The organism is Acidovorax sp. K2F, from assembly GCF_025246485.1.
GTDB lineage: Bacteria > Pseudomonadota > Gammaproteobacteria > Burkholderiales > Burkholderiaceae_C > Acidovorax > Acidovorax delafieldii.
Map to the genome: position 1 here is coordinate 56230 of NZ_JAOBSQ010000007.1, position 54287 is coordinate 110516.

The following is a 54287-nucleotide window of genomic DNA, read 5'->3' on the forward strand; positions in this document are numbered from 1 at the left end:
CGCCGGCTTCCGTGACAGGGGCGGCCGCCAGTAGAGGCTCGGGACGGTCTGCGGCGACAGGGGCTGGGGGGCGCTTGGGGGAGGGCGCCTTTTTACGGGCCGGGGGCTGCGGTGCGGCAACGGGCGCGGCGGTCACGCCGAAGGGCGCAACGGCTGGTGGGGGCGGTGCGGGCGCGATGCTGCGCGTGCTGAACACCTGGCTGGACGGCTGTGCAGGGCTGTCCCAGGCCAGGGGCACGCCGCTGAGCACCAGCCAGTGCAGGGCCAGCACCAGGGCCGTGATGAAAACCAGCGCGCGCCGTGGCATCTGCTCGCTGCTTGTGTGTCCGGGTACGGGGCCGTCAGGCGCTGCCTGCGCCCAGGTCGCTGGACAGCTGGGCTGCGGCCGCGCGCAGCGGCGCATCAATGGCGCCGCCCCATTCGGGGTCAAAGGTGGCGATGGATCCCAGCGTGGTGATGCCAAGCTCCAGGTGACCGTCGGCATCGAACACCGGCGCGCAGAAGGCGACGATGCCCGGCAGCAGCGTGTCCACCACGCGGGCGGCGCCGCGCTCGCGCACCTCGGCCAGCAGTGCGTTCACTTCGGCCATGGTGGCGGGCAGGTCGGTGCGGCGCATCTTCACGGCGCGGGCCAGCTCCTCTTTGAGCAGCGGCGCCACCACCTCGGGCGACATGAAGGCCGCAAAACACCGGCCCGTGGCTGACGACAGCAGCGGCATCACGTCGCCCAGGCGCAGGTTGGCGGTGACGGCCTGGGGCGATTCCTCCCAGTGCACGATGGTGGGGCCGTGGTTGCCCCACACGGCCAGCGCCAGCGTGTGGCCGATGGTTTCCATCAGCGCGGGCATGCGTTCGCGGGCCAGGCGCACGCCATCGAGCCGAGTCAGCGAGGCCAGCCCCAGCTTGAGTGCGGCCGGGCCCAGGTCATAGCGCGCGGTGCGGGGATCTTGCGTGACCAGGCCCAGGCGCTGAAAGCTCACCAGATACCGGTGCGCCTTGGCCGCGCTCATGCCCGCCGAGGCGGCCACATCCTTGAGCATCAGCGGTCCACGTGAGCGCGTCAGCCCCTCCAGCAGGGCAAAACCCACCTCGACCGATTGAATTCCTGCACGTTCTTTGTCCATGTGCACTAAAATTTGCGAGTTTTGTTTAGTTAAATCAATTTACCCAAGCGTAATCTTCGCTAGCGGTGCCCATCAACCCTTCTGAGACAAAGGTCCTGCCACCATGAAACTCGCTACCTACAAAGACGGCTCGCGCGACGGCCAACTGGTTGTCGTCTCCCGCGACCTGGGCACGGCCCATTATGCGACCGGCATTGCCAGCAAGATGCAGCAGGTGCTGGACGACTGGGGCTTCCTGTCACCCCAGCTGCAGGACCTGTACGACCAGCTCAACAGCGGCCGCGCGCGCCACGCCTTCCCCTTCGACCCCGCCCAGTGCATGGCCCCGCTGCCCCGCGCCTACCAGTGGGCTGACGGGTCTGCGTACATCAACCACGTCGAACTGGTGCGAAAAGCGCGCAACTCCGAAGTGCCCGAAAGCTTCTACACCGACCCCCTGATGTACCAGGGCGGCAGCGACGACTTCATCGGCCCCTGCGACGATGTCGTGGTGCCCAGCGAAGCCATGGGCATCGACTTCGAGGCCGAGATCGCCGTCATCACCGGCGACGTGAAGATGGGCACCACCGCCGACCAGGCGCTGGACGGCATCCGCCTGGTGATGATTGCCAACGACGTAAGCCTGCGCAACCTGATCCCGGCCGAGCTGGCCAAGGGTTTCGGTTTCTTCCAGAGCAAGCCCGCTACCGCTTTCGGCCCCGTCGCCGTCACACTGGACGAGCTGGGCGACGCCTGGGACCACGGCCGCGTCAACCTCACCGTGCAGTCCACCTGGAACGGCCGCAAGGTCGGCATGTGCGACGCGGGTCCTGAAATGACCTTCCACTTCGGCCAGCTCATTGCCCACATCGCCAAGACGCGCAACGTGCGCGCCGGCTCCATCGTGGGCAGCGGCACCGTCAGCAACAAGGGCGTGGAGCAGAACGGCCGCATGGAGTGGCCCAAGGGCTACAGCTGCATCGCCGAAAAGCGCTGCATCGAAACCATCCAGGACGGCAAGCCCAGCACCGACTTCATGAAGTTCGGCGACACCATCCGCATCGAGGTCAAGGGCAAGGACGGCGCCAGCATTTTTGGTGCCATCGACCAGACCATTGCCGCACCGGCCGCCTGAGGCCCCGCAGAGAAAAATTTGAATAAAAACGGCTGCATGCGCTAGAGGAACATGCGCTTGCAGCTATCAAATTCATAGTATCAAGGAGACAACCCCATGCAACGCCGTACCCTCTTGTCCGCCCTGGCCGCCGCAGGCGCCACCACCGCTGCGCCCTGGGCCGCCGCCCAATCGACCTGGCCCGACCAGCCCCTGCGCTGGGTGGTGCCGTACCCCGCCGGTGGCGGCACCGACGTGCTGGCCCGCACCGTGGCTGAGGCCATGCGCCAGACGCTGGGCCAGCAGATCGTGGTGGACAACCGCCCGGGCGCCTCCACCAACATCGGCGGCCAGATGGTGGCCACGGCCAAGCCCGACGGCAACACCTTCATGTCGGCCGACAACGCCATCCTGGCCTACAACGAACACCTGTTCACCAAGCTGCCGTTCAACCCCGAAAAGGACTTCACCTACGTGGGCGGCATCAGCCGCTTTCCGCTGGCGCTGGTGGTGCACCCGGCATTTGAAGCCAAGACGGTGAAGGAATTCCTCGCCTACGCGCGCGCCAACCCTGGCAAGCTCAACTACGCATCGCCCGGCAATGGTTCGCCACACCACCTGGCGATGGAGATGTTCAAGAACCGCACCAAGACCTTCCTCACCCACATCCCCTACCGCGGCGCGGCGCCTGCGCTGCAGGACGTGATGGGCGGCCAGGTGCCCTGCATGTTCCTGGACCTGGCCGCTGGCCTTCCCGTCATCACCTCGGGCAAGGTGCGTGCGCTGGCCATTGGCTCGGCCAAGCGCGTGGCCGCGCTGCCGGACGTGCCCACCTTGGCAGAAGCCGGTGTGCCCAACACGGAGGTGTTTGCGTTCCAGGGCATCCTGGCGCCCGCCGGTCTGCCCGCTGCGATCACGGCGCGCCTGAACGGCGACCTGAACAAGGCCCTGCTCAACCCCGCCGTGGTCAAGCGCATGGCCGACTTCGGCATGGAAGCCCTGCCCGGCACGCCGGAGCAGTTCCGCGCCATGGCACGCTCCGAGTCCAAGCGCTGGGGCGAGATCATCAAAGCGGCAGGCGTGAAGCTGGACTGATCCCGCAGCACTTCGGTGCACGGGACAGTGCACTGGGCGGCCTGGCCTTGACAGGCCTCACCAGTCCTCAGCGGTGCAGGCCCGTCTACTCCGGCAGGTGGCACACCGCTTCGATGTTGTTGCCTTCCGGGTCGATGACAAACGCGCCGTAATAGTGGGGGTGGTAGTCGGGCCGCAGGCCCGGGGCGCCGTTGTCTTGGCCCCCGGCTTCGATGGCGGCGCGGTAGAAGGCATCGACCTGCGCCCGCGTGGTGGCCCGCCACGCCAGGTGGCAGCCCGTGGTGGCGGGCGGGCCGCCGTAGGGCGAGGGGCCGTCGATGAACCACACATCCGCCTTCTTGCCGTCGTGCTCAGACGGAGCCGGGTAGGCATAGCCCAGCATGTTCGAGCCGTAGTTGCCTTCAAAACACAGGCTGTAGCCCAAAGGCGCGAGGGCAGCGGTGTAGAACGCCTTGGTGCGGGCGATGTCGGTGACACGGAAGGTCATGTGGTCCAGCATGGGAGGTCTCCTCGGGTTGTGGTGCCCTGATTTATACCTGAAAGACTGTTTATAAATACAGTATTTTTCAGTCCGACACACAATCTGCCGCGCGGGTGGTGCTACGCCCCCTGCGTGGCCCGCAGTTCTTCAGGCCCACCCCTCCAGCACCAGCTTGCCCCGCGCCTTGCCGCTCTCGATCAGCGCATGCGCGCGTTTCAAATTCTCGGCATTGATGGTGCCAAAGCGCTGGTCCAGCGTGGTGCGAATCAGCCCCGCATCCACCAACTGAGCCACCTCGGTCAGCAGGCGGTGCTGGCCGATCATGTCGGCGGTGCCGAACAGCGCGCGGGTGAACATCAGCTCCCAGTGCACCGACACGGACTTGCGCTTGAACTTCGTCACGTCGAGCGACACCGGGTCGTCGATCAGCGCGAACTGGCCTTGGGGCGCAATGGCCTCGACGATCTGGTCGAAGTGTGCGTCGGTCTGCGTGAGGCTGACGATGATGTCCACCATGGGGTGGCCGATGCGCGCCAGCTCTTGCGTGAGCGGCTGGCTGTGGTCGATGACGTGGTGGGCGCCCAGGTCGCGCACCCATTGCTGCGTTTCGGGACGCGATGCGGTGCCGATGATCGTGAGGCTGGTGAGCCGCGCCGCCAGCTGCGTGAGGATGGAGCCCACGCCGCCGCTCGCGCCAATGATGAGCAGGGTCTTGTGGGTGGGTTGCTTGCCGGGGGCCACGCCCAGGCGGTCAAACAGCAGCTCCCACGCGGTGATGGTGGTCAGCGGCAGCGCGGCGGCTTCGGCAAAGTCGAGCGATTGGGGTGCATGGCCCACGATGCGTTCATCCACCAGGTGCAGTTCGCTGTTGGTGCCCTGGCGTGCGATGGAGCCCGCGTACCAGACGCGGTCGCCGGGCTGGAACAGCGTCACATCGGGGCCCACGGCGCGGACGATGCCGCTGGCGTCCCAGCCCAGCACCTTGTGGTCGGGCCCGTCGCCGCTGCGTGAGCTGCTTTTGCGCACTTTCGTGTCCACGGGGTTGACCGAAACGGCGTGCACTTCCACCAGCAGATCGCGGCCCGTGGCCACCGGGTCGGGAAGGGTGATGTCGAGCAGCGACTCGGGGTGGTCGATGGGGTGGGCGGTTTGGTAGCCAACGGATTTCATGATGGGTTCCTTGAGGTGCAAAGGGAGTTGAAGCGGGGGATATGCGAAGTTCGGAAGGGCGCGTGGTGCCGTTTTCAGGCCACTTCAGCCGCGCCAGCCCGGGCCTTGGGCGCAGCCAGCGGGGCCGGTGTGTAGTCGCTGTAGCCATGTGCGTCGCCGCCAAACAGCGTGGCCGCATCGAACGGGGCCAGTGGCAGCCCGGCGGCATAGCGCGCAGGCAGATCGGGGTTGGCAATGAACGGGCGGCCAAACGCCACCAGGTCGGCCATGCCGGACGCGAGGATCTGTTGCGCGCGTTCGGGGGTGTACTGGCCCGCCACCATCACACGGCCGCTGAAGGCTGCGCGTAGAGCCTGGCGGAATTCATCTGGAATGCGGGGGGCGTCGTCCCAGTCGGCCTCTGCCAGGTGGATGTAGGCCAGGCCCAGCGTGTCCAGCTCGCGCGCCAGGTGCAGGATGGTGGGGATGATCTCCGGGCAGTCCATGCCGCGCTGCGTGATGAACGGGGCCAGGCGCATGCCCGTGCGTTCGGCGCCGGCCTCGCTGGCCACGGCTGCGGCCACTTCGCGGGCGAAGCGGGTGCGGTTTTCCAGCGGGCCGCCATAGGCGTCGGTGCGGTGGTTGGAGGTCGTGCGCAGAAACTGGTCAAGGAGGTAGCCGTTGGCGCCGTGGATCTCCACGCCGTCGAACCCTGCGCGCATGGCGTTGGCGGCGGCACGGCGGAAGTCGTCCACCACGCCAGGAATCTCGGCGGCCTCCAGCGCGCGGGGCACGGGGCAGTCGAGCATGCGGCCCACGCCGTCTTCGCCTGCCACCCATACCCGTGCTGCAGGGGCCAGGGCCGAGGGCGCCACGGGCAGCCCATCGGCATGAAAGCTGGCGTGCGACATGCGGCCCACGTGCCACAGCTGCAGCACCATGCGCCCGCCCGCGGCGTGCACCGCTTCGGTCACGCGGCGCCAGCCTTGCACCTGCGCCTCGCTGTAGATGCCGGGCGTGAAGCTGTAGCCCTGGCCTTGGCGTGACACCTGGCTGGCCTCGCTGACGATGAGGCCCGCACTGGCGCGCTGGGCGTAGTAGTCGGCCATGAGCGCGTTGGGCACGTCGCCCGGCTGGCTGCTGCGGGCGCGCGTCATGGGCGCCATCACGATGCGGTGGGGCAGTGCCAGCGGCCCCATCTGCAGGGGGCGGAACAGGGCGGGTGTGGCGGTGTGTGGGGTGGTGGTCATGGCAGGGGCTCGGGTCGGCGGCAGGCCGGTGTGGAACATGGCGTGAATGGTGGGCTTTCTGCAATAGTTTTTAAATAGACGGTTGATTGAAAGAATATTCAAAGAAAATTTGAATATCAGCCCCTGGTGGTGGTGTCGTTCCATCGCCGTCGTCTTCCCTTTCTCATCCACCCTCGCCATGAAAAGCCTGCAAGACCTCGACATCTTTGTGCGCACCGTGGACAGCGGCAGCCTTTCGGCCACGGCCCGTGCGCTGGATCTCACCCCCGCCGCCACGAGCGCCGCGCTCAAGCGGCTGGAGGCCGAGCTGGGCGTGGCGCTGTTCGTGCGCTCCACGCGGAGCCTGCGGCTAACGCAGGAGGGCGCGCTGTTTCTGGAGCACTGCCGCCCCGCACTCGCCGCGCTGCAGCAGGTGCAGGGCCAGCTCGCCAGCGGCCGGGCGGGCGAGCTGCGTGGCATGCTGCAGCTGGCGGCCCCGTCCGACCTGGGGCGCAATGTGCTGCTGCCCTGGCTGGATGCCTTCCAGGCACTGCACCCCGGCATCGACATCCGCCTGCAGCTGTCGGACCGCATGGCCAATGTCTACGGCGAACCGGTGGATGCCGCCTTCCGCTACGGCAAGCCGCAGGATTCGAGCCTGGTGGCGCTGCCGCTGGTCGCCGAACACCGGCGCGTGCTCTGCGCCGCCCCCTCCTACCTGGCCGCGCACGGCACGCCCGATACGCCCCACGCCTTGGCTGCGCACGATGGCCTGTGCTTCATGCTGGGCGAGGACGTGCACGACCGCTGGCGCTTCTGGGACGCATCGGGCCAGGAAGTGGTGGTGCGCGTGCGCAGCCGCAACGTGGCCAACGACGGCGACGCGGTGCGCCGCTGGGCCGTGCTGGGCCGTGGCATTGCGTACAAGTCGTACTTTGATGTGGCCGACGACCTGGCCGCCGGGCGCCTGGTGCCGCTGTGCCCCGGCTGGACCACCGAGGCTGTACCGCTCTTCCTGGTGGCGCCCAGCCGCCGCCAGTTCACGCCGCTGGTGCGGGCGCTGCGCGACTTCATGGCCGAGCGGCTGCAGGCGCTGATGGAGCGGGCGCTGTACTGAGTGCCTGTTGACGACACCCGCTGGATCGTCAACACGCTCCCAGCGCTAGCAGCAGTCGCATGCGCTACGCCCGACGTGCTGCATGAGGCTCTGCTGGCGGCAGGGCTATCGCACGCGCGACCGGCACCCGGCCTCCGTGCGCCGCACAATCGCGCCCTTGCTGTCGCAACCCAGGGCGGCGCGCCCCCTGCGCCCACCCGCGCGGCCGGGTTCCTGGTGATGCAGCGACGGCCTTTGACGGAGAAAGACCAACATGCTGAATTTCGACTTCCACAACCCCACCCACATCGCCTTCGGCCAAGGCCGCATTGCCGACCTGGCCAAGCTCGTGCCCGCTGCCGCCAAGGTGCTGATCCTGGTGGGCGGTGCCAGCGCCGAAAAGACCGGCACCCTGGCCGAGGTGCGCGCCGCGCTGGGCGAGCGCCAACACGCCACCTTCAGCGGCATCGAGCCCAACCCGAGCTACGAGACCTCCATGAAGGCCGTGGCGCAGATCCGCGAAGGCGGGTTTGACTTCTTGCTGGCCGTGGGGGGCGGTTCGGTGATCGACGCCACCAAGTTCATCGCGGCCGCTGTCCGTTTTGAAGGCGATGACCCCTGGGCCATCCTCGAAAAGCACGGCCGCAACATCAAGGGCGCCATGCCGTTTGGTTCCGTGCTCACGCTGCCCGCCACAGGCTCGGAGATGAACAACGGCGGCGTCATCACCCACCGCGCCAAGGGCGCCAAGCTGTCGTTTGGCAGCGCGCACACCTACCCGGTGTTCTCGGTGCTCGACCCCACCAAGACCTACACCCTGCCACCCCAGCAACTGGCCAATGGCGTGGTGGATGCGTTTGTGCACACGGTCGAGCAGTACCTGACCTACCCGGTCAACGCACCCGTGCAGGACCGGTTTGCCGAAGGCATCCTGCAGACGCTGATCGAGATCGGCCCGCGCCTGCTGACCGCCCCCGAGCCGGTGTACGACGACCGCGCCAACCTGATGTGGGCCGCCACCATGGCGCTCAACGGCCTGATCGGCGCGGGCGTGCCGCAGGACTGGGCCACGCACATGATCGGCCACGAGCTGACGGCGCTGCACGGCATCGACCACGCGCGCACCCTGGCCATCGTGCTGCCCGCGCTGCTGAACGAGCGCCGGGTGGCCAAGCGCGCCAAGCTGCTGCAGTACGGCGAGCGTGTGTGGGGCATCACCACCGGCAGCGAGGACGAACGCATCACTGCCGCCATCGAGCGCACGCGCGATTTCTTTGAGAGCATGGGCATCGCCACGCGCCTGTCGGGCTACGGCCTGGGCAGCGAGGTGGTGAACACCGTGGTGGCGCAGCTGGAAGCGCACGGCATGGTGACGCTGGGCGAACAGCGCGAGATCACCCCGGCTGTGAGCCGCCGCATCCTCGAAGCTGCGCTGTAAATGCAGGTGGGCGGGGAGGGCGGGGTCCCAAGCCCTCTCTCCTGATCGTCCCGCCTGCGCTGCATTTCGCGCCGCGCAGCAGCGTTTCGTCGCAGGGCGCTGGAGCCCGCCCCTTGCGCCGCCTACAGTGCCGTCAAGCCACCTCCTTGGGTGGCATTTGACGAAAGGCGCACCGTGACCCTCATCCTCATCCTGGCCCTCCGCTCCGCGTGGCGCAACGCCCGTGCCCCGCTGCTGGCAGCTTTTGTGGCAATGCTGGCCTGGGCCGCGCCGGCATCGGCCCAGCACGCCGGCCTGCGCACCCTGGTGGTACCGGGCGCAGAGCCCGTGACCGTGGCGCTGTTCTACCCCACCCCGGTGGTGGCGCGCACCCAGCCCATGGGGCCCTGGCGGCCCGTGGTCACGCCGGGCGCCCCGGTGGCAACCGCGCCCCTCAAGGGCCTGATCCTCATCTCGCACGGCACGGGCGGCCATGAACTGGGCCACCACAACCTGGCCACACGCCTGGCGGCCGACGGCTATCTGGTGGCGGCGTTGCGCCACCCGGGCGACAACTGGGAAGACCGGTCGATGATTACCTCGGGCCGCTACTTCAGCGAGCGCCCCCGCCAGGTGAGCCGCGTGCTGGACGCGCTGCTGGCCAGCCCCGAATGGGGCCCCCGCATTCCGGCCGGGCGCATTGGTGCTGTGGGGCATTCGGCAGGTGGCTACACCGTGCTGGCCCTGGCCGGTGCGCAGGCCGAACCGGCCCGTGCGGCGCAGCACTGCCGCAGCGTGTCGGACGACCCCGGCTTTTGCAGCCTGGGCAAGCTGCCCGCCCGTGGTCAGGCCGCCCAGACTTCGAAGGAGGCACCTGTGGCCGCCACCGCGGCACCCACACAGGCCGGTGCCCCCGCGCTCGATGGTCCGCTGGTCTCGGTGGCAGACCCCCGCATCCGCGCCGTGGTGGCCATGGCGCCCATGGCGGTGGTGTTCACGCCAGACAGCCTGAAGGCCATCAGCGTGCCTGTGCGGCTGATGGTGGCCGAGCGCGATGCCGTGCTTGTGGGCCCCTACCATGGCGGCTATGTGGCAGCGAATTTGCCGTCTGCACAGGCCAGTACGGTGCCGGGTGCAGGCCACTTCGCCTTCATGGCCCAGTCTGTCTGGCCGCTGGCGTCCGAGGCGGGCGACGCCGCCGCCAACCCCGAAGGCTTTGACCGCGTGGCCTACCACGCCACGCTGGAGAACGAGGTGGCGGAGTTCCTGGCCAGGCAGCTGCGTTGACAGGTTGAGGGCCCGCAGGCGCGGCAGCGCCGTGCTGTAAGCCAATGCCGCAAACCGGCCCGCATCGCGGGACAACGGGCCCGATGGCTGGTACGGTGATGGTTTGGTTTTTCCGATCAACCCCCCCACACCGAAAGCGACTTCCATGGCACACATCCTCATGGTTCTGACGTCCCACGACCAACTGGGCGACACCGGCAAAAAGACGGGCTTCTGGCTGGAAGAGTTTGCTGCACCGTACTACGTGTTCAAGGATGCAGGCGTGCAGATCACGCTCGCATCGCCCCACGGCGGCCAGCCGCCCCTGGACCCCAAAAGCGACGACGAAAACGCCCAGACCGATGCCACGCGCCGCTTCAAGGCCGATGCTTCAGCGAAGCAGCAGCTGGCCAGCACCGTGCCCCTGTCCAGCGTGAAGGCCGAGGACTTTGATGCCGTGTTCTACCCCGGCGGCCACGGCCCGCTCTGGGACCTGGCGGAAGACGCGCAGTCCATTGCTCTCATCGAAAAGACCTTTGCAGCAGGCAAGCCGCTGGCGCTGGTGTGCCACGCACCCGGCGTGCTGCGCCACACCAAGGCGCCCGACGGGTCGCCCCTGGTCAAGGGCAAGAAGGTCACGGGGTTTACCAACAGCGAAGAGGACGCGGTGCAGTTGACACAGATCGTGCCCTTCCTGGTGGAAGACATGCTCAAGGCCAACGGCGGCGTGTATTCCAAGGGCCCCGACTGGGCGCCTTATGTGCTGACCGACGGCACGCTGATCACGGGGCAGAACCCGGCATCGTCCGACCAGGGCGCCCATGCGTTGCTGAAGCTGTTGGGGTAAGGGGCCGCGAAGGAACCCTGCACAACCGCAGATCCTGCGCAGAACGGGTGTTTGCGCAGGTTAAGGGTAAAAATGGCTGCAAGCGCTAGTGGATATTGTGCGAGAAGCTATTGAATAGATAGCAAACCCAGCATCTCAAGCTGCCCTCAGGCCGTGGTGCCGACGCGGGCCCCGGCATCCATGCCGGCATCGGCGGCGCCTGTGGCCTCCACTTCAACCAGACAGTCATAAAACGTGGGCGCGCGGCCCAGGTCGGTCAGCGCCTGGCTGGTCACCTCGTTCACGTTGGTGCCGTTCAGCCCCAGCTTGCGCCACCAGATGCCCAGGCCGTTGACCACGCCGGGCCGTGCGCGGCGCGAGACGGTGGCGTGGCACAGGTAGCTGCCTCGGTCGTTGAACACGCGCACCACGGCGTCGTTGGCAATGCCGCGTGCTTCGGCGTCGTCGGGGTGGATCTCCAGCACGGGGCGGCCCTCGATGTTGCGCAGGCTCTGCACGTTCACGAAGGTGGAGTTCAAGAAGTTGCGCGCGGGCGGCGAGATCATGGCCAGCGGGTAGCGGGCGTCCGTGCCCTGCAGTTCGTAGTTGGGCAGGTGGTCGGGCAGGCCGTCCAGGCCCTGGGCGGCCAGGCGGGCGCTGTAGAACTCGCACTTTCCAGAGGGTGATGGGAAGTTGCCTTCGGCGAACGGCGCATCGGGCAGCGCCAGCGTGGCAAATCCCTGGCTTTCGAGCAGCGCGTAGTCCACCGCTTCGCCAAACGCCTGGTGGCACAGAGTCTCGTCGCTCTCGGCAAAACAGGGCTCGGCAAAGCCCATGCGCGCCGCCAGGTCGCGGAAGATCTGGGCGTTGCTGCGGGCCTCGCCCAGCGGCGCAATAGCGGGGCGGTTGAGCAGCACGTCGGTGTGCCCGTAGCTCAGGTGCACGTCCCAGTGCTCCAGCTGCGTGGTCGCGGGCAGGATGTAGTCGGCGTAGTCGGCCGTGTCGGTGCGGAAGTGCTCCAGCACCACCGTGAACAGGTCTTCGCGCGCAAAGCCTTGCACCACCTTGCCCGAATCGGGCGCCACGGCCACGGGATTGCTGTTGTAGACCACGATGGCCTCCACCTTCGGTCCGAACGTAGGCGAGGCCTCGCGCAGCAGGTCGTCGCCAATGGTGGACATGTTGATGGTGCGCGGTGTCTGGGCGGGCATCAGGTCGGGCCGCTGCAGCACGGCGCGCTGCGCGGGGAACTGGCCCGAGCTGGACAGCAGTACGCCGCCCGCGCGGTGGCGCCAAGCGCCCGTGAGCGCAGGCAGGCAGGCCACGGCGCGCACCGCATTGCCGCCGCCCCGCACGCGCTGCATGCCGTAGTTCAGGCGGATGGCGGCGGGCTTCGTCGTGCCGTAGTCCTTGGCCAGCTGGCGGATCTGCTCCACCGGAATGCCGCACACCTCGGCCGCGCGCTCGGGCGGCCATTGCAGGGCGCGCTCGCGCAATGGCTCCCAGCCCAGCGTGTGGCGCTCGATGTAGTCGTGGTCCAGCCAGTCGTTCGCGATCAGCTCGTGCATTAGCGCCAGGGCCAGCGCGGCGTCGGTGCCGGGGCGCAGGGCAATGTGCTCGTGGCATTTGTCGGCCGTCTCGCTCTTGCGGGGGTCGATGCACACCAGCTTGGCGCCATTGCGCTTGGCCTGCTGGGCGTAGCGCCAGAAGTGCAGGTTGCTGCCGATGGAGTTGCTGCCCCAGATCAGGATGAGCTGCGATTCGGCAAAGAACTCCACCTTCATGCCCACCTTGCCGCCCAGGGTCTGCACCAAGGCCTCGGCGCCGGCCGATGCGCAGATGGTGCGGTCCAGTTGCGAGGCGCCCAGCTTGTGGAAGAAGCGCCGGTCCATGCTCTCGCCCTGCACCATGCCCATGGTGCCCGCGTAGCTGTAGGGCAGGATGGCTTCGGGCGCACGTGCGGCGATGGACTGCAGGCGCTGGGCGATGTCGGCCAGCGCCTCGTCCCAGGTCACAGGCACGAACTGGCCGGCCCCCTTGGCGCCCGTGCGCTTGAGCGGCGTGAGCACGCGCTCGGGGTGGTAGCTGCGCTCGGTGTACTTGCTCACCTTGGCGCACAGCGCGCCGTCGGTGTGGCGGTGGTCAGGGTTGCCCTGCACGCGGGTGGCCACGCCGTGCTCGTCCACGGTGGTGAGCAGGGCGCAGGTGTCGGGGCAGTCGTGGGGGCAAGCGCCGCGCACCTGAATCAGTGCCGATGGAGGGGAATTAGCGTCAGAAGGCGTGGGCATTCGGGGGCTGGATCGTTAAACTGGCTGTCAGGGTTGGAACGGGCGTGCATATGGGTCCCCCGTTTCCAAGGGGCTGCCTACCGGCAGTGCAGAGGGGCATGCCCCTTCTTTCTTCTTACAAGAGCAGAGATTTCACCATGAACCAGACAGTATTGGGGCGCAGGCAGTTTTCGGTGGGCATGGGCGCCGTGGCGCTGGGCGGGTTCGGCCTGGCGCGTGCGCAGGGCGAGGGGCGCATCGTGCTGGGGCAGTCGGCCGCCTTCACCGGCCCGGCGGCGCAGCTGGGCGTGCAGTTCAACCAGGGTGCCAAGCTCTTTTTTGACCAGCTCAACGCCCAGGGCGGCGTGGGCAAGCGCATGGTGGAAATCCGCACCATGGACGACGGCTATGAGCCAGATCGGTGCGCCGAGAACACCCGCAAGCTGATTGCCGACGAGGTGTTTGCCCTGTTTGGCTACATCGGCACTCCCACCAGCCTGGCGGCGCTGCCACTGTTCACCAAGGAGAAGGTGCCGTTTTTTGGCCCCTTTACCGGTGCCGAGGCGCTGCGCCAGCCGTTCAACCGGCTGATCTTTCATGTGCGTGCTTCCTACTACGACGAAACCGCACTCATCGTGCGCCAGCTCACCAACCTGGGGCTCAAGAAGATTGCGGTGTTCTACCAGAACGACGCCTACGGCAAGGCGGGGCTCGATGGCGTGAACCGCGCGCTGGCCGAGCTGAAGCTGACACCCGTGGCGACGGCCACCGTGGAGCGCAACTCCACGGACGTGAAAGCGGCCGTGGACAAGCTGGTGCCCGCCACGCCCGATGCCGTGGTGCAGATCACGGCCTATGCGTCGGCCGCCGCGTTTGTGCGTGCGGCGCGCAAGGCGGGCTTTGGCGGCACGTTCTACAACGTGTCGTTTGTGGGCACCCAGGCGCTGGCCGACGAGCTGGGCAAGGACGGTGCGGGTGTGGTGGTGTCGCAGGTGGTGCCCTCGCCCTACCAGCCCTCGCGCCAGATCACCCGCGAGTTTCTGGAAGCCATCAAGAAGGGCGGCGACAAGGTGCAGCCCAACTACTCCAGCATGGAAGGCTATCTGGCTGCACGCGTGTTCGCCGAGGGCCTGCGCCAGGCCCAGGCCGGCGGAAAGATCACGCGCGAGAGCTTCATCACGGGCACCGAGTCCATCGGCAACCAGGTGATCTCGGGCTTTCCGGTGTCGTTCAGTGGCACCAGCCACGCAGCCTCGAAGTTTGTCGAGATGTCGATGCTGACGGGGGACGGCCGGGTCAGGACCTGATCCCATTCAGGAGGGGGCGCGTTGGCCCCCGCCGCTGCGCAGTTATCAGCCCAGCGTGCGTGTACGAGCCAGCCCCTGCATGAACGCCTCGCAGCGTCCCAGCTGCTCCAGGCTCACGTACTCGTCGGGCTGGTGGGCCTGCTGGATGCTGCCGGGGCCACACACCACTGTGGAGATGCCCGCGTTCTTGAACAGCCCCGCTTCGGTGCCAAAGGCCACCAGGGTGGTGCCTTTTTCGCCCGACAGCTCTTGCGCCAGGCGCGTCACCGGGTCGTCCTTGCTGCCCAGGAAGCTCGGGATTTCGCAGATGGTCTCGAACTCGAAACCCGCTGCAGGCGCCACCTTCTTCATGGCGGGCTCCAGCGATTTGGCGTAGGCCACCACTTCGGACTGCATCTGCGCGGCGTTGGCCGTGGGCAGGTCGCGAAACTCGTAGCGGAACTCGGCGTCGCGCGGCACCACGTTGTCGGCAATGCCGCCGTGGAACTGGCCCACGCTGCTGGTGGAGAACGGCACGTCAAAGCCCTCGAAGCGGGGCTCGTTCTTTTCAAAGTCTTCCGCCATGTCGCGCACCCGGCCCACCACGCGGGCGGCCATCTCGATGGCGTTGACCGAATGCGGCGTGAGGGACGAATGCGCCTCCTTGCCACGCACGCAGCACTTGTAGCGGTACACACCCTTGTGCGCGATGGCGGGGATCATGCTGGTGGGCTCGCCCACGATGCAGGCCAGGGGCTTGATGCTCGCGTCGCGCAGGTCGGCGATGAGTTCCTTCACGCCAAAGCAGCCGATCTCTTCTTCGTAGCTGAACGCCAGATGGACCGCAAAAGGCGCGTCGCTGTTCAGGAACTGCTCTGCGTGCGACACGGCAATGCCAATAAAGGCCTTCATGTCGGCACTGCCGCGCCCGTACAGGTTGCCGTCCTTGACCAGGGCACTCAGCGGGTCCATGGTCCAGTCCTGACCATCCCACGGCACCGTGTCGGTATGGCCCGAGAGGATCACGCCCGCCGGCTTGCCCTCGCCCAGGGTGGCGAACAGGTTGGCCTTGGTCTTGTCGTCGTTGAAGGTCAGGCGGCTTTTCACGCCCAGCCGGGCCAGGTGGTCGCGGATGAAATGGATCAGCTCCAGATTGGAGTTGTGGCTGACGGTGTTCATGCGCACCAGGGTTTGCGCAAGTTCGAGGGCGTGGGCAGAAATCATGGAGTGGCTAGCGAATAACCCGGGTTGGCACGTGTGTTGCTGTCGGGCTAGACTGTGAGATCGTAAGGACACATATCATGAACGTTATTGACTCCATCGTCACCCAGGCGGCCAGTATTGCAGCGGTGCGCCGGGACATTCACGCCCACCCCGAGCTGTGCTTCGAAGAGGTGCGCACCGCCGACGTGGTGGCGCAAAAGCTCACCGAGTGGGGCATTCCCATCCACCGGGGTATGGGCAAAACGGGCGTGGTGGGCATCGTCAAGGGGCGCGACGGTGGCGCCAGTGGCCGCGCGATTGGCCTGCGCGCCGACATGGACGCACTGCCCATGCAGGAGTTCAACACCTTCGCCCACGCCAGCAAACACCAGGGCAAGATGCACGCCTGCGGCCATGACGGCCACGTGGCCATGCTGCTGGCGGCGGCGCAGCACTTTGCCAAGCACCGCAACTTTGACGGCACCGTGTACCTGATCTTCCAGCCCGCCGAAGAGGGCGGTGGCGGGGCCCGCGTGATGATCGAGGACGGCCTGTTCGAGCAGTTCCCCATGGAAGCCGTGTACGGCATGCACAACTGGCCCGGCATGCCGGTGGGCACCTTTGCCGTGAGCCCCGGCCCGGTGATGGCATCGACCAGCGAGTTCAAGATCACCCTGCGTGGCAAGGGCGGCCATGCGGCGCTGCCGCACACCGGCATCGACCCGGTGCCGATTGCCTGCGGCATGGTGCAGTCCTTCCAGACCATCATCAGCCGCAACAAGAAGCCCGTGGACGCCGGCGTGATCTCGGTCACCATGATCCACGCGGGCGAGGCTACCAACGTGATTCCCGACAGCGTCGAGCTACAGGGCACGGTGCGCACCTTCACCACCGAGGTGACGGACCTCATCGAAAAGCGCATGCGCCAGATCGCCGAGAACCACTGTGCTGCGCACGATGCCAGCTGCGAGTTCGAGTTCGTGCGCAACTACCCGCCCACCGTCAACTCCCCCGCCGAGGCCGAATTTGCCCGCAAGGTCATGACCGGCATCGTGGGGGAAGAGCGTGTGGTGGTCCAGGAGCCCACCATGGGCGCTGAAGACTTTGCCTACATGCTGCAGGCCAAGCCCGGCGCGTACTGCTTCATTGCCAACGGCGACGGCGCCCACCGCGAGATGGGCCACGGCGGCGGCCCCTGCATGCTGCACAACCCCAGCTACGACTTCAACGATGACCTGATCCCGCTGGGCGCGACCTACTGGGTCAAGCTGGCCGAGGAATGGCTGGCCCAGCTCGCCAAAGCGGCCTGAAGCAGCTTGACGAGCCGTTGATCCTCCTCCACCCGGGCGTGCGCAGCGCGCGTGCCCGGGTTTTCTTTTTGTCTTCCCACTGACTCCTGAAAGCCCTGCCCATGACCGGAATCGTTGAAGCCTTCTCGCCCAGCTACGCCCAGGCGCGCACAAAGTTTCTGGAGGCCGCCGCAGCCGCGGGCCTGTCCATCGAATCGCACGCCCACCCGCTCCAAGGCCGCGACGGCGAAGACCTGGCCATGGACGTGGTGCGCGACGGCCCGGCCGATGCCAAAAAGCTGCTCATCGTGAGCAGCGCCTGCCATGGCGTCGAGGGCTACTGCGGCAGCGGCGTGCAGGTGTTTGCGCTGCACGACGCTGAGTGGCGCGCCAAGGCGCGCGATGCCGGTGTGGCCACGCTCTACATCCACGCGCTCAACCCGTATGGCTTCTCGCACGTGCGCCGCTTCACACACGAGAACGTGGACCTGAACCGCAACTTCCAGGACTTCAGCAAGCCCCTGCCCGTGAACACGGCCTACCGCGAGGTGCAGCCCCTGCTGCTGCCCGAGCAGTGGCCACCAGGCCCTGAGAACCAGGCAGCGGTGGCGGAGTACATCGCCACCAAGGGCGAGGCCGCGTGGCAGGCCGCCATCTCGCAAGGGCAGCACGAGTTTCCGCAGGGCGTGTTCTTTGGCGGCACCGAGCCCACCTGGAGCAACCGCACGCTGCGCCAGGTGCTGCGCCAGCACGGTGCGGCCGCGTCGAAGATCGCCTGGATCGACCTGCACACGGGCCTGGGCCCCAGCGGCCATGGCGAGCGCATCTACGCGGGCAATGACAACGCCGTGGCCGTGGCCCGGGCGCGCGCCTGGTGGGACGGCGGCGGCGCCACGCCGGTCACGTCGATCTACGACGGCTCGTCCACCTCGGCCTTCCTCACCGGCCTGATGTGGACCTCGATCTACGACGAGTGCCCCCATGCCGAATACACCGGCATTGCCATGGAGTACGGCACCGTGCCCGTGCTCGACGTGATGAACGCCATCCGTGCCGAGCAATGGCTCCAACTGCACCCCGAAACTCCGGCTGACAAGGCTGCCCAGATCAAGGCGCAAATGCTGGCGGCCTTCTACACCGACACGGACGTGTGGAAGGGCCAGATCATCAGCCAGGCACGGCAGTCGATGTTCCAGGCGGTGAACGGGTTGACGGTCTGATTTTGTGTTCCAGAGGCCTCGGGCGTTAGTTTTATATGCCTGAGATGCTATCAATATGGTAGTTGGTGCGCAGGGGTTTGGCGGGTAGTACGGGTTCAGGAGGGTTGGGGTTGCCACCGTGGGGCGGCTACCATCGCCCCGAAAACCAGGAGACACCATGGCCTCTGACCCTCTGCGCGCGCTGAGCCGCAGCCTGCTCCGGCTGTCGGAGCAAGCCCAGCAGGTGGCCCCGCAGGACTTGCTGCAGCAGGCCATGCAGACCTTGCAGGGGCTGGTGCCTTTTGATTCCGCCTGGTGGGGCGAGGTCTCGGCGGGCGATGTGCAGGTGGCACCCCGCAACTGGCTGCACGGCAGCATTGGCCTGAGCCGCAGTTTTGCCGAGGAGTGGAATGCGCTGGCGGCGGTGGACCTGTTTGGGCTGCAGTCCATGCAGCAGCTGGGGGTGGTGATCCGTGAGCGTGACGTGGTGGGCCCGTTACCCGAGCACCCGGAGGTGGCCGCCTTCAGCCAGCGCCACGGCCTGTACCACTGCATGGCCCTCACGGCCGAGCTGCCCCGCAGCGGGCTCATGTTTTTTGTCTCCATCTACCGCCCGCCAACGCGGCCGGAATTCTCGGACGGAGAGACCGTGCTGTTCGGCGAATTCGTCCTGCACCTGCTGCAGCAATGGCACCACCGTCTGCAGCGCCTGCAAAGCGACACGCCCGGCCGCCCCTGGGACAGCTTTGCCCTGGCCCGGCCGTCGGGCGAACTGCTGTTTGCCGGGCTGCGCATCAGCCGGGCGTTGGGCGAAGCCAGCCCCGGCTGGCACGGCACCCGCCTGCCCCCGGTGGTGGCGCAGGCGCTGGCGGGCGCACCCTGCACCCTGTCGGTGGGCAAGGCCTGCCGCCTGCGCTTGGAGCCCTGCGGGCCACTGGTGGCCGTGAGCCTGGCGTCGCGCCAGCACAAGCAAGCCCTGGCACCGCGCGAGTTGAGTGCCGCCATGCTGTACGCCCAGGGCCGCTCGCACAAAGACATTGCGGCCACGCTGGGCCTCACGCCCGCCACGGTGCGCACCTACCTGCGCACGGCCTATGCCGCGCTGGGCGTGAGCAACAAGCTGGAGCTGGTGGCCGCACTGCGCCACCAGTAGCGAGCGGCTGCGGGGGGCCCGCGCAGGTTTGCAGGGCTCGGTAGTTTCCCGCTCCCTCTGCATTTGCAGAGGCTGCAACCGCGCCGCCTTTTCCTATCGTCCGCACCGGAGTCCAGACACCGGTGCGGGCCAGACCGCCGCCCGGCCTGGGCTCCTGAAGAACCGTCATAACAGGAGACCCTTGCATGTTCCCGAACCCCCACCCCTTCGCCGTGGCGCCCCGATGCCACCGTCACCCCCTGGCACGCGCAGGGCGATGGACCGCTGCCTGCACCCTGGGTGCTGTGGCAGCCCTGGCCCTGACCGCCTGCGGCGGCGGCCGCAGCGACGCCAATCCCCCGCTGGCCAGCAAGCCCCTGGCTGAGGCCTGCGCCGCCTACGCATCCACCGCCTTGCCCCATGGCGCCAAGGTCACCCGTACCGAGCTGCGCAAGGCCGAGGGCACGTTGCCCGACGTGTGCATCGTGCGCGGGCAGATCGTCTCGTCGCCCGAGTCCACCATCAACTGGGCGGTGGAGCTGCCCACGCTGGCCCAGTGGAACGGCAAGACGCTGACCATTGGCGGCGGCGGCTTCGACGGCTTCGTCCCCACCGACGACCCGTGGTACCAGCAGCTGGTGGGCCCGTCGGCCAACCCGTACGTGAAGATCAGCTCCGACTCCGGCCACCAGATCCGCGGCTTTGCCTGGGGCAAGAGCGACGTGGCGCTGCGCAACCACGCGTTCGACGCCAACCATTTCGTGCTGGAGGTGGGCACCACGATCGCCACCGAGTTCTATGGCAAGCGCCCCGTGCGGCGCTACCACATGGGCCATTCCAACGGCGGTCGGTCGGGGCTCATCTCCACGCAGAAGTACCCCAAGGACTACGACGGCGTGGTGGCCATGGAGCCCGCCATCAGCCAGCAGGCGCACCAGGTCAACCTGGGGCCCACGGTGCTACGCCACATCTTCAAGAGCCGCGACAACTGGATGAGCCCCGCCAAGATCGCGCTGTATGCCAAGGCCGAGGTGGCGGCGTGTGATGGCCTCGATGGCCTGAAGGACGGCATCATCGGCAACATCGAGGCGTGCAACTACGTGCCCACTGAGCTGCTGTGCCAGGGTGCGGACAACGACAGCTGCCTCACGGCCGGCCAGATCGAATCCATCCGCCTCATCTACAGCGACCACAAGACACCCGTGACCCTGTCGCGCGGTGCCGTGGGCTACCCGCGCTATGGCCGGGGCGGGGCGTCCACGTCGGACTGGCAGTCGTACATGTTCGGAACCAGCTTTGACGCGCCCGATTCGTTCAACCACATGGCCGTGACGGAGGCCGCGCGCCTGGTGGAGGGCAACCCCAACGCCAACATCCTGAGCCACGACCCCACGCAGTACCAGGCGCAGTACGCGCGGCTGGCCGAGATGATCGATGGCACGGACCCCGACATCTCCGCCTTTTCCGACAACGGCGGCAAGCTGCTGATCTGGTACGGCCTGGGCGACACCTGCGTGTCGCTGTACCGCACGGCAGACTATTTCGACACGGTCAAGCAGCGCCTGGGCGCCAGCAAGGTGCAGGGCTTTGCGCGCATGGTCACCTCGCCCTCCAACGGGCATGACCTGGACGGCGCGGGCACCGAGCCGCGCTCCATCGACCTGCTCGCCGCCATGGACGCCTGGGTGGAAAAGGGCGCGGCGCCTGACAAGCTGGTCGCCACGAAGTTCGCCCCTGGCACCAGCACCCCCGTGGCCCAGCGCCCGGTGTGCGAGTACCCCAAGTTCCCGCGCTACAACGGCACGGGCGATCCGGCCAAGGCCGAGAGCTTTACCTGTTCTGCGACCTGAACGCGGTGCTGGATGCAAAAAGGCACGCCCCTGGGCGTGCCTTTTTTGTGTGTCCAGTCGTCAGGACGCCAGCGCGCGCATCTCTGCGATCAGGTCCGATTTGCCTTCGAAGCCGATGCCCGGCAGCGGCGGCAGCGTCACGTAGCCGTTCTCGACCTTCACGCCATCGGGGAAGCCACCGTAGGGCTGGAACAGATCGGGGTAGCTCTCGTTGCCGCCCAGGCCCAGGCCTGCCGCGATCGCCAGCGACATCTGGTGGCCCCCGTGTGGAATGCAGCGGCTGGGGGACCAGCCGTATTCCTTGAGCATGTCGAGCGTGCGCAGGTACTCCACCAGGCCGTAGCTCAGCGCGCAGTCAAACTGCAGCCAGTCGCGGTCTTTGTGCATGCCGCCGTGGCGGATCAGGTTGCGCGCGTCCTGCATAGAGAACAGGTTCTCGCCCGTGGCCATCGGGCCCTTGTAAACCTCGCCCAGCTTCGCCTGCAGCTCGTAGTCCAGCGGGTCGCCCGCTTCTTCGTACCAGAACAGCGGGTACTGCGACAGGGCCTTGCCGTAGTCGATGGCGGTCTTCAGGTCGAAGCGGCCGTTGGCGTCCACCGCCAGTTGCTGGCCCGGGCCCAGGATCTTGAGCACCGACTCGATGCGCTCGCAGTCTTCGGCCAGCGTGGCGCCGCCGATCTTCATCTTGACCACCGAGTAGCCGCGCGCCAGGTAGCTTTCCATTTCCTTCTTGAGGCCGTCGAGCCCCTTGCCGGGGTAGTAGTAGCCGCCGGCGGCGTAGACAAACACGCGCGGGTTGGGCGTGCCGTTACCGTAGCGCTCGGCCAGCAGCTGGTACAGCGGCTTGCCTGCAATCTTGGCCGTGGCGTCCCACACGGCCATGTCGATCGTGCCCACGGCCACCGAGCGCTCGCCGTGGCCGCCGGGTTTTTCGTTGATCATCATGCGGGCCCAGACCTTGTGCGGGTCCAGGTTCTCGCCCGTCTCATCCAGCAGGCTGGCCGGCTCAGCCTCCAGCACGCGGGGGATGAATCGGTCGCGCATCAGCGCGCCCTGGCCGTAGCGACCGTTGGAGTTGAAGCCGTAGCCGATCACCGGCTTGCCATCGCGGATCACGTCGGTGACCACGGCCACGAGGCTCAGCGTCATCTTCGAGAAGTCGATGTAGGCGTTGCGGATGTCCGACTTGATGGGACGGGTCGATTCGAGGATGTTGACGATCTTCATGGTGGTCGCGTTCGTTGGCAAAGAGGGAAAGGGGCGGGATCAAAAGGAAAGATCAGCGGGCGAGCGAAGAGCCCCCGCAGATCGCGATGTCCTGCCCCGTGATGGCGGCGGCAGATTCAGACAGAAGAAAGCCCACCAGTGCGGCAATCTCGGCAGGCTCGATCAGGCGGCCGATGGGCGGCAGGCGCGGTGCACTGCCCTGGCGGGCGGGGTCGTTCAGCATGCCGGTGGCGGTGGCTGCGGGCGAGACGACATTCACCGTCACGCCCTGCGCGGCCACCTCGGCGGCCCAGCTGCGCGCCAGTGCAATCAGCGCGGCCTTGGTCGCGGCGTACTGCCCGCGCCCGGCCATGCCCTGCGCCACGCGGCTGCCAATGAACACCACGCGCCCCTGACCGCGCTGGGCCATGCCGGGCACGATGGCATCGGCCAGCCTGGTGGCGGCATCCACATGCAGGCGCCACATCAGCTCGCCGCCCGCATGGTCGAGTTGGCCCAGCGGCCCCACGCGCAGCACGCCGGCCGCATGGACCAGCGCGTCTACGCCGGGCAGTGCAGCGGCCACGCGGGCGATGTCGGCACCATCGGCCAGGTTGACCGGTGTATGGGTGAAAGAGGGGTGAACGACCGTCGCCTGGGCCACATCCAGGCCCGTCACGCGCCAGCCGCCGGCCAGCAGCGACTCGGCGATGCTGCGGCCTATGCCGCTGCTGCTGCCAGTGACGATGGCGTGGCGGGCATTACTCGACACGGATGTTCCCTTCGGTGACGATCTTCTGCGAGCGCTCCATGTCGCTGCGCTGGAACTTCGCAAAATCCTCCACGCTGCCCGGTGTGGTCAGCAGCCCTTGCTCCTTGAGCTTGGGCGTCATCTCGGCCAGGGCCTTGTTCACCTCGGTGTTCAGCCGCTGGGTGATGTCCGCCGGCAGCTTGGCCGGTCCCCACAGGCCATACCAGCTGTAGAACTCGTAGCCCGGAATCGTCTCGCCCACCGTGGGCACGTCGGGCAAGCTCGCTGCGCGCTGGGCCGAGGTCACGGCCACCACGCGCAGCATGCCGCTCTTGTGGTACTGCAGAGACCCCAGGATGGGGTCGATGAACCCGTCGATCTGCCCGCCGATCAGGTCCTGGAACGCAGGCGCCGTGCCCTTGTAGGGCACGATCAGGTAGTCGAGGTTGCCTGCGCGCTTGAGCAGTTCGGTCGAGAGGTGCCCGGCCGACCCGATGGAGCCCACGGCGAAGGTCATCTTGCCGGGGTTGGCTTTGGCGTAGGCCATCAGCGACTTGATGTCGGTGACCGGCAGGTTCTTGTTGATGGCCACCGACAACGGGGCCTTGGCCACCAGTGCCACGGGCGTGAAGTCCTTGACCACGCCGTAGGGAACGGACTTCATGGTCATGGGCGCCGTGGTGAAGGTGGATGCGTTGAACAGCAGCGTGTAGCCGTCGGCCGGGGCCTTGGCCACCACGTCGCCGCCAATCACGCCATTGCCGCCCGCCTTGTTCTCGACGATGAAGTTCTGGCCCATCTGGTCGCTCAGCTTTTGCGCGAGCATGCGGCCCACGGTGTCGAGCGTGCCGCCTGGCGGAAAGGGGATGACCATCCGGATGGGCTTGGTGGGGTAAGCCTGCGCAAAGCTGCTGGCCGCCATCGCGAGCGTGGCTACACCCAGGGCGGCGCGGATGAAAAGGTGGCGTTGCATGGTGTCTTGTCTCCTTGTCGGTTTTCTTGTGTGCAATGAGGCGCGGGGGACTCAAAATCCCCCGAGCCTCGCAGGGACCGCTCAGCGCTTTAGCAGGTCGGCCTGCTTCACTGCAGCGCGCAGCGCTTCGACTTCCTTGGCGTTGGGCGCCTCGGTCGGTGGGCGCACGGTGGCGTCGTCGATCACGCCTGCCAGGTACATGCCACCCTTCATGCGGGCGTGGGCCTCGCCAGTGGGCTCGCCGCCGCCATACACCGCGTCTTTCAGGGGCGTGATGACAGCCTGCACCGCCATGGCTTTCTTCAAGTCGCCGGCCTTCACCGCATTCCACAGATCGATGATGAGCTGGGGGATGAAGGTCGCAAAACCCACCAGCGCGCCGTCCACGCCCTGCACCATCGAGGCCAGCAGGTACTCGTCGTGGCAGGTCAGGATGGCCTTGGACGCGTCGGCCTCGCGGATCGCCTGGATGTCGCGGGCGTACTTGTTCATGTCGCGCTGGCCCACCTTGAAGGCCTGCAGGTAGGGCAACCGGGCCAGGTCGGCCAGCAGCTGCGACGAGTACGAGGCACGCGTCCAGGCCGGGTAGACGTGGCAGACCAGATCGGCGTTGGGCGCCGCCTTGTGGATGGCCTCGAAGTACTGCAGTGCATGGCCGGGCGTGAAGCCAAAGCGCAGCCAGTGGTGCGGGGGCATCACGTCCAGCGCCACGGCACCAGCCTCGACGGCAGCTCGGGCATGGTCGGCCGCGTCGGCCAGGCCTTCGCAGACGATGGACGAAATGACAGGCATGCGCCCCTTGAGTTCGTCGGCCACGATGCGGGTGACCTCGGCGCGTTCAGCCGGTGTGAGGGAGAACACCTCGCCGGTGTGGCCGTTGGTCATGACGGCCACCACGCCCTCGTGGCCCGCCAGCCAGGCGGCGAGCTTGCGCAGCGCGGGCTCGTCGATGCGGTGGTCGGGGGTGAAGGGGCACGAGATGGCGGGGATGATCCCGCGATAATTCGAGATGGCAGGCATGCTTTCTTGTCTCCGTTGGAAAAGCTGGTGAACAACGGGGTGGATCATTCCGCGCCATGCTGCAGCGGTCCAATACTCGAATCGCATACAACTATCTACCGATCCATCGCGGAGACACATGGGACCCGGCAACCGACCCCTGGACCTGGAATGGCTGGAGGATTTCCTCGCCCTGGCCGAGACGGGCAATTTCTCGCGCGCGGCGGAGGCCCGCGCCATTGCCCAGCCCGCCTTCAGCCGCCATATCCGCGCGCTGGAGGACTGGGTGGGCGTGGAGCTGTTCGACCGCAGTGCCCATCCCGCGGCGCTCACGGCGGCAGGCCAGCGCTTTCTGCCGCTGCTCGAAACCATCCTGGCCAATCTGGAGGCTGCCCGCATCAAGGCCCGTGCTGCACACGACCTGGCGGCTGCCAGCCTGCGCTTTGCGGCCACGCACGTGCTCTCGCTCACGTTCTTTCCGCGCTGGCTGGTGGGCATGGAGGCGCGCCTGCGGCTGGGGCCCATCCAGACCATGTCCGACAGCTCGCAGGCCTGCGAAGACCTGATGCTCCAGCGGCGTGTGCAGTTTGTGCTGTGCCATGGCCATGCCGAGGTGCCGGGGCGCCTGGACGAGGCGCAGTACCCCATGTGCCGCCTGGCGGACGACCGGCTGCTGCCAGTCAGTGCGCCACAGCCCGGCGGCGCAGCAGGCCAGCCGATGCATGCGCTGGGCCAGCAGGCCCCGGTGCCCGTGCTAGCCTACAGCGAGGCGTCGGGCCTGGGCCGCATCATGCGGGCCCGCATGCGCGGGGTGTTCGCTGACGGTGCTGACGGCCCGGTGGCGGTGGTGTTCACCGCGCACCACGCGGTGTTGCTCAAGACCCTGGCCCAGGAAGGGCGGGGCGTGGCCTGGCTGCCCGAAAGCCTGATTGCCGACGAGTTGCGCGCCGGCACGCTGGTGGCCGCCGGGGGCGCCGACTGGAACGTGCCGGTGCAGATCCGCCTGTACCGCCAGCGCGCCGAGATGTCGCCAGTGGCCGAGTCCTTGTGGGAACTGGCGGTGGCGCAGGTGGCGCCGCAGGCCTGAGCGCTTGCCGTCCCCTTGGCTGGCAGCCGATTCTTAAAGGCCCAGGTCGCTCAGCCCCGGATGGTCGTCCGGCCGGCGCCCCAGCGGCCAGAAGAACAGCCGGTCTGCGGCCTGGATGGGGCGGTCGTTGATGCTGGCGTGGCGCACGGCCATCAGGCCTGCGTCGTTGAACTCCCAGTTCTCGTTGCCATAGCTGCGGTACCACTGGCCGGCGTCGTCATGCCATTCGTAGGCAAACCGCACGGCGATGCGGTGGCCGCTGAACGCCCACAGCTCCTTGATGAGGCGGTAGTCCAGTTCGCGTGCCCACTTGCGCTCCAGCAGCTGCCGGGCGGCCTCGCGGCCCACGGGGAACTCGGCGCGGTTGCGCCAGCGCGTGTCCTCGGTGTAGGCCAGGGCCACGCGGGCAGGGTCGCGCGAGTTCCAGCCGTCTTCGGCCAGGCGCACTTTCTGGACGGCGGTGTGTTGGGTAAAGGGGGGCAAAGGCGGGCGTGTTTCCATGGGAACCTCGACGGTGAAGGGTTGATGTAGACAGGTCTGTCTACGTGCCATCATAAAGCCATGTAGACAGACTTGTCTACAATGAGCGAATGACCTTTGATCCGCTCCCCCCTGGCTGGCAAGACCTGCCCGCCCGAGACCGCCTGCTGCACACGGCGCACGCGCTGTTCTACCGGGATGGCATCCGCGCCACGGGCATCGACCGGGTGATTGCGGAGTCTGGCGTGACCAAGGTGACCTTCTACCGGCATTTCCCGAGCAAGAACGCGCTCATCTGTGCGTATCTGGAGTACCGGCACGCGGGCTGGATGAGCTGGTTCGCCGACGCGCTGCAGCGCCATGCGCACGCGCTGCCCTCAGGGGCGGATCGCACGCGGGCATTGGCGCCCGCGCTGGCGGAATGGTTGGGCAGCAAGCACTTTCGGGGCTGTGCGTTCATCAACAGCGTGAGCGAGCTGGGAGACACCGTGCCCGAGGTGCTGGAGATTGCGCAGCGCCACAAGCGCGACATGACGGCGTTGCTGGCTGCCTTGTTGTCAGCGCCTTCCCACCGTGCGGAGGACGCGCAGGCGCTGACCCTGGTGGTGGAGGGCGCCATCGTGCGCGCGCAGATGGGCGAACCTGTCGCCGCGGTGGTGGCCGCAGTGTCCCGCCTGACTGATGCGCTGGTGGCGGCGCCTCCTCAGCGCAAGGGGTGAGCCTGTCGGTCGATAGGAAAGATGGGAACGTTTCTGGCGGCCGCCCGCATGGTCAGTCCAGCCGTGCGCCTTGTGTGGCACCGTGGCGGGTGCGCTGGTCGTACTGCTTCTCGCGTGCCACGTGGTCCTGCAGCAGCCGGTGGCCCAGGGCATTGGCTTCGCGCTCCAGCGTGGCGCAGTCGGACGCTGCGGGCATCTGGCGGATGGCCTGGTCAATGGCCTGCGCTGCGTCGCGCCCGATCTGCACATGGCCTTGCTCGTGGTGGGACAGCGCCTGCAAATAGCGGTCAAAAACCGCCTGCTGCGACGGGCTGGCGGCCTGCAGGTCGGGCAGCTGCACTTCGGTGCGCAGCCGGGTGTTGACTTCGGTGATCGCACAGCGGCCCGAGGCTTCGCGCCACCAGCGGAAGGTCCAGCGCACGTTCCAGCGGGTGTAGCCATGAAAGCGTTGTCCACCCACCGAAATGGGGGTTGCAGCATGCAGGGCCTCGCGCAGTGTCTCTCCGGGCTGGGCGCGCACCACGTAGGGCCGCTGGGTGCTTTCTTCCTCCACGGCCGCGTGTGCCCCACCCGCAGACAGCAGCAAGGCCACCACCCACCCTAGACGCACGCAGGGTGGTGGCTCTGCCAACGCAGATGCGTTCAGTCGCCCCACGGCAGCATCAGCGTGAGCAGCGACAGCTGGTCAAACTCGGGCGCAAAGGCATCAATGATCTGCTGCGGCTCGGGGCACAGGGTGGTGTCGGTGATCACGCCAAACTGCACGCCGCCGCCGTAGCTGAGGATGGAGACCCCCAGCCCGATGTCACCCGACTGCGGCACCCAGAACATGCACTGCGTGACGCGTGCACCGCACAGCGTGAGCTGCTCCTTGGGGCCGGGCACGTTGGTCATCACCGCCGTGGTCTTGCGGCCAAACAGGTTGAGCAGTGCGTCCTGTGCGGGCTTGATCATCAGGCCTGCCACGGCGAGCATGGCAAACGCCAGGATGGGCTGGGTGCTGCCCTTGAGCGCATTCATGCGCTTGCGCACTTCGTACACGCGCTCGACAGGGTTGGCCACGCCAATCGGCAGCACCAGCGGCACCAGGCCAAAGCGGTTGCCCAGCTTCCAGGCCTCTTCCATGGGGCGCAGATTCACCGGGATCATGGCGCGGATCTCCTGGCCCGTAGGGTCGTCCCCCTGGCTGCGCAGATAGCCGCCGATGGCGCCCGCCACACACGACAGCAGCACATCGTTGATGGAGCAGTTGAGTGCCTTGCCGATGGCCTTGACCTCTTCGAGCGGAATCGGCGGGCACCAGGCCACGCGCTTGGCGGTGCCGGGCTGGCCCTTCAGGCGCGTGGGCGAGTCGTCAGGCATCAGCGCCAATGCCGCCGCATCGCTGACGAGCTGATAGGCCACGCGGGCCATGTCCATGGTGCCGGTCAGCCCGTGGTGCATGGCCTTTTCCGGGTCGCCCAGCATCTGCAACGACTTGGCGGCGCTGTCGCCCGCCAGGTCCAGGGCCTTGACGGTGAGGCCGGTGAAGGGCTTGATGAGTGCGTCGGCTATCCAGTCCTCGGCGGTGGCGGCTTCCTTGTCTGCCCGCGCCTTGCGCTTAGGGGGTTCCGAGCCGCCATCGACCAGCGACATGGTCACCGAGATGAGTGCAATGCCGTCGGCAATGCAGTGGTGGATGCGTACGATGAGCGCGCTGCCCTTCGCGCCGTCATCACCCACAAAGTCTTCGATCAGGTGCATTTGCCACAACGGGCGGCGTGTATCGAGCGGCTGCATGGCGAGTTCGCCCACGCGGTCCTGCAGTGCGCGCTGCATGCTGTGGCCTGTGCGGTGGGGCAGCTTTTCGCGCAGCACATGCGCAGCGATGTCGAAGTCGCGGTCCTCCACCCAGGTGGCGCCTGCGGCATCTTCCACCACCCGCTGGCGAAAGCGCGGGTACTGCAGCAGGCGCTGCTGTACGCGTTCGCACAAGGCCTCCCAGGTGATGCCGGGTGACAGGGTCCACACGCCGTTGATCATCATGAGGTTGCTGTGCGAATCCATGCGCAGCCAGGCGGTATCGACCTTGCTCATGCGTTCGCCCGACAGGCCCAGCATGCCGGTGGCCGCGCGGCGCACGTTCTTCTGCACCACGGTGGCGGCCTTGCGGGCTGCGGGGGGCAGGGCCTGGGCGGCCTTGCGTGCCACCTCAGGCGCCTGGTCGCGCATGGTGCGCAGGGGGCTCGTGCTGCGGCCGGGGGCGGCTTTGCGGGGGGCTGGAATGCGGGTCACCATCAGATGTACACCTATTGTTTGATTTTTGGGGGCTTGCCTCTATGGATTGAGCGGCCCCGGGCCGGGCTCAGCCCGTAAGATACAACGCAGCAAACCCTTGCCGACACCGTTCTTTCCCTCCCCCCACACATCCCAAGGAGCACACCGACATGGCCGACCTCAATGCCACCTTCGAAGCCGCCGTGGCCAATTCCAAGAACCTGAGCGAGCGTCCCGACAACGCAACGCTGCTCAAGATCTACGCGCTGTACAAGCAAGCCACCGCCGGCGACAACACCGAGAAGAAGCCCAGCTTCTCCGACATGGTGGGCCGTGCCAAGTGGGACGCCTGGGAAAAGCTCAAGGGCACGGGTGCCGACGAGGCCAAGCAACAGTATGTGGACCTGATCACCTCGCTGAGCTGATACGGCGGTGACCCCCAAAGAAAAAGGCGACCTTGGTCGCCTTTTTCTTTGGGGGCAGAGGCGCCTAACGCTGGACCCACCCCTTGGGCAGCCCGGCTTCCGGCGTCATGCCGTAGACCGCCTCGCCCGGCAACCCCGCCTGCAGCGGCACGCGGGCGGCCATCAGGCGCTCCAGGTCCACCCCCGTGGCAATGCCCATGGCTTCGAACATGAACACCAGGTCTTCGGTCACCACGTTGCCCGACGCGCCCGGCGCATAGGGGCAGCCGCCCAGGCCGCCCAGCGACGCATCAAAGGTGCGCACCCCCACGTCGTAGGCCGCCAGGCAGTTGGCCAGCCCCAGCCCGCGGGTGTTGTGCATGTGGGCCGCACCGGCCTTGGCACCCAGCTCGGCGCGCAGGCGCGTGAACAGGCGGCGCACCTGCGCCGGGTTGGCCATGCCGGTGGTGTCCGACAGGCCCACCTCGTCGGCACCGGCCTCGGCGCACAAGCTTGCGAGCCAGATCACATCGTCCTCGGGCACCACGCCCTGCAGCGTGCAGCCAAAGGCGGTGGACAACCCCACCTCCACCAGCATGCCGGGCGCTAACTCATCACGCAGCTGTGCCACGGCGCGCACCTCCTCGACCATGGCCTCGCGCGTCTTGCGCACATTGGCCAGCGAATGGGCAGCACTGGCCGACACCGGCAGGGTGACCTTGTGCACCCCTGCTGCCAGCGCCGCCTCGGCGCCGCGCAGGTTGGGCGCCAGGGCCATCACGGTGATGCCGGGGTGGGTGAGCGCGTGCTGCACCACTTCGGCCACATCGGCCATCTGGGGCAGCAGGCGGGCGGGCACGAAGGAGCCGACTTCGATCTCGCGCAGGCCGGCCGCCACCAGGGCGTCGATCCAGCGCAGCTTGTCGGCCGTGGGCATGGTGGCTTTGACGGACTGCAGGCCATCGCGCGGGCCGACTTCGCTGATGAGGACTTGGGGTTGCGTCATGGTGCTGGACGGAGGATGCCGCCGAGGATAGCGCGCTGGCGCTGCCAGAAGGTGCTCTGGGGGTTTTGAACAAAGTGGCAATTTGTGATGCCATACCGGCAAACAGCCCAGCAATATGCAGCAGATTGGGCGATTCCCATTGTTTTGGCGCTTCGGGACACTGCTTGGAGCCGTATCCATTCCCATTCGGAGACAAGCGCCATGCCCTCACACCATCCTTTTTCCACCCGCTACCTCAGTGCCACCGATGTCATCGACATGGTGCAGCGCAAGGGCGTCGAGGCCTGCCTGCGCGGCATTGCCGACTACATCCTGGCCGACTTTCTGCGCTGGGGCGCGTTCGACAAATCCGCACGTGTGGCCAGCCACTCGCGCGACGGCGTGATCGAACTCATGCCCATTGCCGATGACCAGACCTATGCGTTCAAGTACGTCAACGGCCACCCCAAGAACACGCGCTGGGGCCTGCCTACGGTGATGGCGTTTGGCGTGCTGGCCGATGTGGCCACAGGCGCGCCGCTGCTGCTGAGCGAACTCACGCTCACCACCGCCCTGCGCACCGCCGCCATGTCGGCCGTGGCCGCCCGCGCCCTGGCGCGGCCTGGCAGCCGCACCATGGGGCTGATCGGCAACGGCGCCCAAAGCGAGTTCCAGGCACTGGCCTTCCACCACCTGCTGGGCATCACCACGCTGCGGCTGTTTGATACCGACCCGGCCGCCACCGCCAAGCTGCAGGCCAACCTGCAAGGCACAGGCCTGCGCACCGTGGCCTGCAACAGCACGGCCGAGGCCGTGCGTGGCGCCGATATCGTGACCACGGTGACGGCCGACAAGACCAATGCCACCATCCTCACGCCCGGCATGCTGGCGCCCGGCATGCACATCAACGCTGTGGGCGGCGACTGCCCCGGCAAGACCGAGTTGCACGCCGACGTGCTGCGCCACGCCCAGGTGTTTGTGGAATACGCGCCGCAGACGCGCATCGAAGGCGACATCCAGCAGCTGCCGGCCGACTTTGGGGTGACCGAGCTGTGGGAAGTGCTGGCAGGCCAACACACCGGCCGGGCCAGCGATGCCGCAATAACGGTGTTTGACTCCGTAGGCTTTGCGCTGGAGGACTTTTCTGCGCTGCGCTTCTTGCGCGATACGGCCGCCGAGCTGGGCATGGGCCAACCCATCGAACTCATCCCCCAGCTGTCAGACCCCAAGAACCTGTTTGGGCTGCTGCGCACGCACAACCCCCTGCTGCGCGCTGTGGCCTGACGCCTGTCCGGTCACCCCTTCTCAGTCCCTCCAGACCACGCTGCTGGCGGAGTCGGCGCGTGTGGTGCGGAAATGGTTGGCCGGGTGGGCCGGGTCCGCCATGCCAAAGGAGATGCCGCAGACGATGCTGCGGTCGTTGCCAATGCCCAGCACCTCGCGCAGCACGCCGGGGTAGGACGCCAGCGCCGCCTGTGCGATGGAGCCCACGCCCAGGCTGTGCGCGGCCAGCATGAAGTTGCTCACATATGCGCCACAGTCCACCGCACCATAGACGCCCAGTGCCTCGTCGCTGGTGACGATGGCCACATGCGGTGCGCCGAACATCGTGAAGTTCTGCGCCGCCTGGCGGGCCGAGGCTTCGCGGTCACCCTTGGCAATGCCCAGGGCTTCGTACAGGCCCCAGCCGCATTCGCGCCGCCGTTCCTGGTACACGCCCCGGTATTCGCGGGGCCAGGGCAGGTCGGGGTTGGGGGCTGCGGTGGTCATGTGCGACTGCAGTGCGCTGCGCAGGCGCTCCAGCGTGGCGCCGCTGGCTATGGTGAGCTGCCAGGGCTGCGCGTTGCACCACGATGCTGTGCGCTGCGCGGTGGCCAAGATGGCTTCGATGGTGCCGCGCGGCAACGGCTCGGGCAGAAAAGCGCGGCAGCTGTAGCGGGTGTGGAGCAGCGTGGAGAGGGTGTCAAACGCCGGGCTGTGGGCGGCGGTCCCGTTCGCAGGGGATGTCATGGCGGTGGCTAGGCCTTCTTGGCCTTGGCGGCAGGCTTGGCCGCTGCCTTGGGGGCCGGCTTGTCAGCATCCGCTTCTACTGCATGTTTCTTCTTGTCTGCGGCGGGCTTCTTGGCGCCGGGGTGGGGCGCGTTGAGGAGGGCGTCCAGCTGCTCGCCAATTTCGGCCTCGATGCGGTCCTTGAACGCGCCGAACAGAAAACCGAGCTGTGCCTTCATCTCGAACTGGTGGGCATCCACCAGCAGCGTGCCCTTGACGCCCGAGCGGGTGAAGGTGAGCAGGTCTTCCTTGTCCCCTTCTTCGTAGGTGCATTCCATGTCGAATTTTTCTTCGGCCTTTTCGGCCCAGGAGAAGGCGACCTTGCGGGCTTCCTTGAAGCCCAGGTGGTGTTCGCGGTGGATATGAATGTCAGGCACCGGCTGTCTCCTTGAGGTGTTGGGGGTCAGGTAAAAGGGCGCGCAGTGTGTCGTGCCGCTCGGGCAGGGGCTGCTGCGTCAGTTGTCGTACGGCATCATAAAACCGGGGCCAGTTGCGCCCCTCGCGTTCAAACAAGGCCTCGAACGCGGGCACCAGTTCGTCGTAGGCGGCCTGGGCGGCAAAACTGGCGTTGTTGGCTTGGGCCACCCAGCGGTCGTAGCCTGCCACCTGGGCAGTGGTGGCCCGGGGGGGCGTCCCGCCGGGCGTGTCCAGCCAGCGTGCGCGCAGTGCGGCATAGTCGTCGCGAAATGCTTGCATTGCTTCTTTTTTCATAGCGCTCAAGGCATGATCTTCTAGCGCTTGAAGCTCCTTTTGCTCATAAATGGCCGCCAGGCGGGTGCGCGTGGCCCGGGTGAGCATGCGGAAGGCGCTGCGCCGCGCTTCGCTGGTGGCGTATGCCTCGCGCGCGGCGGGGGTGGACTGCGTGGCCAGCCACCGCGCCACGCCAATGCGTTCCACCGCCGTGGCAAAGGACTCGTTGAACAAGGTGTCGTTCTTGGCATAGACCACCTGGTGCGCCAGCTCATGGAACAGCAGGCGCACAAAGTCGCCCTCGGGCCAGGCGATGAAGGTGGACAGCAGCGGGTCGCCGCCCGCCCAGTTCATGTAGCCCAGTGTGGAGTAGGCGGGCACGCCGTACACCTCCACCTCCAGGCCCTGCGCTGCCAGTTCGGCGGCCTCGGCCTGTGCCGCAGCCTCGGTGAAATAGCCCCGGTAGCCGATGCAGCCCGTGACCGGAAAGCACCAGGTGTGCAGCGTCAGCGAATAGGGCGGCGCGGCGACCACATTCCACACGGCGGCGGGGCGCTTCAGGTCGGCATAGCGGCGGTAGCTGGCGTTGTCGGGCAGGCCGAGTTCCGCGACCGCAAAGGCCCGCGCACGTTGCGCCAGTTGCAAGCGCTCGCGCAGGGCAGGCGAGATGTCCCTGCGCGTCACCCAGTCGTCAATCGGTTCTGCGGCATGCATGATCTGCATGTGCCCGCGCAGCGATTGCCAGTAGTAGCCCAGCGCGTTGGAAGGACCGGTGGTGCTGGCGCAGCCGGCCAGCACCAGGCAAAACATCAGGCTGAAAGTGGCCCGCAGGCGAGAAAGTGGCTGGCGCATGGGGGCAGTTTATGGGCAGATCGAACCCTTTGCGCTCGCCCTGTCAGCAGCCTGGCTGTTGCGCTTTCTAGAATGCCGCGCATGACCCCTTTGACCGCTCCCGATCCTGCTCGCCAACCCGCGCTGGCCGACGGCCTGTTCGCCGACGAGGCCGGTTGCCCGCGCTGCACCTGGTGCCAGGCCACGCCGCTGTACCGCCATTACCACGACACCGAGTGGGGCTTTCCGGTGGCCGACGACCGCCGGCTGTTCGAGAAGATCTGCCTGGAGGGTTTTCAATCGGGCCTGAGCTGGCTCACCATCCTGAACAAGCGCGAGGGTTTTCGCGCCGCGTTCGCGAACTTCGACGCCGAGCAGGTCGCGGCCTTCGGCCCCGCCGAAGTCGAGCGCCTGGTGCAGGATGCGGCCATCGTGCGCCACCGGGGCAAGATAGAGTCCACCATCAACAACGCGCGCCGCGTGCTGGAGCTCAAGCGCGAGTTCGGCTCGCTGGCGCACTACGCCTGGCGCTACGAGCCCACTGCCGCCGACCGTCCCGAGCGCATCACGCGCGAGGTGGCGCGCACGCTGTCCACTTCGCCCGCATCCATTGCCATGTCCAGGGACCTGAAAAAGCGCGGCTGGAGCTTTGTGGGGCCCACCACGGTGTACGCCTTCATGCAGGCGATGGGTCTGGTCAACGACCACCTGGAAGGCTGTCACTCGCGCCCCGCAGCGCTCGCTGCGCGCAAGGCGTTTGTGGTGCCGCGCGGCTGACCGATGGATTGATAGTTCGTTCAGGCCCGCGCCACGGGCCGCAGCAGCCACAGCGCTCCCAACGCAGCCAGGCCCAGCAGTGTGGTGAGCCACAGGGCCGCTACCCCGGCGCTGTCCAGCAGCATGCCAAACAGCACCGGTGCAAACGCCTGCGCCACGCGGGCGGGCACCATCATCAGGCCCTGGCGCGCGCCGTAGCCTGCTGGCCCAAACAGCACCAGTGGCAGCGTGCCCTTGGCAATGGTCAGGATGCCGTTGCCTGCCCCGTGCAGCACGGTGAACACCGCTGCCGCAGGCCCGCCCAGTACCATCAGCAGGCCCGCGCCCACGGGGTGTGCGGCGGCAGCCAGCTGGGCCGACAGCAGCGGGTGCAGGCGGCGCAGAAAGCCAAACTCCAGCAGGCGTGCCGCCACCTGCGCAGGGCCTACCAGTGCCGCCAGGGCCACTGCCGCCTGCAGCGACGTACCACTGGCCTGCAGCAGGCGCGGCAGGTGGGCTGCCATGGCGGTGCTGGTGAACCAGGTGACTGCGAACACAAAGGACAGCAGCACAGTGGTGCGCAGCGGGTGGGCTGGAGTGGGCGGGGCGGATACGGCTGGTTCCGTGGTGGGCGCTGCTGTGGCGTCCGTCGATGGTTCGGTGGCCTTTTCTGCGGCGTCGGCGCGCGGCAGCCAGCCATTGAGCGGCACCCCCACCAGCAAGTGCAATGCGGCCCAGCCCGCACACGCTCCGCGCCAACCCCACTGCGTCTCCATCCAGGCCGACAGCGGCCAGCCCACGGTGCTGGCAAACCCCGCGATCAGCGTGATGCCGGTGATGGCGCTGCGCGCGCCCTGGCCGTACAGCCGCACCAGCGTGGCAAAAGCGGCCTCGTACAGGCCCGACCCCATGGCCACGCCCATCAGTACCCAGGCGGCAAACAGGCCCACGGGGCCTTGCGCCAGCGCCATGCCGACCAGACTGGCGGCAAACAACAGATTGGTGCCCACCAGCACCGGGCGGCCGCCATGGCGGTCGATGCCCCGGCCCGCGAAAGGCCCGAGCAGCGCCGACACGATGAGCGCCACCGAAAACGCGGCGAACACGGTGGGTGTGGTCACGCCCAGGTCGCGCGCCATGGGCGCGGCCAGCATGGCAGGCAGGTAGTAGGACGAGGCCCAGGCCAGCGTCTGGGCCGTGCCCAGGCGCGCCACGGTCCAGCGTTGCGAGGCGGCGCTCATGCCGCGCGGTGGGCCATGGTGGGGGCGCGCGAGGTTGCCTCAGACACGCTGGCCCTGCGCGTTGATGACGACTTCGCCATCCTCCTTGGTGAAGGCGCCTTGTTGGGGCGCGGGCAGGATGTCGAGCACCTTCTCGGACGGGCGGCACAGCCGCGTGCCCAGGGGCGTGACCACGATGGGGCGGTTGATGAGGATGGGGTGCTGCAGCATCGCGTCGATGAGCTGTGCGTCGGTGACGCTCGGTGCGTCCAGTTGCAGCTCGGTGAAGATCGCTTCCTTGGTGCGCACGGCGTTGATCACCGGCTCGCCCGTGGCAGCAATCAGCGCCACCAGCGTGGCACGGTCGGGCGGGGTCTTGAGGTACTCAATGACCTCGGGCTCCACGCCGCTGTTTCGGATCATGGCCAGCGTGTTGCGGGACGTGCCGCATTTTGGGTTGTGATAGACGGTGATGGCAGTCATGGTGGGTGCTGTGGATGGCTGACGGGATGGAAAGGGTTACGAATAGGCAGGTTGTTGGCGTGAAAGTTTGCCACTGTGCAGGGGCCAGCCCGGCAACTGCTCCAGCGCGTTCAGTAGTCGCTGGCCTGCATTGCCCAGCGCGTCGTCGTTGTGTACCTCTAGGCTGACAGTGCCTGGGGGCGGTGTGTAGGCCATGGCCCGTTGCACGCGGGCCTCCACCTGCTCAGTACTCTCGCGGCCCCGCGACAGTATTCGCTCGCGCAGCACCTGGGGGCTGGCGGTGATGTGCACCGCTACGAGGTCCGGGAAGCGCGCCAGGGCCTCAGGCAAGTAGGCGCGCGAGCCATTGAGCAGCACCCAGTGGCCTTGGGCCAGCGGCGCCAGTTGTGCATGCCGCACGCCGTAGCCCAGGCCGTTGGCTTCCCAGTGCAGGGCAAAGGCCAGTTCGTGGCGCAAAGCAACAAACGTTTCGGGCGAAACACTTTCATGGGCTTCGCCGCCCGGCATGGCGGAGCGGCTGATGGTGCGCTGCGCCCAGTGCACGGGGCACGGGGTGGGCAGGTGTGCCCGCAACCAGTCCAGCAGGCTGTCCTTGCCCGCTCCCGAGGGGCCCATGCAGTAGACCAGCCGACCGACTGTCATGCGCCCATCTCCAGGTGGTCCAGCAGCACAAAGTCCGCGCCGGGCGTGGGCTCTGCGAACAACGCGAGGCTGTTGAACTTCAGGATGGGCAGGTCCGAGAAAAATTCCTGCGCGGCCTCGAACACCAGCGACTGCGTGGGTGCGTCTACCTGCGCCAAGCTGCCGGTGAGCGACATGTGGAAGCGGAACTCGTCCAGCACAAAGGGGTAGCCCCATTGCTGCAGCAGCGTGTCCTGCCGGGCAGTGAGCCCCGCCGAGCGGCGCCGGGCGAGGTCCGCGTCGGACAAGGGTGCGGCCAGGGGCTGCAGCGCCGTCACGCAGGTGGCGGCGGTCTCCTGGATCTGCGTATTGGCGGGGTGCAACGCCGGGGGCACCAGCGCCAGAAAGTCGTCGATGCGTTGCACCTGCAGGGGCGGCAGCACAAAGGGTTGCAGCCCGCGCGCCACGGACTGCACGGCCTGGTGCAGCGTGATCCAGTCGGTGCCGGGCGCCAGTGCAAACGGCGCCTTGAGCGTGGCGTGCCAGCCGTAGCGGCGGGGCGCTGCGGTCAGGCGGTGCAGGTCGTCCGCCGCCACGCCGTCGATGGCGAGCTGCTGCAGCGGCTGCAGCAGCGCAGCGCAGCGCCCCAGCCAGTGGCTGCCGGCGAGCCAGCCCAGGCTGCCCGGGTTGGGTGCGAAATAGACCGCATAGCGGTGGTGGGTGGGGGACATGTCAGGCGTGTTCATCGTGGTCAATGGTCAGTTTCACGCGGTCGCCCGCAAACCAGGCGCGCGCCCATTCGATGGGCGTGCCTGCCAGGTCCACGTTCAGGCTCTCTACCTGCAGCACGGGGCGTGAGGTGGGCTGGCGCAACTGGGCGGCCACTTCGGCGCTGGGCAGCTCGGCGGTGATGCGGCTTTCGCGGCGCGTGTAGTCGGCCACGCCGTGGGCGGTGAAGCCTGCGGTGATGGAGCCCGTTTCGCGCACCACGGCCGCCAGGTTTTCGAAGCGGGGCAGGGGAAAGTAGCGCTCGCTGATGTGCAGGGGCTGGCCCTCGGCGTCGCCCCGCACGCGCAGCGCCAGCAGCGGGCTGCGTGCAGGCACCTGCAGCGCCTTGGCCAGCGCCGCCGTGGCGCGCGTGGTCTGGGCCTGCAGCACCACCAGGCTGCCGCGCAGACCGGCCTGTGCCAGGCCCTGCTGGTGGCGCGTGCGCTTGCCCAGCACCAGGTCCACCGCAAAGTCTTCCACATAGGTGCCGCTGCCCTGCGTGATGCGCACCAGCCCCTGGCTGCACAGGCTGGCGAGCGAGCGGCGAATGGTGTGGCGGTTCACGCCGAACTGCTCGGCCAGCGCGTGTTCCGAGGGCAGTCGCTGGCCTGGCGGATAGACGCCGCTGCCGATGGCCTCGGCCAACTCGGCGGCAATGCGCGTCCAGAAGCTGTCGCGCGCAGGGCGCAATGGTGGTGCTTGCGGGACCTGCAACGGGGTCGTGAGAGAGGTGGTGCTGGCTGTCATGAAACCTACATGCGCGCTCTTTAAGCTGGCGCCAGTTGTTCAATTTGTCTATACAACTTTCAGGGTACCACTTCCATGTTTCAAGCCTTTGACAACCCGGGGCCGGGCCGCCCCCTGGGCCGCGCGCAGTGGATGGCGCTGCTGACCCGGGCGCCGCTGGGGCTGCTCGAATCTGCGTTGCACGAGCACGCCACGCGCCCCGCGCGCTGGCTGCGTGCACCAGAGACCGGCCTGATGATGGTGCAGGGCCGTGCCGGTGGCACGGGCGAGCGCTTCAACCTGGGCGAGGTCACCGTCACCCGCTGCGCGCTGCGCGTGGCCGACGCATCGGACGCCGCCAAGGCCACTGTGGGCGTGGCCTACGTGCTGGGCCGCTCGCACCGCCAGGTGCAGCTGGCGGCCCTGGCCGATGCGCTGCTGCAAGACCCTGTTCAGCAACCGGTGCTGGACGCACAACTGCTCGAACCCATCCGCAACCACCTGCGCAACACCCAGGCCGAGCGCCAGGCGCGGGCCGCCAGCACCAAGGTGGACTTCTTTACCGTGGCGCGCGAGAGCGGTGCCGACAACGACGAGGACACCGAATGAGCACGACCCCGTTGGCATCGCTGGGTGCCGGATTTTCGAATGAAGCCTTTGGCAGCCAGGCGGTGTTCCGCGCGGTGCTGCAGGCGCTGTCACACCCCGGCCGCACGGTCGCGGTCGAACACGATGCGCAGGCTCCTGCCGTGGGGCATTCCGCATCGGCTGCCGTGCTGCTGGCGCTGCTCGACAGCGACTGCACCTTGTGGCTCTCGCCCAAGCTGGCAGCCAGTGATGCCGGTGCCTGGCTGCGCTTTCACACAGGCTGCACTGTGGTGGCCGACGCTGCGCAGGCTCGCTTTGTGTGGGTGGCGCAGGGTGATGCGCTGCCTGCCCTGAACCGTCTGGCCCTGGGTACCGACATCTACCCCGACCAGTCAGCGACTTGCGTGGTCGATGTATCGCGTGCCGCCGCCACCACGACGGACGCGAGTGATGCGTGGCACTTGCGCGGCCCCGGCATCCAGGAGGTGGCGGCCTTGCGGGTGGATGGTTTGCCCGACGACTTCGAGGCCCAGTGGGCGGCCAACCATGGGGTGTTTCCACGCGGTGTGGATCTGCTGCTGGCCACTGCAGACCACATCGTCGGTCTGCCACGTACCACGCGGACAACGCGCGGTGCCACTGCCCTTCAGGAGGCTTGAGCATGTACGTAGCCGTCAAAGGCGGAGAAGCCGCCATTCTCAACAGCTACCAGCTGCTGGCCCGCCAGCGCCGGGGCGATGTCTCTGAGCCCGAACTCTCGGTGCCGCAGATCCGCCAGCAGCTCAAGCTGGCCGTAGACCGGGTGATGACCGAGGGATCGGTGTACGACCCCGAGCTTGCGGCCCTTGCCATCAAGCAGGCAGCAGGCGACCTGGTGGAAGCCATCTTTTTGCTGCGCGCCTACCGCGCCACGCTGCCGCGCCTGGGCACCACCTGCGCGCTGGACACCAGCCGCATGGTGCTGGACCGGCGCATCTCCGCCACCTTCAAGGACCTGCCGGGCGGCCAGGTGCTGGGCCCCACCTACGACTACACGCAGCGCCTGCTGGACTTCAAGCTGCTGGCCGAAGGCCCGGTGGCGCCACCTGCCGCTGCGCCAGCGGCTGTGCCGCCCGGCCCCACCCCCCGTGTGGTGGATCTGCTCAACCAGGAAGGCTTGATCGAAACCCGCCCCGTGCCCCCGGGCGACCCCGCGCCCACGGACCTGACCCGCGAGCCGCTGCGCTTCCCCGCCAACCGGGCCACGCGCCTGCAAAACCTGGCGCGCGGCGACGAGGGCTTCCTGCTCGCCATGGCGTATTCCACGCAGCGCGGCTATTCGCACTCGCACCCGTTTGTGGGTGAGGTGCGCCTGGGCACGGTAGCGGTGGAGGTCGTACCCGAAGAGCTGGGCTTTGCCATCGAGATCGGTGACATCGAGATCACCGAATGCGAAATGGTGAACCAGTTTGCGGGCAGCAAGAGCCAGCCCCCGCAGTTCACGCGCGGCTATGGCCTGGCGTTTGGCCACAGCGAGCGCAAGGCCATGGCCATGAGCCTGGTGGACCGCGCCCTGCGTGCCGATGAGCTGGGCGAGCCGGTGGAGTCGCCCGCACAGATGCAGGAGTTCGTGCTGGGCCACAGCGACAGCCTGGAGGCGTCTGGCTTCGTGCAGCACCTGAAGCTGCCGCACTACGTGGACTTTCAGTCCGAGCTGGAGCTGGTGCGCAAGATGCGCGCCGCTGCAAACCCCGCCACCACCGAACAGGGAGATGCCGCATGAACGCCCCCATGGAACCCGCCGTGATGGGCTTGCCCGCCGACGCTGCACCGGTGGACGGCCACTTCAACTTTGCCTACCTGGACGAGCGCACCAAGCGCATGATCCGCCGCGCCATCCTCAAGGCAGTGGCCATCCCCGGCTACCAGGTGCCGTTTGGCTCGCGCGAGATGCCGCTGCCCTACGGCTGGGGCACGGGTGGCATCCAGGTCACGGCGTCCATCATCGGCCCAGAGGATTGCCTCAAGGTCATCGATCAAGGCTCGGACGATACGGTCAACGCCGTCAACATCCGCCGCTTCTTTGAGCGCACCACGGCCGTGACGACCACCACCCGCACGCGCGAAGCCACGCTGATCCAGACGCGCCACCGCATCCCCGAGACGCCGCTGGCCGAAGGCCAGGTCATCGTCTACCAGGTGCCGGTGCCCGAGCCCATGCAGCGCCTGGAGCCGCGCGAGACCGAGACGCGCACTCTGCATGGCCTGGCCGAGTACGGGCTTATGCACGTCAAGCTCTACGAAGACATCGCACGCTACGGCCACATCGCCACCACCTACGACTACCCCGTGCTGGTCAACGACCGGTATGTGATTGCGCCGTCGCCCATCCCCAAGTTCGACAACCCCAAGATGCACATGAACCCCGCGCTGCAGCTGTTTGGCGCGGGCCGCGAAAAGCGCATCTACGCCGTGCCGCCCTATACACCGGTGGAGAGCCTGGGTTTTGAGGATCACCCGTTCGAGGTGCAGCGCTGGGATGCTGCCTGCGCGCTGTGTGGCGCCACCGACAGTTTTCTGGACGAGGTCATCACCGACGACCAGGGCGGGCGCATGCATGTGTGTTCAGACTCGGACTACTGCCAGGAGCGCCAGGCGCTGCAGGCCGAAGCCGGGCAGGTGCAAGGCGGCGCGGCATGAGCGCCGTGCACATTCGCGAAGCCCGGCAGGCCGACCTGGAGAGCGTGCTGGTGCTGTATGCCGCCATTGAAGACAGCCCGGCCGACGTGCTGACCCTGGAAGAAGCCGAGGCCGTATGGTCCCAGTTCGCCCGCTACCCCAGCTACCGCCTGTGGGTGGCCTGCGACCCCGCGCAGCACGGCGCCGTGGTGGGCACCTATGCGCTGCTCGTCATGCACAACCTGGCGCATCGGGGCACGCCCTCGGCCATCGTGGAAGACGTGGTGGTGGCACAGGACCAGCAGGGCCGAGGCATTGGCCGCCAGATGATGGCCCACGCCATGCAGCAGGCGCGCGACGCGGGCTGCTACAAGCTCGCGCTCTCGTCCAACGCCCGCCGCAAGGGCGCGCATGCCTTCTATGAATCCCTGGGCTTTGCGCAGCATGGCCTGAGCTTTGTTGTCGAGACCCTCACATGAATCACCCCGAACCTTCTGCGCCGCTGCTGAGCGTGCGCAACGTCAGCAAGCGCTATGGCGACCGCGTGGCGCTGCAAAGCGCGTCCTTTGACCTGTGGCCCGGCGAGGTGCTGGCCGTGGTGGGCGAGTCGGGCTCCGGCAAGTCCACGCTGCTCAACGCCATTGCAGCACGCAGCGCCCCGGACGAAGGCACGGTGCAGTTCCGCCAGCGCAGCGGCGAGCTGCAGGACATCTACGCCATGACAGAAGCGCAGCAGCGCCTGCTGGCGCGCACCGACTGGGGCTTTGTGCACCAGAACGCGGCGGACGGCCTGCGCATGGATGTATCCGCCGGTGCCAATGTGGGCGAGCGCCTGATGGGCCTGGGCGAGCGCCACTATGGCCGCCTGCGCGCCACGGCCACGGAATGGCTGCAGCGTGTGGAGATCGATGCCGCGCGCATCGACGACGCACCACGCACGTTTTCGGGCGGCATGCGCCAGCGCCTGCAGATTGCCCGCAACCTGGTCACGCAGCCACGCCTGGTGTTCATGGACGAACCCACCTCGGGCCTGGATGTGTCGGTGCAGGCGCGCCTGCTGGACCTGCTGCGCCAGCTCACGCGGCAGATGCAGTTGGCGGCCATTGTGGTCACGCACGACCTGGCCGTGGCACGCCTGCTGGCCCACCGCATGGTGGTCATGCAACGCGGCCGCGTGGTCGAAGCGGGCCTGACCGACCAGGTGCTCGACGACCCGCAACACCCCTACACCCAGCTCCTCGTTTCTTCGGTACTGCAGCCATGAACCAACCTTCCATTGCACCCATTCTCCAGATGCAGGGAGTGGCCAAGCGCTTCACCCTGCACCACCAGAACGGCATCGAACTGCCTGTGCTCGCCCACGTGGACCTGGCCGTCCAGCCCGGTGAATGTGTGGTGCTGGACGGCCCCTCGGGCATGGGCAAGAGCACGCTGCTCAAGATGATCTACGCCAATTACCGGGTCAATGCAGGGAGCATCACCGTGCGCTCGACCGATGGCGCCGTGGTGGATGTGACACAGGCCACGCCGCGTGCGCTGGTGCAGCTGCGGCGCGATACCGTGGGCTATGTGAGCCAGTTCCTGCGGGTCATCCCGCGCGTGTCGGCGCTGGACGTGGTGGCCGAACCACTGGCGGAAGACGCCGGAGACGACCCTGGGGACATCGAGGTCGCGCGCGAGGCCGCCCGCCAGTGGCTGACCCGCCTGCGCATTCCCGAGCGGCTGTGGCACCTGCCGCCCGCCACCTTCTCGGGCGGGGAGCAGCAGCGCATCAACATTGCCCGCAACATGATCAAGCCCAAGCCGTTGCTGTTGCTGGACGAGCCCACCGCATCGCTCGATGCAGCCAACACCGAGACCGTGATTGCCATGATTCGCGAGGCCGTGGCGCGCGGGGCGGCCCTGGTGGGCATCTTTCACGATGCGCAGGTGGGTGCGGCGGTGGCCACGCGCCGCGTGAACGTGGGTGACTTTCGGGGAGCATCGGCATGAATGCAACCGTGTTCAAGAACGCCCGCATGGTGCTGCCGGGCGAAGTGGTGTTGGGCAGCCTGCAGGTGGATGGCGGGCGCATTGCGTCGCTGGATAGTGGGGGCACTGCGGCCTTGCAAGGCATCGACCTGGGGGGCGACTACCTGCTGCCCGGGCTGGTGGAGATTCACACCGACAATTTCGAGCGCCACCTGATGCCGCGACCCAAGGTGCAATGGGCCGAGATGCCCGCACTGCTGGCGCACGACGCCGAGATTGCGGCCGCAGGCATCACCACGGTGCTGGACGCGCTGGGCGTGGGCGAGGCCGATGTGGACAGCCTGCGCGGCAGCGCCTGGAACCGTGTGCTCGACACCATCGACACCTGCACCGAGCGCAACCTGCTGCGGGCCGACCACCACCTGCATGTGCGCTGCGAGCTGCCTGCGCCCAACACCATCGACCTGTTCGAGCCCTTCCACGGCCACCCGCGCCTGTCGTTGATCTCGCTGATGGACCACACTCCGGGCCAGCGCCAGTGGGAGAACATCGAGCAGGCGCGCACCTACTACACCGGCAAGAAGGGCTGGAGCGCCGAGAAGTTCGAGCGCCAGGTGGCGCACGCGGCCACACTGCAGGCGCAGTACGCCGAGCCACACCGTGCGTACTTTGTGGATTACTGCCGCACACACGGCATCTCGCTGGCCAGCCACGACGACACCACGGTGGCCCATGTGGAGCAGGCCCATGCCGAAGGGGCCGCGATGTCGGAGTTCCCGACCACACTGGCCGCAGCCCAGGCCGCGCACGAACGTGGCTTGCTCACCGTGATGGGCGGGCCCAACGTGGTGCGCGGTGGTTCGCATTCGGGCAACGTGGCGGCGGCCGACCTGGCGCGCAGGGGGCTCTTGGACATCCTCTCGTCCGACTATGTGCCCGGCAGTCTGCTTAGCGCGGTGATGCGGCTGGTGCAGGACGACATCCTGCCTTTGCCACAGGCTGTGGCCACCGTCACCCACAACCCGGCCAAGGCGGCGGGCATGCTGGACCGGGGCGCGCTGGCGCCCGGCCTGCGCGCCGACCTGGTGCAGGTGCACATGGCCGAGCTGCCTGATGGCGGTCGCCAGGCCGTGGTGCGTGGGGTGTGGCGCGAAGGGCAGCGCGTCCTGTAGAGCGCGTGCAGGTCGTTTCCTGACATCCAAACTTCTCCCAACTGTCAAAGCACTGTCACGCCCGACAACCACACTCCGGTTGTCTAGACGACTTAACCCCCAGGAGGCTGCCATGACTGCCGCACTGCACATCCACCAACTGAACAAGCACTTCGCCAACGGCAAACACGCCCTGCGCGACATCAACCTCAGCGTGCAGCGCGGCGAGATGGTGGCGTTGATCGGTGCATCGGGCTCGGGCAAGTCCACCCTGCTGCGCCACGTGGCGGGTCTGGTGGTGGCCGATGCGTCCAGCGATTCGCTGATCGAGGTGGACGGCCGCTGCGTGCAGCAGGGCGGGCGCATCCACAGTGACATCCGCAAGGTGCGTTCGCAGGTGGGCTTTGTGTTCCAGCAGTTCAACCTGGTGGACCGCTTGCCGGTGTTGATGAACGTGCTGGTGGGCCTGCTGCACCGCACGCCCTGGTGGCGCGGCTGGCTGCGCATGTTCAAGCCGCAGGAGCGCGCGCTGGCGCTGGAAGCGCTCCACCGCGTGGGCATTGCCGAATGCCATGCACAACGTGCTTCCACCCTGTCCGGCGGGCAGCAGCAGCGCGCGGCCATTGCCCGCACGCTGGTGCAGGGCGCCAAGGTGGTGCTGGCCGACGAGCCCATCGCCTCGCTGGACCCCGAATCCTCGCGCAAGGTCATGGACATTCTGGCCCGCATCAACCGCGAGGACCGCTGCACCGTCATCGTGTCGCTGCACCAGGTGGATGTGGCCATCAAATACTGCCCCCGCGTGGTGGCGTTGCACCACGGCCAGGTGGTGTACGACGGCCCATCTGCGGCCCTCACGCCCGCACTGCTGCGCAGCCTCTATGGCGTGCACGCCGACGAAATTCTGTCGGATGCAGCGGGTGCCCCCACAGCACCCGTGCACGCCCCAACACCCGTCCCACAGTGGGCGCCCGCCATGGTCCAGGCCGCCTGAACGGTCTTTTTGTTTCTTTTCAATTCCTTTCTCTGGAGTTTTCAACATGTTCAAGAAACTGTGTGCCGCCCTGACGATCGGGCTGGGTTTGACCACGGGCGCGTTGGCCCAGGACATCAACTTCGGCATGATCTCGACCGAGGCCTCGCAAAACCTCAAGGCCGACTGGCAGCCCCTGCTGGATGACATGGCCAAGCAGACCGGTCTGAAGATCAATGCCTTCTTTGCATCCGACTACGCAGGCCTCATCGAAGCCATGCGCTTCAACAAGATGCAGGTGGCCTGGCTGGGCAACAAGTCGGCCATGGAAGCCGTGGACCGCGCCAACGGCGAAGTCTTTGCGCAGATGGTGAACGCCGACGGCACGCAGGGCTACTACTCGCACCTCATCGTGCACAAGGACAGCCCCCTGGCCACCCTGGATGCGTGCTCAAGAACGGCAAGTCGCTGAGCTTTGGCAACGGCGACCCCAACTCCACTTCGGGCTTCCTGGTGCCCGGCTACTACGCCTTTGCACAGAACAAGATCGACGCGAAGACGCACTTCAAGATCACGCGCAGCGCCAACCACGAGACCAACGCGCTGGCCGTGGCCAACAAGCAGGTGGATGTGGCCACCAACAACAGCGAGAACCTGGAAAAGATCAAGGAGCGCCAGCCCGAGAAGTTCAAGGACATCAAGATCGTCTGGACCTCGCCCCTGATTCCGCTGGACCCGCTGGTGATGCGCAAGGACTTGCCCGAGGCCACCAAGACCAAGATCCGCGACTTCTTCTACAACTACGCCAAGACCGATGCGCGCGAGAAGGAGATCGTGATGAAGATCTCCAAGCTCTCGGGCTTCAAGCCATCAACGAATGCACAGCTCACCCCCATCCGCCAGCTGGACCTCTTCGGCAAGCGCAACAAGATCGAGGCCGACGCGACGCTGGCCGATGCCGACAAGAAGACCCGCCTGGCCGAGATCGACCAGCAGCTGGCGTCGTTGAAGTAATCCGTAGGTTTCTTGTTGCGGCCCGGGTGTCTCCATGTCCTCTGCTTTGAATCCCTCGCTGGCCACGCTGGCCAACACCACGTCGCCCAAGCGCAGCCTGGCCTGGTACCTGTCGTGGGGCATCCTGCTGGTGTTGCTGGCGGCGTCCTGGAAGGGTGCCGACATGCGCCCGCTCGACCTATGGAGCGATTCGGGCAACATGGTCAGCTATGCGGCGGAGTTCTTTCCGCCCAATTTTGCGCAATGGCAGATCTATGTGCAGGAGATGCTGGTCACGCTGCAGATCGCGCTGTGGGGCACGGCGCTGGCGGTGGTCACCGCCGTGCCGCTGGCACTGCTGGCCTCGTCCAACATCGTGCCCTGGTGGGTCTACCAGCCGGTGCGCCGCGTGCTGGACGCGTGCCGCGCCATCAACGAAATGGTGTTTGCCATGCTGTTTGTGGTGGCCGTCGGCCTGGGGCCTTTTGCGGGTGTCCTGGCCCTGTGGATCCACACCTCGGGTACCTTGGCCAAGCTGTTCTCCGAAGCCGTGGAGGCAATTGACCCACAGCCGGTGGAAGGCATCCGCTCCACCGGTGCGAGCGCACTGCACGAAATCATCTATGGCGTGATCCCGCAGGTCATGCCGCTGTGGATCTCGTACACGCTGTACCGCTTCGAGGCCAACGTGCGTTCGGCCTCGGTAGTGGGCATGGTGGGCGCCGGGGGCATTGGGGTGGTGCTGTGGGAAATCATCCGGGGCTTTCAGTACGCCGAGACCTGCGCGGTGATGCTCATCATCGTGGTCACGGTGAGTGTCATCGACCTGGTGTCGGCCCGCATCCGCAAGGCCTTGGTCTGATAAGGAAAGACGATGGCATTGAGCCTTGAAGACATTGCCCACCTGCTCGCTACCCGGGGCGTGAACCAGTACGGCCGCGAGGCGGTCAGCCAGCTGGAGCATGCGCTGCAGTGTGCACAGTGGGCCGAAAAATCGGGTGAAACCCCGGCCACTGTCGTCGCGGCCCTGCTGCACGACCTGGGACACCTGCTGGCGCCCGGGGGCGATACGGCCGAGCAGGACGACCTGCACCAGTACATGGCCATCCCGTTCTTGCGTGGCCTGCTGTCGGACGCCGTGCTGGAGCCCATCCGCCTGCATGTGGATGCCAAGCGCTACCTGTGCACCATGGAGCCGGGGTACTGGGAGACACTGTCGCCCGCATCGCAGCACAGCCTGGTGCTGCAGGGCGGGCCCTTCACGCCCAAAGAGGCGATGCATTTTGCGGCCCAGCCCTTCGCGCAGGAGGCCATCCGCCTGCGCCGCTATGACGACCACGCCAAGGTGCCGGGGTTGGTCACGCCCCCGCTGGGCTATTACATGGCGCTGGTGCAGCGGCTGGCACCAGCTCCAGCGGCTATTGCCGCTGCGGCTGAACTCGCCCCGGTGGCTGCGTAAAAAGCCGCGCGACCAAGCCGAGGCAGCCTCCGCGCGTCAACCTCCCTTGTCGCCATTCACCCAGCCCAGGTCCAGCGGCCGGTCCTCGAATTCGGTATTCAGGACCACGGTGCTCGTGGTGCGCGCCACGCCGGGAATCGCCTTGATCTCGTAGAGCACGTCCTCCAGCCCGCGCGCGTGCGTGGTGCGGATCTTGGCCAGGAAGTCGTGCTCGCCAGCCACGCTGTGCAACTCCTCCACCTGGGGGATACCGCGCAGGCGCGGCGCAATGTCGCGGCAGTGCGCGCCGCCATCGTTGCGGATCGCCACAAACGCGGTGAAGTTCAGCCCCACGCGCTCCGGGTCCACGCTGATCGAAAACCGGCGAATCACGCCCTTGTCCAGCAGCTTCTTCACGCGCTCGTGCACGGCGGCGGTGGACAGTCCCACTTCGGCCCCCACATCGGCATAGGAACGTCGCCCATCGGCGCCTAGCGCCGAAATAATTCTGGCGTCCATGTCATCTGTCTGAATATTTGCTTGCATAGCCGCTCGATTTTGGTAAAAATTCCGAAAACCTTGCGGTTTCCATAAATTATTCGGTCAGGTGAAGAATATGCCGGCAATTTTCAATGCGCAAGCCCGCGCACAGCGCAAAGGGGCGGTGGCCATGGCACTGCTGTTGGTCTACATCGTCTGGGGCACTACCTATTTCGCCATTGGTATTGCGCTGCAGAGCATGCCGCCACTGCTGATGAATGCGATCCGCTTTCTGTGTGCAGGGGGGGTGATGCTGCTGATTGCGTTGTGGCAAGGCCATGCATTGCCCACGTGGGTGCAATGGCGCAACTCGGCGGTGGTGGGTGGCTGCATGGTGTTTCTGGCCATGAACCTGATGGGTTTTGCGCAGAAGCTGGGCATCGGCTCTGGCCTGATGGCCACGGTGGTCACCACCATGCCGATGTGGCTGGCGCTGTGGTCGCGCTGGGGCGGCGAGCGGGTGCCCTTCACCAGCTGGATCGGCCTGGCCCTGGGCGTGGTGGGTGCGCTGCTGCTGGCGCTGGAGGGCGACTTTTCAGCCACCTGGCTCGGTGCGCTGCTGGCCTTTGGTGCTCCGCTGTGCTGGAGTGTGGGCTCGTATGCATCGCGCAAGCTGTCGCTACCTGCGCCCGCCATGGCATCGGCCGCGCAGTGGTTTGCGGGGGGCGCCATGGGGCTGGTGGTGGCGTTGTGGTTTGAGCCGTTGAGCGCCCTGGGCCAGGTCACTGCCAAGTCGTGGGCGGCGTTGGTCTATCTGCTGGTGTTTGGCACTTTGGTAGCGCTCAATGCGTACCTGTGGCTGCTGCAGAACACATCGGCCGCGCTGGCGGGTAGCTATTCGTTTGTGAACCCTGCGGTGGCTTTGCTGGTGGGCGTGGCGCTGGGGGGCGAGCTGCTCACGGGCTGGGTGTTTGCCGCGCTGCCGTTGATTGGGTCGGCGCTGGCGTTCATTCTGTACGGGCAAGCGCTGCAGCGGTGGCTGGAAAAGCTCAGTCCGGGATTACAGCGGTTGCTTCAATCTCGATCTTCGCGCGCTCTTCCATAAGCCCCGCCACCTGCACGCAGGCCATCGCCGGAAAGTTCTTGCCCAGCACCTCTCGGTAGACTGCGCCCAGCTCCTTCAAGCGGCTGTTGTATTCGTTGCGGTCGGTCACGTACCAGGTCAGGCGCACCAGGTGCTCGGGGCCCGCGCCGCCAGCCTCCAGCACCGCCCGCACGTTCAGCAGCGTCTGCCTCGTCTGGTCGATGAAGTCGTCGCTCTCGAACTGCTGCTGCGCATTCCAGCCGATCTGTCCGCCGGTAAAGACCATGGTGCCGCGTGCGGCCACGCCGTTGGCGTAGCCCTTGGGGGTGACCCAGCCCTCGGGCTGCAAAAGGGTGTTTTTCATCGTCATGTTGTTTTTGTGGAAGTGGGCGACGCGGCGGAGGGTGATGCGGCCGCACCCTGGCGCAGCTTGAAACGCTGCAGCTTGCCGGTTTCGGTGCGGGGCAGCGCCGTGACGAACTCCACCACGCGCGGGTATTTGAACGGGGCGATGGTGGCTTTCACATGGTCCTGTAGCGTCTTGACCATGGCGGCATCGCCCGTGTGGCCGTGCTTCAAGACGCAGATGGCCTTGACCACCATGCCGCGTTCTTCGTCGGGCACGCCGATCACGCCGCACTCGGCCACGGCCGGGTGGCGCAGCAGGGCGTCTTCCACCTCGGGGCCGCCCACGTTGTAGCCGGCGGTGATGATCATGTCGTCGTCGCGCGCCTGGTAGAAAAAGTAGCCGTCGGCGTCTTGCGTGAACGCATCGCCCGGGTAGTTCCAGCCGTCCTTCACGTACTTGGCCTGGCGCGGGTCGTCGAGGTACTTGCAGCCCGTGGGGCCGATCACCGCGAGCTTGCCCACGGTGCCGCGTGGCAGCTCATTGCCATCGTCGTCCACCACCTTGGCGGTGTAGCCGGGCACCACCTTGCCGATGGCGCCGCGCCGGCTCTCACCGCCGGGCGAGGAAATGAAGATGTGGAACATCTCCGTGGCGCCGATACCGTCCGTCATGTCGAGGCCGGTCGCCTCCTTCCACAGCTGGCGTGTGGCGTCGGGCAGGCCCTCGCCCGCGCTCACGCTGGTGCGCAGCTGGGGCAGGCCGATCTGCTTGGCAAAGGGTGCCATCTGCCGGTAGAAGGTGGGGGCGGTGTAGCAGATGGTCACGCCCGCGTCGCGCATCAGGCGCACCATGGTCTCGGGCGTGTAGGGCTGGTCGGGGAAGTACACGCTGGCCCCGGCCCACATCGGAAACACCAGCAAGCCACCGAGGCCAAAGGTGAACGCCAGCGGTGGCGAGCCCGCCACGATGTCATCGGGCGTGGCCTTGAGTACATGGCGCGGCCAGGCCTCGCAGCCTGCCAGCACATCGCGGTGCGTGTGCACGGCCGCCTTGGGGGAACCTGTGGTGCCCGAGGTGAACGCCATCAGCGCGATGTCGTCTGCCGACGTGGGGCAGGGCGGCGTGGTGCCGGGCTTGCCCTGCGCGCGCTGCAGCAGGTCGGCTGCATCCGGCGCTGTGTGGAAGGGCACGATGGTGGCGAGCACGGGGTGCTGCGTCTGCGCGGCCTGCAGCTCGGCCAGCAGGCGGCCGTCGCACAGTGCCAGCGTGGGCTGGGCTCGGTCGATGATGCTGCCCAGCTCCACCGCGCGCAGCAGCGGCATGGTGGCCACCGCCACCAGCCCCGCGTAGACGGTACCCAGCCAGGCCAGCGCCATCTCCACCGTGTTGCCTCCGCGCAGCAGCACGCGGTTGCCGGGCACGAGGCCGTGGTCCTGCGTCAGTACCTCGGCAATGCGCGCGGCCTCGGTGCGGGCGTCGCGGTAGGTATACGTGCGGTGCGGGCCGCGCAACAGGGGGCGGTCGATGTGGCCCGCACGTTCGGCCTGGTCGAACAGCGCCTGCACCAGGTTGGCCTGGTGGGCGATCTGCAGTTCGGGCAGGTCGTAGCGCAGTGTTGGCCAGGCCTCGGGTGCAGGCAGGCGGTCGTGCACGAAATGGTCGGGCTGGGCGGAGGGGGCTTTCATGCGATTACTCCTGCAAAACGGCCTTACCGATGATGAGCTGCTGCACTTCGGTGGCGCCTTCGTAAATGCGCAGCGAGCGGATGTCGCGGTACAGCGATTCGACCTTGCTGCCCACTTCCACGCCGCGCCCGCCGTGCAGCTGCAGCGCCATGTCGATGACGCGCTGGGCGTTTTCAGTGGCGGTCATCTTCGCCATCGCAGCTTCGGCAGTCACGCGCGCCTGGCCCGTGTCGCGCAGCCAGGCCGCGCGGTAGGTGAGCAGCGCGGCGCTGTCCACCAGCGCGGCCATCTCGCCGATCTTGGCCTGCGTGAGCTGAAAGTCCGCCAGCGTCTGGCCGAACATGCGGCGCTGGCGGGCGTGGTGCACGGCCTCGGCCAGTGCGCGGCGCGCCATGCCCAGTGCGGCGGCGGCCACCGATGCGCGGAAGATGTCGAGCGTGCGCATGGCCAGCTTGAAGCCGCCATTCTCGTCGCCCAGCAGCGCGGTGGCGGGCACGTTGCAGTTGGTGAACTGCAGCGTGGCCAGCGGGTGGGGCGCCATCACATGGATATGGCGCGAGGCGTCCAGGCCCGGCGTGTTCGCATCGACGATGAAGGCGCTGATGCCGCGCGTGCCGCCGCTCGGGTTGGTCTTGGCGAACACGCAGTAGAAGTCGGCGATGCCGCCGTTGCTGATCCAGGTTTTGGTGCCGTTCAAGCAAAAAGTGCCTGTAGCGCTAGTCGAATCTGTGCTGGCAGCTATGGTTTGCATAGCGCCCACATCTGACCCCGCCTCGGGCTCGCTCAGCGCGAACGCAGCAATCAGTTCGCCACGCGCCACGCCTTGCAGGTAGTGCGCGTGCTGCGCGGGGCTGCCCGCCAGCGTGATCGCACCGCTGCCCAGTCCTTGCATCGCAAACGCAAAGTCCGCCAGCGGCGAGTGGTAGGCCAGCGTTTCGCGCAGCAGCACCAGCGCGCGCGAGTCGAGCGCCGGCAGCGCGCCGCCGTGCGCCGCGGGCACGCAGTAGCGCAGCCAGCCGCCCGCGCCCAGGCGCTGCACCCAGTCGCGGCAAGCAGCGCGGTCGTCGGTTTCATCCACTTCTTGCGCGGCCGCCCAGGGCACCAGGCCCTCGGCGAGGGTGCGGTGGGCATCGTCAAAAAAGGGCAGGGCCAGGTGCGCCGTCGAGGGCGGGCGGGGGGCCGGGGGCGTTGCGACGTGCATGGGTTCAATCTCCCTGGAACACGGGCTTTTGCTTGGCGGCAAACGCCTCGTACGCACGCCGGAAGTCTTCGGTCTGCATGCAGATGGCCTGCGCCTGCGCCTCGGCCTCGATGGCCTGCTCGATGGTCATGCTCCACTCCTGGCTCAGCATGGTCTTGGTCATGCCGTGGGCGAAGGTGGGACCATCGGCCAGCGCGCGCGCGGTGGCCTGCACGTTGGCCAGCAGGTCAGCGCTCTCATACAAATCGTTGAAGAAGCCCCAGGCGAGACCCTCGTGCGCTGTCATCGCGCGGCCGGTGAACAGCAGTTCGCTGGCGCGGCCCTGGCCGATCATGCGCGGCAGCAGTGCGCAGGCGCCCATGTCGGCGCCGGCCAGGCCCACGCGGGTGAACAAGAACGCGGTCTTGGTGGCCTCGGTGCCGTAGCGCATGTCGCAGGCCAGCGCCATCATGGCGCCCGCACCGGCGCAGATGCCGTCGATGGCGCCCAGCACGGGCTGCGGGCAGGCGCGCATGGCTTTCACCAGGTCACCCGTCATGCGCGTGAACTCCAGCAGCTCGGGCATGGTCATGGTGGTGAGCGGGCCGATGATCTCGTGCACGTCGCCGCCTGAGCAGAAGTTGCCGCCCGCACCCGTGACAACGATGGCTTTCACATCGGTGGCAAAGCGCAGCGCGTAGAAGGAGTCGCGCAGCTCGGCATAGCTCTGG

56 protein-coding genes and 1 pseudogene (2 of these 57 only partly in view) are annotated in these 54287 nt (G+C 67.2%); 29 read left to right on the forward strand and 28 right to left on the reverse strand.

Going from position 1 to position 54287, the window contains the following annotated elements; translation table 11 throughout:
• Window positions 1-307: the 5' end (the start) of a DUF3108 domain-containing protein gene (locus tag N4G42_RS02585; protein ID WP_260666042.1), read on the reverse strand. Its footprint begins 845 nt before the window's first position; 307 of the gene's 1152 nt are visible here — the first part of the coding sequence; the start codon lies at window positions 305-307; its stop codon lies off the left edge, out of view.
• 34 nt (window positions 308-341) lie between these two features.
• Window positions 342-1124 carry an IclR family transcriptional regulator gene (locus N4G42_RS02590; RefSeq protein WP_056059824.1) on the reverse strand — a complete coding sequence of 261 codons (783 nt, stop codon included), beginning with the start codon at window positions 1122-1124 and terminating at the stop codon, window positions 342-344.
• 103 nt (window positions 1125-1227) lie between these two features.
• On the opposite strand from N4G42_RS02590, the gene N4G42_RS02595 reads away from it, so the two are divergent.
• Both N4G42_RS02595 and N4G42_RS02600 read left to right on the forward strand, forming a co-directional pair.
• A complete protein-coding gene (locus N4G42_RS02595; protein WP_260666043.1) occupies window positions 1228-2238 on the forward strand; it encodes a fumarylacetoacetate hydrolase family protein in 1011 nt (336 codons plus the stop codon).
• Window positions 2239-2334: 96 nt separating this feature from the next.
• Window positions 2335-3312, forward strand: a complete 978-nt coding sequence (locus tag N4G42_RS02600; protein WP_056059819.1) for a Bug family tripartite tricarboxylate transporter substrate binding protein — start codon at window positions 2335-2337, stop codon at window positions 3310-3312.
• An 85-nt stretch (window positions 3313-3397) separates the two neighbouring features.
• Here the strand turns inward: N4G42_RS02600 and N4G42_RS02605 are convergent, their stop codons facing one another.
• From N4G42_RS02605 to N4G42_RS02615, 3 genes are all read right to left on the reverse strand, one after another.
• Entirely contained in the window at window positions 3398-3811 is a 414-nt protein-coding gene (locus tag N4G42_RS02605) for a VOC family protein (protein WP_260666044.1), read from the reverse strand.
• A gap of 129 nt (window positions 3812-3940) precedes the next feature.
• Window positions 3941-4963 (reverse strand): zinc-binding alcohol dehydrogenase family protein, encoded by a 1023-nt coding sequence (locus N4G42_RS02610; protein ID WP_260666045.1) that lies wholly within the window; start codon window positions 4961-4963, stop codon window positions 3941-3943.
• Window positions 4964-5037: 74 nt separating this feature from the next.
• Complete coding sequence (locus tag N4G42_RS02615) at window positions 5038-6192, reverse strand: alkene reductase (protein WP_260666046.1); 1155 nt, start codon at window positions 6190-6192, stop codon at window positions 5038-5040.
• 178 nt (window positions 6193-6370) lie between these two features.
• Between N4G42_RS02615 and N4G42_RS02620 the strand changes: the two genes are divergently transcribed.
• The 4 genes from N4G42_RS02620 to N4G42_RS02635 all read left to right on the forward strand — a co-directional run bounded on the left by N4G42_RS02620 (window position 6371) and on the right by N4G42_RS02635 (window position 10797).
• The gene (locus N4G42_RS02620) at window positions 6371-7288 is read left to right on the forward strand and encodes a LysR family transcriptional regulator (protein WP_260666047.1); all 918 of its coding nucleotides are present in this window, start codon (window positions 6371-6373) and stop codon (window positions 7286-7288) included.
• Window positions 7289-7541: 253 nt separating this feature from the next.
• Window positions 7542-8705 (forward strand): iron-containing alcohol dehydrogenase, encoded by a 1164-nt coding sequence (locus N4G42_RS02625; protein ID WP_260666048.1) that lies wholly within the window; start codon window positions 7542-7544, stop codon window positions 8703-8705.
• 252 nt (window positions 8706-8957) lie between these two features.
• Window positions 8958-9971, forward strand: a complete 1014-nt coding sequence (locus tag N4G42_RS02630) for an alpha/beta hydrolase family protein (RefSeq protein WP_409557794.1) — start codon at window positions 8958-8960, stop codon at window positions 9969-9971.
• Between the two features lie 145 nt (window positions 9972-10116).
• Complete coding sequence (locus N4G42_RS02635; protein WP_260666050.1) at window positions 10117-10797, forward strand: type 1 glutamine amidotransferase domain-containing protein; 681 nt, start codon at window positions 10117-10119, stop codon at window positions 10795-10797.
• 146 nt (window positions 10798-10943) lie between these two features.
• Here N4G42_RS02635 and N4G42_RS02640 read toward each other — a convergent pair whose 3' ends face one another.
• Window positions 10944-13064 (reverse strand): molybdopterin-dependent oxidoreductase, encoded by a 2121-nt coding sequence (locus N4G42_RS02640; RefSeq protein ID WP_260666051.1) that lies wholly within the window; start codon window positions 13062-13064, stop codon window positions 10944-10946.
• Window positions 13065-13201: 137 nt separating this feature from the next.
• On the opposite strand from N4G42_RS02640, the gene N4G42_RS02645 reads away from it, so the two are divergent.
• On the forward strand, window positions 13202-14350 hold the full coding sequence (locus N4G42_RS02645; protein ID WP_056745736.1) for an ABC transporter substrate-binding protein: 1149 nt from the start codon (window positions 13202-13204) through the stop codon (window positions 14348-14350).
• Window positions 14351-14395: 45 nt separating this feature from the next.
• Here N4G42_RS02645 and argE read toward each other — a convergent pair whose 3' ends face one another.
• Window positions 14396-15553: an acetylornithine deacetylase gene (argE, locus tag N4G42_RS02650; protein WP_099731437.1), complete on the reverse strand. Its 1158-nt coding sequence runs from the start codon at window positions 15551-15553 to the stop codon at window positions 14396-14398.
• Window positions 15554-15630: 77 nt separating this feature from the next.
• Between argE and N4G42_RS02655 the strand changes: the two genes are divergently transcribed.
• The 4 genes from N4G42_RS02655 to N4G42_RS02670 all read left to right on the forward strand — a co-directional run bounded on the left by N4G42_RS02655 (window position 15631) and on the right by N4G42_RS02670 (window position 21002).
• On the forward strand, window positions 15631-16842 hold the full coding sequence (locus tag N4G42_RS02655; RefSeq protein ID WP_260666052.1) for a M20 aminoacylase family protein: 1212 nt from the start codon (window positions 15631-15633) through the stop codon (window positions 16840-16842).
• Between the two features lie 101 nt (window positions 16843-16943).
• Window positions 16944-18041 (forward strand): M14 family metallopeptidase, encoded by a 1098-nt coding sequence (locus N4G42_RS02660; protein ID WP_108499651.1) that lies wholly within the window; start codon window positions 16944-16946, stop codon window positions 18039-18041.
• 157 nt (window positions 18042-18198) lie between these two features.
• Window positions 18199-19173, forward strand: coding sequence for a helix-turn-helix transcriptional regulator (locus N4G42_RS02665; protein ID WP_260666054.1), 975 nt, complete (start codon window positions 18199-18201; stop codon window positions 19171-19173).
• A gap of 185 nt (window positions 19174-19358) precedes the next feature.
• Window positions 19359-21002: a tannase/feruloyl esterase family alpha/beta hydrolase gene (locus N4G42_RS02670; protein ID WP_260666055.1), complete on the forward strand. Its 1644-nt coding sequence runs from the start codon at window positions 19359-19361 to the stop codon at window positions 21000-21002.
• Between the two features lie 60 nt (window positions 21003-21062).
• Here the strand turns inward: N4G42_RS02670 and N4G42_RS02675 are convergent, their stop codons facing one another.
• The 4 genes from N4G42_RS02675 to N4G42_RS02690 all read right to left on the reverse strand — a co-directional run bounded on the left by N4G42_RS02675 (window position 21063) and on the right by N4G42_RS02690 (window position 24952).
• Window positions 21063-22229, reverse strand: a complete 1167-nt coding sequence (locus N4G42_RS02675) for a mandelate racemase/muconate lactonizing enzyme family protein (protein WP_099731433.1) — start codon at window positions 22227-22229, stop codon at window positions 21063-21065.
• Window positions 22230-22281: 52 nt separating this feature from the next.
• Window positions 22282-22980, reverse strand: a complete 699-nt coding sequence (locus N4G42_RS02680; RefSeq protein ID WP_260666056.1) for an SDR family NAD(P)-dependent oxidoreductase — start codon at window positions 22978-22980, stop codon at window positions 22282-22284.
• Window positions 22970-23932: a Bug family tripartite tricarboxylate transporter substrate binding protein gene (locus N4G42_RS02685; RefSeq protein WP_260666057.1), complete on the reverse strand. Its 963-nt coding sequence runs from the start codon at window positions 23930-23932 to the stop codon at window positions 22970-22972. Before N4G42_RS02685 ends, N4G42_RS02680 begins: the two co-directional genes overlap by 11 nt.
• Window positions 23933-24013: 81 nt before the next feature.
• On the reverse strand, window positions 24014-24952 hold the full coding sequence (locus N4G42_RS02690) for a dihydrodipicolinate synthase family protein (RefSeq protein WP_260666058.1): 939 nt from the start codon (window positions 24950-24952) through the stop codon (window positions 24014-24016).
• A 118-nt stretch (window positions 24953-25070) separates the two neighbouring features.
• On the opposite strand from N4G42_RS02690, the gene N4G42_RS02695 reads away from it, so the two are divergent.
• On the forward strand, window positions 25071-26018 hold the full coding sequence (locus N4G42_RS02695) for a LysR family transcriptional regulator (RefSeq protein WP_260666059.1): 948 nt from the start codon (window positions 25071-25073) through the stop codon (window positions 26016-26018).
• A 33-nt stretch (window positions 26019-26051) separates the two neighbouring features.
• On the opposite strand, the gene N4G42_RS02700 is transcribed toward N4G42_RS02695, so the two are convergent.
• Window positions 26052-26519 (reverse strand): DUF1348 family protein, encoded by a 468-nt coding sequence (locus tag N4G42_RS02700; RefSeq protein ID WP_056059789.1) that lies wholly within the window; start codon window positions 26517-26519, stop codon window positions 26052-26054.
• Between the two features lie 89 nt (window positions 26520-26608).
• Between N4G42_RS02700 and N4G42_RS02705 the strand changes: the two genes are divergently transcribed.
• The gene (locus N4G42_RS02705) at window positions 26609-27217 is read left to right on the forward strand and encodes a TetR/AcrR family transcriptional regulator (protein ID WP_260666060.1); all 609 of its coding nucleotides are present in this window, start codon (window positions 26609-26611) and stop codon (window positions 27215-27217) included.
• 52 nt (window positions 27218-27269) lie between these two features.
• On the opposite strand, the gene N4G42_RS02710 is transcribed toward N4G42_RS02705, so the two are convergent.
• Window positions 27270-27827 (reverse strand): DUF922 domain-containing Zn-dependent protease, encoded by a 558-nt coding sequence (locus N4G42_RS02710; RefSeq protein WP_099731427.1) that lies wholly within the window; start codon window positions 27825-27827, stop codon window positions 27270-27272.
• Window positions 27828-27859: 32 nt separating this feature from the next.
• Window positions 27860-29494, reverse strand: a complete 1635-nt coding sequence (locus N4G42_RS02715; RefSeq protein ID WP_260666061.1) for a wax ester/triacylglycerol synthase family O-acyltransferase — start codon at window positions 29492-29494, stop codon at window positions 27860-27862.
• Window positions 29495-29643: 149 nt separating this feature from the next.
• Between N4G42_RS02715 and N4G42_RS02720 the strand changes: the two genes are divergently transcribed.
• Entirely contained in the window at window positions 29644-29898 is a 255-nt protein-coding gene (locus tag N4G42_RS02720; protein ID WP_055397012.1) for an acyl-CoA-binding protein, read from the forward strand.
• Window positions 29899-29962: 64 nt separating this feature from the next.
• Here the strand turns inward: N4G42_RS02720 and N4G42_RS02725 are convergent, their stop codons facing one another.
• Window positions 29963-30883, reverse strand: a complete 921-nt coding sequence (locus tag N4G42_RS02725; RefSeq protein ID WP_260666063.1) for a hydroxymethylglutaryl-CoA lyase — start codon at window positions 30881-30883, stop codon at window positions 29963-29965.
• A 201-nt stretch (window positions 30884-31084) separates the two neighbouring features.
• Between N4G42_RS02725 and N4G42_RS02730 the strand changes: the two genes are divergently transcribed.
• Entirely contained in the window at window positions 31085-32146 is a 1062-nt protein-coding gene (locus tag N4G42_RS02730; RefSeq protein WP_260666064.1) for an ornithine cyclodeaminase, read from the forward strand.
• Window positions 32147-32167: 21 nt separating this feature from the next.
• On the opposite strand, the gene N4G42_RS02735 is transcribed toward N4G42_RS02730, so the two are convergent.
• Genes N4G42_RS02735 through N4G42_RS02745 form a run of 3 tightly spaced genes read right to left on the reverse strand, consistent with a single transcriptional unit; the run spans window position 32168 to window position 34453 of the window.
• Entirely contained in the window at window positions 32168-32872 is a 705-nt protein-coding gene (locus N4G42_RS02735) for a nitroreductase (protein ID WP_260666065.1), read from the reverse strand.
• An 8-nt stretch (window positions 32873-32880) separates the two neighbouring features.
• Window positions 32881-33288, reverse strand: a complete 408-nt coding sequence (locus N4G42_RS02740) for a polyhydroxyalkanoic acid system family protein (RefSeq protein ID WP_260666066.1) — start codon at window positions 33286-33288, stop codon at window positions 32881-32883.
• The gene (locus tag N4G42_RS02745) at window positions 33281-34453 is read right to left on the reverse strand and encodes an aminopeptidase (protein ID WP_260666067.1); all 1173 of its coding nucleotides are present in this window, start codon (window positions 34451-34453) and stop codon (window positions 33281-33283) included. The genes N4G42_RS02740 and N4G42_RS02745 overlap by 8 nt, the downstream gene beginning before the upstream one ends.
• Before the next feature lie 81 nt (window positions 34454-34534).
• On the opposite strand from N4G42_RS02745, the gene N4G42_RS02750 reads away from it, so the two are divergent.
• Window positions 34535-35209: a DNA-3-methyladenine glycosylase I gene (locus tag N4G42_RS02750; protein ID WP_260666068.1), complete on the forward strand. Its 675-nt coding sequence runs from the start codon at window positions 34535-34537 to the stop codon at window positions 35207-35209.
• 20 nt (window positions 35210-35229) lie between these two features.
• On the opposite strand, the gene N4G42_RS02755 is transcribed toward N4G42_RS02750, so the two are convergent.
• The 5 genes from N4G42_RS02755 to phnF are packed head-to-tail and all read right to left on the reverse strand — an operon-like array spanning window position 35230 to window position 39027.
• A complete protein-coding gene (locus N4G42_RS02755; protein ID WP_260666069.1) occupies window positions 35230-36429 on the reverse strand; it encodes an MFS transporter in 1200 nt (399 codons plus the stop codon).
• A gap of 39 nt (window positions 36430-36468) precedes the next feature.
• Window positions 36469-36891, reverse strand: a complete 423-nt coding sequence (gene arsC / locus N4G42_RS02760; RefSeq protein WP_218298997.1) for an arsenate reductase (glutaredoxin) — start codon at window positions 36889-36891, stop codon at window positions 36469-36471.
• A 36-nt stretch (window positions 36892-36927) separates the two neighbouring features.
• Window positions 36928-37533 carry a phosphonate metabolism protein/1,5-bisphosphokinase (PRPP-forming) PhnN gene (gene phnN, locus N4G42_RS02765; protein WP_260666070.1) on the reverse strand — a complete coding sequence of 202 codons (606 nt, stop codon included), beginning with the start codon at window positions 37531-37533 and terminating at the stop codon, window positions 36928-36930.
• Complete coding sequence (locus tag N4G42_RS02770; protein ID WP_260666071.1) at window positions 37530-38258, reverse strand: DUF1045 domain-containing protein; 729 nt, start codon at window positions 38256-38258, stop codon at window positions 37530-37532. Before N4G42_RS02770 ends, phnN begins: the two co-directional genes overlap by 4 nt.
• Window positions 38245-39027, reverse strand: a complete 783-nt coding sequence (phnF, locus tag N4G42_RS02775; RefSeq protein WP_008903098.1) for a phosphonate metabolism transcriptional regulator PhnF — start codon at window positions 39025-39027, stop codon at window positions 38245-38247. The genes N4G42_RS02770 and phnF overlap by 14 nt, the downstream gene beginning before the upstream one ends.
• A gap of 75 nt (window positions 39028-39102) precedes the next feature.
• Between phnF and phnG the strand changes: the two genes are divergently transcribed.
• The 12 genes and pseudogenes from phnG (at window position 39103) to N4G42_RS02835 (ending at window position 48799) form a co-directional block, all read left to right on the forward strand.
• On the forward strand, window positions 39103-39615 hold the full coding sequence (gene phnG / locus N4G42_RS02780; protein ID WP_260666072.1) for a phosphonate C-P lyase system protein PhnG: 513 nt from the start codon (window positions 39103-39105) through the stop codon (window positions 39613-39615).
• Window positions 39612-40253 carry a phosphonate C-P lyase system protein PhnH gene (phnH, locus tag N4G42_RS02785; protein ID WP_056059758.1) on the forward strand — a complete coding sequence of 214 codons (642 nt, stop codon included), beginning with the start codon at window positions 39612-39614 and terminating at the stop codon, window positions 40251-40253. Before phnG ends, phnH begins: the two co-directional genes overlap by 4 nt.
• A 2-nt stretch (window positions 40254-40255) precedes the next feature.
• Window positions 40256-41356, forward strand: a complete 1101-nt coding sequence (locus N4G42_RS02790; protein WP_260666073.1) for a carbon-phosphorus lyase complex subunit PhnI — start codon at window positions 40256-40258, stop codon at window positions 41354-41356.
• Window positions 41353-42273, forward strand: coding sequence for an alpha-D-ribose 1-methylphosphonate 5-phosphate C-P-lyase PhnJ (locus tag N4G42_RS02795; protein ID WP_313771894.1), 921 nt, complete (start codon window positions 41353-41355; stop codon window positions 42271-42273). The genes N4G42_RS02790 and N4G42_RS02795 overlap by 4 nt, the downstream gene beginning before the upstream one ends.
• The gene (locus tag N4G42_RS02800; RefSeq protein ID WP_121422103.1) at window positions 42270-42731 is read left to right on the forward strand and encodes a GNAT family N-acetyltransferase; all 462 of its coding nucleotides are present in this window, start codon (window positions 42270-42272) and stop codon (window positions 42729-42731) included. Before N4G42_RS02795 ends, N4G42_RS02800 begins: the two co-directional genes overlap by 4 nt.
• Window positions 42728-43516 (forward strand): phosphonate C-P lyase system protein PhnK, encoded by a 789-nt coding sequence (phnK, locus tag N4G42_RS02805; protein ID WP_260666074.1) that lies wholly within the window; start codon window positions 42728-42730, stop codon window positions 43514-43516. Before N4G42_RS02800 ends, phnK begins: the two co-directional genes overlap by 4 nt.
• On the forward strand, window positions 43513-44244 hold the full coding sequence (gene phnL / locus N4G42_RS02810; protein WP_260666075.1) for a phosphonate C-P lyase system protein PhnL: 732 nt from the start codon (window positions 43513-43515) through the stop codon (window positions 44242-44244). Before phnK ends, phnL begins: the two co-directional genes overlap by 4 nt.
• The gene (locus N4G42_RS02815; RefSeq protein WP_260666076.1) at window positions 44241-45395 is read left to right on the forward strand and encodes an alpha-D-ribose 1-methylphosphonate 5-triphosphate diphosphatase; all 1155 of its coding nucleotides are present in this window, start codon (window positions 44241-44243) and stop codon (window positions 45393-45395) included. Before phnL ends, N4G42_RS02815 begins: the two co-directional genes overlap by 4 nt.
• 112 nt (window positions 45396-45507) lie before the next feature.
• Entirely contained in the window at window positions 45508-46368 is an 861-nt protein-coding gene (gene phnC, locus N4G42_RS02820; protein ID WP_260666077.1) for a phosphonate ABC transporter ATP-binding protein, read from the forward strand.
• Between the two features lie 46 nt (window positions 46369-46414).
• Window positions 46415-47361 (forward strand): annotated as a pseudogene (gene phnD, locus N4G42_RS02825) (phosphonate ABC transporter substrate-binding protein).
• Between the two features lie 34 nt (window positions 47362-47395).
• The gene (gene phnE / locus N4G42_RS02830) at window positions 47396-48202 is read left to right on the forward strand and encodes a phosphonate ABC transporter, permease protein PhnE (protein WP_260666078.1); all 807 of its coding nucleotides are present in this window, start codon (window positions 47396-47398) and stop codon (window positions 48200-48202) included.
• Window positions 48203-48214: 12 nt separating this feature from the next.
• Window positions 48215-48799: a phosphonate degradation HD-domain oxygenase gene (locus N4G42_RS02835; RefSeq protein ID WP_260666079.1), complete on the forward strand. Its 585-nt coding sequence runs from the start codon at window positions 48215-48217 to the stop codon at window positions 48797-48799.
• A gap of 36 nt (window positions 48800-48835) precedes the next feature.
• Here N4G42_RS02835 and N4G42_RS02840 read toward each other — a convergent pair whose 3' ends face one another.
• Window positions 48836-49297, reverse strand: coding sequence for an Lrp/AsnC family transcriptional regulator (locus N4G42_RS02840; RefSeq protein ID WP_260666080.1), 462 nt, complete (start codon window positions 49295-49297; stop codon window positions 48836-48838).
• A gap of 97 nt (window positions 49298-49394) precedes the next feature.
• On the opposite strand from N4G42_RS02840, the gene N4G42_RS02845 reads away from it, so the two are divergent.
• A complete protein-coding gene (locus N4G42_RS02845) occupies window positions 49395-50363 on the forward strand; it encodes an EamA family transporter (RefSeq protein ID WP_260666081.1) in 969 nt (322 codons plus the stop codon).
• Here the strand turns inward: N4G42_RS02845 and N4G42_RS02850 are convergent.
• The 4 genes in view from N4G42_RS02850 to N4G42_RS02865 are tightly spaced (at most 4 nt apart) and all read right to left on the reverse strand, a layout consistent with a single transcriptional unit that may run on beyond the window.
• Window positions 50308-50706, reverse strand: coding sequence for a RidA family protein (locus tag N4G42_RS02850; RefSeq protein WP_055400021.1), 399 nt, complete (start codon window positions 50704-50706; stop codon window positions 50308-50310). The two genes, N4G42_RS02845 and N4G42_RS02850, sit on opposite strands and share 56 nt — an antisense overlap.
• Window positions 50707-50708: 2 nt before the next feature.
• The gene (locus N4G42_RS02855) at window positions 50709-52376 is read right to left on the reverse strand and encodes an AMP-binding protein (RefSeq protein WP_260666083.1); all 1668 of its coding nucleotides are present in this window, start codon (window positions 52374-52376) and stop codon (window positions 50709-50711) included.
• Between the two features lie 4 nt (window positions 52377-52380).
• Window positions 52381-53577: an acyl-CoA dehydrogenase family protein gene (locus N4G42_RS02860; protein WP_260666084.1), complete on the reverse strand. Its 1197-nt coding sequence runs from the start codon at window positions 53575-53577 to the stop codon at window positions 52381-52383.
• A 4-nt stretch (window positions 53578-53581) separates the two neighbouring features.
• A protein-coding gene (locus tag N4G42_RS02865) for an enoyl-CoA hydratase family protein (RefSeq protein ID WP_260666085.1) crosses the window boundary here: on the reverse strand, window positions 53582-54287 show its 3' portion. The gene runs 149 nt beyond the window's last position; only the last 706 of its 855 coding nucleotides appear in the window; its start codon lies off the right edge, out of view — the gene reads right to left on this strand; its stop codon occupies window positions 53582-53584.

Bases quoted from the DNA above. Each gene is read 5' to 3' on its own strand.
- N4G42_RS02590 (WP_056059824.1), bottom strand. From the start codon at position 1,124: ATGGACAAAGAACGTGCAGGAATTCAATCGGTCGAGGTGGGTTTTGCC.
- N4G42_RS02595 (WP_260666043.1), top strand. From the start codon at position 1,228: ATGAAACTCGCTACCTACAAAGACGGCTCGCGCGACGGCCAACTGGTT.
- N4G42_RS02600 (WP_056059819.1), top strand. From the start codon at position 2,335: ATGCAACGCCGTACCCTCTTGTCCGCCCTGGCCGCCGCAGGCGCCACC.
- N4G42_RS02605 (WP_260666044.1), bottom strand. From the start codon at position 3,811: ATGCTGGACCACATGACCTTCCGTGTCACCGACATCGCCCGCACCAAG.
- N4G42_RS02610 (WP_260666045.1), bottom strand. From the start codon at position 4,963: ATGAAATCCGTTGGCTACCAAACCGCCCACCCCATCGACCACCCCGAG.
- N4G42_RS02615 (WP_260666046.1), bottom strand. From the start codon at position 6,192: ATGACCACCACCCCACACACCGCCACACCCGCCCTGTTCCGCCCCCTG.
- N4G42_RS02620 (WP_260666047.1), top strand. From the start codon at position 6,371: ATGAAAAGCCTGCAAGACCTCGACATCTTTGTGCGCACCGTGGACAGC.
- N4G42_RS02625 (WP_260666048.1), top strand. From the start codon at position 7,542: ATGCTGAATTTCGACTTCCACAACCCCACCCACATCGCCTTCGGCCAA.
- N4G42_RS02630 (WP_409557794.1), top strand. From the start codon at position 8,958: ATGCTGGCCTGGGCCGCGCCGGCATCGGCCCAGCACGCCGGCCTGCGC.
- N4G42_RS02635 (WP_260666050.1), top strand. From the start codon at position 10,117: ATGGCACACATCCTCATGGTTCTGACGTCCCACGACCAACTGGGCGAC.
- N4G42_RS02640 (WP_260666051.1), bottom strand. From the start codon at position 13,064: ATGCCCACGCCTTCTGACGCTAATTCCCCTCCATCGGCACTGATTCAG.
- N4G42_RS02645 (WP_056745736.1), top strand. From the start codon at position 13,202: ATGAACCAGACAGTATTGGGGCGCAGGCAGTTTTCGGTGGGCATGGGC.
- argE (WP_099731437.1), bottom strand. From the start codon at position 15,553: ATGATTTCTGCCCACGCCCTCGAACTTGCGCAAACCCTGGTGCGCATG.
- N4G42_RS02655 (WP_260666052.1), top strand. From the start codon at position 15,631: ATGAACGTTATTGACTCCATCGTCACCCAGGCGGCCAGTATTGCAGCG.
- N4G42_RS02660 (WP_108499651.1), top strand. From the start codon at position 16,944: ATGACCGGAATCGTTGAAGCCTTCTCGCCCAGCTACGCCCAGGCGCGC.
- N4G42_RS02665 (WP_260666054.1), top strand. From the start codon at position 18,199: ATGGCCTCTGACCCTCTGCGCGCGCTGAGCCGCAGCCTGCTCCGGCTG.
- N4G42_RS02670 (WP_260666055.1), top strand. From the start codon at position 19,359: ATGTTCCCGAACCCCCACCCCTTCGCCGTGGCGCCCCGATGCCACCGT.
- N4G42_RS02675 (WP_099731433.1), bottom strand. From the start codon at position 22,229: ATGAAGATCGTCAACATCCTCGAATCGACCCGTCCCATCAAGTCGGAC.
- N4G42_RS02685 (WP_260666057.1), bottom strand. From the start codon at position 23,932: ATGCAACGCCACCTTTTCATCCGCGCCGCCCTGGGTGTAGCCACGCTC.
- N4G42_RS02690 (WP_260666058.1), bottom strand. From the start codon at position 24,952: ATGCCTGCCATCTCGAATTATCGCGGGATCATCCCCGCCATCTCGTGC.
- N4G42_RS02695 (WP_260666059.1), top strand. From the start codon at position 25,071: ATGGGACCCGGCAACCGACCCCTGGACCTGGAATGGCTGGAGGATTTC.
- N4G42_RS02700 (WP_056059789.1), bottom strand. From the start codon at position 26,519: ATGGAAACACGCCCGCCTTTGCCCCCCTTTACCCAACACACCGCCGTC.
- N4G42_RS02705 (WP_260666060.1), top strand. From the start codon at position 26,609: ATGACCTTTGATCCGCTCCCCCCTGGCTGGCAAGACCTGCCCGCCCGA.
- N4G42_RS02715 (WP_260666061.1), bottom strand. From the start codon at position 29,494: ATGGTGACCCGCATTCCAGCCCCCCGCAAAGCCGCCCCCGGCCGCAGC.
- N4G42_RS02720 (WP_055397012.1), top strand. From the start codon at position 29,644: ATGGCCGACCTCAATGCCACCTTCGAAGCCGCCGTGGCCAATTCCAAG.
- N4G42_RS02725 (WP_260666063.1), bottom strand. From the start codon at position 30,883: ATGACGCAACCCCAAGTCCTCATCAGCGAAGTCGGCCCGCGCGATGGC.
- N4G42_RS02730 (WP_260666064.1), top strand. From the start codon at position 31,085: ATGCCCTCACACCATCCTTTTTCCACCCGCTACCTCAGTGCCACCGAT.
- N4G42_RS02735 (WP_260666065.1), bottom strand. From the start codon at position 32,872: ATGACATCCCCTGCGAACGGGACCGCCGCCCACAGCCCGGCGTTTGAC.
- N4G42_RS02745 (WP_260666067.1), bottom strand. From the start codon at position 34,453: ATGCGCCAGCCACTTTCTCGCCTGCGGGCCACTTTCAGCCTGATGTTT.
- N4G42_RS02750 (WP_260666068.1), top strand. From the start codon at position 34,535: ATGACCCCTTTGACCGCTCCCGATCCTGCTCGCCAACCCGCGCTGGCC.
- N4G42_RS02755 (WP_260666069.1), bottom strand. From the start codon at position 36,429: ATGAGCGCCGCCTCGCAACGCTGGACCGTGGCGCGCCTGGGCACGGCC.
- arsC (WP_218298997.1), bottom strand. From the start codon at position 36,891: ATGACTGCCATCACCGTCTATCACAACCCAAAATGCGGCACGTCCCGC.
- phnN (WP_260666070.1), bottom strand. From the start codon at position 37,533: ATGACAGTCGGTCGGCTGGTCTACTGCATGGGCCCCTCGGGAGCGGGC.
- N4G42_RS02770 (WP_260666071.1), bottom strand. From the start codon at position 38,258: ATGAACACGCCTGACATGTCCCCCACCCACCACCGCTATGCGGTCTAT.
- phnF (WP_008903098.1), bottom strand. From the start codon at position 39,027: ATGACAGCCAGCACCACCTCTCTCACGACCCCGTTGCAGGTCCCGCAA.
- phnG (WP_260666072.1), top strand. From the start codon at position 39,103: ATGTTTCAAGCCTTTGACAACCCGGGGCCGGGCCGCCCCCTGGGCCGC.
- phnH (WP_056059758.1), top strand. From the start codon at position 39,612: ATGAGCACGACCCCGTTGGCATCGCTGGGTGCCGGATTTTCGAATGAA.
- N4G42_RS02790 (WP_260666073.1), top strand. From the start codon at position 40,256: ATGTACGTAGCCGTCAAAGGCGGAGAAGCCGCCATTCTCAACAGCTAC.
- N4G42_RS02795 (WP_313771894.1), top strand. From the start codon at position 41,353: ATGAACGCCCCCATGGAACCCGCCGTGATGGGCTTGCCCGCCGACGCT.
- N4G42_RS02800 (WP_121422103.1), top strand. From the start codon at position 42,270: ATGAGCGCCGTGCACATTCGCGAAGCCCGGCAGGCCGACCTGGAGAGC.
- phnK (WP_260666074.1), top strand. From the start codon at position 42,728: ATGAATCACCCCGAACCTTCTGCGCCGCTGCTGAGCGTGCGCAACGTC.
- phnL (WP_260666075.1), top strand. From the start codon at position 43,513: ATGAACCAACCTTCCATTGCACCCATTCTCCAGATGCAGGGAGTGGCC.
- N4G42_RS02815 (WP_260666076.1), top strand. From the start codon at position 44,241: ATGAATGCAACCGTGTTCAAGAACGCCCGCATGGTGCTGCCGGGCGAA.
- phnC (WP_260666077.1), top strand. From the start codon at position 45,508: ATGACTGCCGCACTGCACATCCACCAACTGAACAAGCACTTCGCCAAC.
- phnE (WP_260666078.1), top strand. From the start codon at position 47,396: ATGTCCTCTGCTTTGAATCCCTCGCTGGCCACGCTGGCCAACACCACG.
- N4G42_RS02835 (WP_260666079.1), top strand. From the start codon at position 48,215: ATGGCATTGAGCCTTGAAGACATTGCCCACCTGCTCGCTACCCGGGGC.
- N4G42_RS02840 (WP_260666080.1), bottom strand. From the start codon at position 49,297: ATGGACGCCAGAATTATTTCGGCGCTAGGCGCCGATGGGCGACGTTCC.
- N4G42_RS02845 (WP_260666081.1), top strand. From the start codon at position 49,395: ATGCCGGCAATTTTCAATGCGCAAGCCCGCGCACAGCGCAAAGGGGCG.
- N4G42_RS02850 (WP_055400021.1), bottom strand. From the start codon at position 50,706: ATGAAAAACACCCTTTTGCAGCCCGAGGGCTGGGTCACCCCCAAGGGC.
- N4G42_RS02855 (WP_260666083.1), bottom strand. From the start codon at position 52,376: ATGAAAGCCCCCTCCGCCCAGCCCGACCATTTCGTGCACGACCGCCTG.
- N4G42_RS02860 (WP_260666084.1), bottom strand. From the start codon at position 53,577: ATGCACGTCGCAACGCCCCCGGCCCCCCGCCCGCCCTCGACGGCGCAC.